At 36.0% G+C, this 57,671-nt stretch carries 53 protein-coding genes, 2 pseudogenes and 1 other annotated feature (1 of these 56 running past the window's edge); of the genes and pseudogenes, 45 read left to right on the top strand and 10 right to left on the bottom strand.

Features of this window, described 5'->3' with window-relative positions; all coding sequences use genetic code 11:
• On the top strand, positions 1–411 hold the final stretch of the coding sequence (locus BN358_RS07475; RefSeq protein WP_019228608.1) for an undecaprenyl-diphosphate phosphatase. Its footprint begins 432 nt before the window's first position; 411 of the gene's 843 nt are visible here — the last part of the coding sequence; its start codon lies beyond the left edge, outside the window; it ends in the stop codon at positions 409–411.
• A gap of 171 nt (positions 412–582) precedes the next feature.
• The gene (locus tag BN358_RS07470; protein WP_019228607.1) at positions 583–1,281 is read left to right on the top strand and encodes a 1-acyl-sn-glycerol-3-phosphate acyltransferase; all 699 of its coding nucleotides are present in this window, start codon (positions 583–585) and stop codon (positions 1,279–1,281) included.
• A gap of 188 nt (positions 1,282–1,469) precedes the next feature.
• Here the strand turns inward: BN358_RS07470 and BN358_RS07465 are convergent, their stop codons facing one another.
• Positions 1,470–2,855 carry a M20/M25/M40 family metallo-hydrolase gene (locus tag BN358_RS07465; RefSeq protein ID WP_019228606.1) on the bottom strand — a complete coding sequence of 462 codons (1,386 nt, stop codon included), beginning with the start codon at positions 2,853–2,855 and terminating at the stop codon, positions 1,470–1,472.
• A 256-nt stretch (positions 2,856–3,111) separates the two neighbouring features.
• On the opposite strand from BN358_RS07465, the gene BN358_RS07460 reads away from it, so the two are divergent.
• From BN358_RS07460 to BN358_RS07435, 6 genes are all read left to right on the top strand, one after another.
• Positions 3,112–4,233, top strand: a complete 1,122-nt coding sequence (locus BN358_RS07460) for an aminotransferase (protein WP_019228605.1) — start codon at positions 3,112–3,114, stop codon at positions 4,231–4,233.
• A gap of 125 nt (positions 4,234–4,358) precedes the next feature.
• On the top strand, positions 4,359–5,459 hold the full coding sequence (gene rlmD, locus BN358_RS07455; protein WP_019228604.1) for a 23S rRNA (uracil(1939)-C(5))-methyltransferase RlmD: 1,101 nt from the start codon (positions 4,359–4,361) through the stop codon (positions 5,457–5,459).
• Between the two features lie 216 nt (positions 5,460–5,675).
• Complete coding sequence (locus BN358_RS07450) at positions 5,676–6,308, top strand: TetR/AcrR family transcriptional regulator (protein WP_019228603.1); 633 nt, start codon at positions 5,676–5,678, stop codon at positions 6,306–6,308.
• 20 nt (positions 6,309–6,328) lie between these two features.
• Positions 6,329–6,892: a hypothetical protein gene (locus tag BN358_RS07445; protein ID WP_019228602.1), complete on the top strand. Its 564-nt coding sequence runs from the start codon at positions 6,329–6,331 to the stop codon at positions 6,890–6,892.
• 392 nt (positions 6,893–7,284) lie between these two features.
• Positions 7,285–7,854 carry a GNAT family N-acetyltransferase gene (locus tag BN358_RS07440; RefSeq protein ID WP_019228601.1) on the top strand — a complete coding sequence of 190 codons (570 nt, stop codon included), beginning with the start codon at positions 7,285–7,287 and terminating at the stop codon, positions 7,852–7,854.
• Positions 7,855–7,985: 131 nt separating this feature from the next.
• Positions 7,986–8,543, top strand: coding sequence for an AAA family ATPase (locus BN358_RS07435; RefSeq protein WP_019228600.1), 558 nt, complete (start codon positions 7,986–7,988; stop codon positions 8,541–8,543).
• A 552-nt stretch (positions 8,544–9,095) separates the two neighbouring features.
• Here the strand turns inward: BN358_RS07435 and BN358_RS07430 are convergent.
• Positions 9,096–9,731 (bottom strand): type 1 glutamine amidotransferase family protein, encoded by a 636-nt coding sequence (locus tag BN358_RS07430; protein ID WP_019228599.1) that lies wholly within the window; start codon positions 9,729–9,731, stop codon positions 9,096–9,098.
• Positions 9,732–9,846: 115 nt separating this feature from the next.
• Here BN358_RS07430 and BN358_RS07425 point away from each other — a divergent pair, with 115 nt between their 5' ends.
• The 10 genes from BN358_RS07425 to BN358_RS07380 all read left to right on the top strand — a co-directional run bounded on the left by BN358_RS07425 (position 9,847) and on the right by BN358_RS07380 (position 20,011).
• The gene (locus tag BN358_RS07425; RefSeq protein ID WP_019228598.1) at positions 9,847–10,779 is read left to right on the top strand and encodes a YafY family protein; all 933 of its coding nucleotides are present in this window, start codon (positions 9,847–9,849) and stop codon (positions 10,777–10,779) included.
• A 343-nt stretch (positions 10,780–11,122) separates the two neighbouring features.
• Positions 11,123–12,181: an amidohydrolase family protein gene (locus tag BN358_RS07420; RefSeq protein ID WP_198018351.1), complete on the top strand. Its 1,059-nt coding sequence runs from the start codon at positions 11,123–11,125 to the stop codon at positions 12,179–12,181.
• Positions 12,182–12,342: 161 nt separating this feature from the next.
• Positions 12,343–13,155 carry a MerR family transcriptional regulator gene (locus BN358_RS07415; protein WP_019228596.1) on the top strand — a complete coding sequence of 271 codons (813 nt, stop codon included), beginning with the start codon at positions 12,343–12,345 and terminating at the stop codon, positions 13,153–13,155.
• Positions 13,156–13,232: 77 nt separating this feature from the next.
• On the top strand, positions 13,233–14,288 hold the full coding sequence (locus BN358_RS07410; protein WP_019228595.1) for a BtrH N-terminal domain-containing protein: 1,056 nt from the start codon (positions 13,233–13,235) through the stop codon (positions 14,286–14,288).
• A 48-nt stretch (positions 14,289–14,336) separates the two neighbouring features.
• A complete protein-coding gene (locus BN358_RS07405) occupies positions 14,337–14,981 on the top strand; it encodes a GyrI-like domain-containing protein (RefSeq protein WP_019228594.1) in 645 nt (214 codons plus the stop codon).
• 137 nt (positions 14,982–15,118) lie between these two features.
• Complete coding sequence (locus BN358_RS07400; protein WP_019228593.1) at positions 15,119–15,880, top strand: GNAT family N-acetyltransferase; 762 nt, start codon at positions 15,119–15,121, stop codon at positions 15,878–15,880.
• An 11-nt stretch (positions 15,881–15,891) separates the two neighbouring features.
• Complete coding sequence (locus BN358_RS07395) at positions 15,892–16,809, top strand: 4Fe-4S double cluster binding domain-containing protein (protein ID WP_019228592.1); 918 nt, start codon at positions 15,892–15,894, stop codon at positions 16,807–16,809.
• Between the two features lie 75 nt (positions 16,810–16,884).
• Positions 16,885–17,829: a YafY family protein gene (locus BN358_RS07390; protein WP_019228591.1), complete on the top strand. Its 945-nt coding sequence runs from the start codon at positions 16,885–16,887 to the stop codon at positions 17,827–17,829.
• A gap of 85 nt (positions 17,830–17,914) precedes the next feature.
• A complete protein-coding gene (locus BN358_RS07385) occupies positions 17,915–18,871 on the top strand; it encodes a hypothetical protein (RefSeq protein WP_019228590.1) in 957 nt (318 codons plus the stop codon).
• A 495-nt stretch (positions 18,872–19,366) separates the two neighbouring features.
• A complete protein-coding gene (locus BN358_RS07380; RefSeq protein WP_019228589.1) occupies positions 19,367–20,011 on the top strand; it encodes a DUF4397 domain-containing protein in 645 nt (214 codons plus the stop codon).
• 247 nt (positions 20,012–20,258) lie between these two features.
• Here the strand turns inward: BN358_RS07380 and rihB are convergent, their stop codons facing one another.
• Entirely contained in the window at positions 20,259–21,191 is a 933-nt protein-coding gene (gene rihB, locus BN358_RS07375; protein ID WP_019228588.1) for a ribosylpyrimidine nucleosidase, read from the bottom strand.
• A 97-nt stretch (positions 21,192–21,288) separates the two neighbouring features.
• On the opposite strand from rihB, the gene yeiL reads away from it, so the two are divergent.
• The gene (gene yeiL, locus BN358_RS07370) at positions 21,289–21,966 is read left to right on the top strand and encodes a transcriptional regulator YeiL (protein WP_019228587.1); all 678 of its coding nucleotides are present in this window, start codon (positions 21,289–21,291) and stop codon (positions 21,964–21,966) included.
• A gap of 88 nt (positions 21,967–22,054) precedes the next feature.
• Here yeiL and BN358_RS07365 read toward each other — a convergent pair whose 3' ends face one another.
• Positions 22,055–22,537 (bottom strand): class I SAM-dependent methyltransferase, encoded by a 483-nt coding sequence (locus BN358_RS07365; RefSeq protein ID WP_019228586.1) that lies wholly within the window; start codon positions 22,535–22,537, stop codon positions 22,055–22,057.
• 208 nt (positions 22,538–22,745) lie between these two features.
• On the bottom strand, positions 22,746–23,126 hold the full coding sequence (locus BN358_RS07360) for an Rrf2 family transcriptional regulator (protein ID WP_019228585.1): 381 nt from the start codon (positions 23,124–23,126) through the stop codon (positions 22,746–22,748).
• A 199-nt stretch (positions 23,127–23,325) separates the two neighbouring features.
• Here BN358_RS07360 and BN358_RS07355 point away from each other — a divergent pair, with 199 nt between their 5' ends.
• The 5 genes and pseudogenes from BN358_RS07355 (at position 23,326) to BN358_RS07335 (ending at position 30,207) form a co-directional block, all read left to right on the top strand.
• Positions 23,326–24,402, top strand: coding sequence for a hypothetical protein (locus BN358_RS07355; protein WP_040582179.1), 1,077 nt, complete (start codon positions 23,326–23,328; stop codon positions 24,400–24,402).
• Positions 24,403–24,506: 104 nt separating this feature from the next.
• A complete protein-coding gene (locus BN358_RS07350; protein ID WP_019228583.1) occupies positions 24,507–24,986 on the top strand; it encodes an N-acetyltransferase in 480 nt (159 codons plus the stop codon).
• Positions 24,987–25,094: 108 nt separating this feature from the next.
• A pseudogene (locus BN358_RS07345) lies at positions 25,095–25,810 on the top strand (MBL fold metallo-hydrolase).
• A gap of 91 nt (positions 25,811–25,901) precedes the next feature.
• Positions 25,902–26,156: a binding site (T-box leader), on the top strand.
• A 56-nt stretch (positions 26,157–26,212) separates the two neighbouring features.
• On the top strand, positions 26,213–28,591 hold the full coding sequence (locus BN358_RS07340) for a valine--tRNA ligase (RefSeq protein WP_019228582.1): 2,379 nt from the start codon (positions 26,213–26,215) through the stop codon (positions 28,589–28,591).
• 294 nt (positions 28,592–28,885) lie between these two features.
• Positions 28,886–30,207 (top strand): annotated as a pseudogene (locus BN358_RS07335) (amidohydrolase).
• A gap of 149 nt (positions 30,208–30,356) precedes the next feature.
• Here the strand turns inward: BN358_RS07335 and BN358_RS07330 are convergent.
• Positions 30,357–31,208 (bottom strand): GNAT family N-acetyltransferase, encoded by an 852-nt coding sequence (locus BN358_RS07330; protein ID WP_019228581.1) that lies wholly within the window; start codon positions 31,206–31,208, stop codon positions 30,357–30,359.
• Positions 31,209–31,284: 76 nt separating this feature from the next.
• Here BN358_RS07330 and BN358_RS07325 point away from each other — a divergent pair, with 76 nt between their 5' ends.
• The gene (locus BN358_RS07325; protein ID WP_019228580.1) at positions 31,285–31,635 is read left to right on the top strand and encodes a DUF2200 domain-containing protein; all 351 of its coding nucleotides are present in this window, start codon (positions 31,285–31,287) and stop codon (positions 31,633–31,635) included.
• Positions 31,636–31,766: 131 nt separating this feature from the next.
• Here BN358_RS07325 and BN358_RS07320 read toward each other — a convergent pair whose 3' ends face one another.
• Complete coding sequence (locus tag BN358_RS07320; protein ID WP_019228579.1) at positions 31,767–32,666, bottom strand: PhzF family isomerase; 900 nt, start codon at positions 32,664–32,666, stop codon at positions 31,767–31,769.
• A gap of 132 nt (positions 32,667–32,798) precedes the next feature.
• On the opposite strand from BN358_RS07320, the gene BN358_RS07315 reads away from it, so the two are divergent.
• From BN358_RS07315 to BN358_RS07285, 7 genes are all read left to right on the top strand, one after another.
• On the top strand, positions 32,799–33,152 hold the full coding sequence (locus BN358_RS07315; protein WP_019228578.1) for a helix-turn-helix domain-containing protein: 354 nt from the start codon (positions 32,799–32,801) through the stop codon (positions 33,150–33,152).
• Positions 33,153–33,335: 183 nt separating this feature from the next.
• Entirely contained in the window at positions 33,336–34,508 is a 1,173-nt protein-coding gene (locus tag BN358_RS07310; protein ID WP_019228577.1) for a phosphodiester glycosidase family protein, read from the top strand.
• 458 nt (positions 34,509–34,966) lie between these two features.
• A complete protein-coding gene (gltS, locus tag BN358_RS07305; protein ID WP_019228576.1) occupies positions 34,967–36,205 on the top strand; it encodes a sodium/glutamate symporter in 1,239 nt (412 codons plus the stop codon).
• Between the two features lie 15 nt (positions 36,206–36,220).
• Positions 36,221–37,120 (top strand): glutamate formimidoyltransferase, encoded by a 900-nt coding sequence (gene ftcD / locus BN358_RS07300; RefSeq protein WP_019228575.1) that lies wholly within the window; start codon positions 36,221–36,223, stop codon positions 37,118–37,120.
• 96 nt (positions 37,121–37,216) lie between these two features.
• The gene (locus tag BN358_RS07295) at positions 37,217–37,780 is read left to right on the top strand and encodes a cyclodeaminase/cyclohydrolase family protein (protein WP_019228574.1); all 564 of its coding nucleotides are present in this window, start codon (positions 37,217–37,219) and stop codon (positions 37,778–37,780) included.
• Positions 37,781–37,996: 216 nt separating this feature from the next.
• On the top strand, positions 37,997–39,532 hold the full coding sequence (locus BN358_RS07290; RefSeq protein WP_198018350.1) for a transporter substrate-binding domain-containing protein: 1,536 nt from the start codon (positions 37,997–37,999) through the stop codon (positions 39,530–39,532).
• Positions 39,529–40,872, top strand: coding sequence for a sigma-54 dependent transcriptional regulator (locus BN358_RS07285; protein WP_019228572.1), 1,344 nt, complete (start codon positions 39,529–39,531; stop codon positions 40,870–40,872). Before BN358_RS07290 ends, BN358_RS07285 begins: the two co-directional genes overlap by 4 nt.
• 57 nt (positions 40,873–40,929) lie before the next feature.
• Here the strand turns inward: BN358_RS07285 and BN358_RS07280 are convergent, their stop codons facing one another.
• A complete protein-coding gene (locus tag BN358_RS07280) occupies positions 40,930–42,303 on the bottom strand; it encodes a PLP-dependent aminotransferase family protein (RefSeq protein ID WP_019228571.1) in 1,374 nt (457 codons plus the stop codon).
• A gap of 137 nt (positions 42,304–42,440) precedes the next feature.
• On the opposite strand from BN358_RS07280, the gene BN358_RS07275 reads away from it, so the two are divergent.
• The 3 genes from BN358_RS07275 (at position 42,441) to BN358_RS27455 (ending at position 44,959) form a co-directional block, all read left to right on the top strand.
• Positions 42,441–43,691 (top strand): aminotransferase class III-fold pyridoxal phosphate-dependent enzyme, encoded by a 1,251-nt coding sequence (locus BN358_RS07275; protein ID WP_019228570.1) that lies wholly within the window; start codon positions 42,441–42,443, stop codon positions 43,689–43,691.
• Positions 43,692–43,938: 247 nt separating this feature from the next.
• On the top strand, positions 43,939–44,589 hold the full coding sequence (locus BN358_RS27460) for a DUF362 domain-containing protein (protein WP_232233053.1): 651 nt from the start codon (positions 43,939–43,941) through the stop codon (positions 44,587–44,589).
• A complete protein-coding gene (locus BN358_RS27455; RefSeq protein ID WP_232233051.1) occupies positions 44,528–44,959 on the top strand; it encodes a DUF362 domain-containing protein in 432 nt (143 codons plus the stop codon). The genes BN358_RS27460 and BN358_RS27455 overlap by 62 nt, the downstream gene beginning before the upstream one ends.
• Before the next feature lie 55 nt (positions 44,960–45,014).
• On the opposite strand, the gene BN358_RS07265 is transcribed toward BN358_RS27455, so the two are convergent.
• A complete protein-coding gene (locus BN358_RS07265; RefSeq protein WP_040582178.1) occupies positions 45,015–45,323 on the bottom strand; it encodes a PadR family transcriptional regulator in 309 nt (102 codons plus the stop codon).
• Positions 45,324–45,510: 187 nt separating this feature from the next.
• Between BN358_RS07265 and chrA the strand changes: the two genes are divergently transcribed.
• The 8 genes from chrA to BN358_RS07225 all read left to right on the top strand — a co-directional run bounded on the left by chrA (position 45,511) and on the right by BN358_RS07225 (position 54,446).
• Positions 45,511–46,710: a chromate efflux transporter gene (gene chrA, locus BN358_RS07260; RefSeq protein WP_019228568.1), complete on the top strand. Its 1,200-nt coding sequence runs from the start codon at positions 45,511–45,513 to the stop codon at positions 46,708–46,710.
• A gap of 134 nt (positions 46,711–46,844) precedes the next feature.
• Positions 46,845–47,159 (top strand): hypothetical protein, encoded by a 315-nt coding sequence (locus BN358_RS07255; protein ID WP_019228567.1) that lies wholly within the window; start codon positions 46,845–46,847, stop codon positions 47,157–47,159.
• 69 nt (positions 47,160–47,228) lie between these two features.
• The gene (locus tag BN358_RS07250) at positions 47,229–48,089 is read left to right on the top strand and encodes a DUF89 domain-containing protein (RefSeq protein ID WP_019228566.1); all 861 of its coding nucleotides are present in this window, start codon (positions 47,229–47,231) and stop codon (positions 48,087–48,089) included.
• 183 nt (positions 48,090–48,272) lie between these two features.
• On the top strand, positions 48,273–49,271 hold the full coding sequence (locus BN358_RS07245; protein WP_019228565.1) for a zinc-dependent alcohol dehydrogenase family protein: 999 nt from the start codon (positions 48,273–48,275) through the stop codon (positions 49,269–49,271).
• Between the two features lie 310 nt (positions 49,272–49,581).
• Positions 49,582–50,028, top strand: coding sequence for a DUF3788 domain-containing protein (locus BN358_RS07240; protein WP_019228564.1), 447 nt, complete (start codon positions 49,582–49,584; stop codon positions 50,026–50,028).
• A gap of 69 nt (positions 50,029–50,097) precedes the next feature.
• Complete coding sequence (locus BN358_RS07235) at positions 50,098–50,760, top strand: GTP pyrophosphokinase family protein (protein ID WP_019228563.1); 663 nt, start codon at positions 50,098–50,100, stop codon at positions 50,758–50,760.
• Positions 50,761–50,909: 149 nt separating this feature from the next.
• Positions 50,910–52,334: an extracellular solute-binding protein gene (locus tag BN358_RS07230; RefSeq protein ID WP_019228562.1), complete on the top strand. Its 1,425-nt coding sequence runs from the start codon at positions 50,910–50,912 to the stop codon at positions 52,332–52,334.
• 9 nt (positions 52,335–52,343) lie between these two features.
• The gene (locus BN358_RS07225) at positions 52,344–54,446 is read left to right on the top strand and encodes a sensor domain-containing diguanylate cyclase (protein WP_019228561.1); all 2,103 of its coding nucleotides are present in this window, start codon (positions 52,344–52,346) and stop codon (positions 54,444–54,446) included.
• Between the two features lie 182 nt (positions 54,447–54,628).
• Here BN358_RS07225 and rsmH read toward each other — a convergent pair whose 3' ends face one another.
• The gene (rsmH, locus tag BN358_RS07220; RefSeq protein ID WP_019228560.1) at positions 54,629–55,678 is read right to left on the bottom strand and encodes a 16S rRNA (cytosine(1402)-N(4))-methyltransferase RsmH; all 1,050 of its coding nucleotides are present in this window, start codon (positions 55,676–55,678) and stop codon (positions 54,629–54,631) included.
• A gap of 280 nt (positions 55,679–55,958) precedes the next feature.
• On the opposite strand from rsmH, the gene BN358_RS07215 reads away from it, so the two are divergent.
• Entirely contained in the window at positions 55,959–56,861 is a 903-nt protein-coding gene (locus BN358_RS07215; RefSeq protein WP_019228559.1) for a helix-turn-helix transcriptional regulator, read from the top strand.
• 174 nt (positions 56,862–57,035) lie between these two features.
• Positions 57,036–57,608, top strand: a complete 573-nt coding sequence (locus BN358_RS07210) for a GNAT family N-acetyltransferase (protein WP_019228558.1) — start codon at positions 57,036–57,038, stop codon at positions 57,606–57,608.
• Positions 57,609–57,671 lie beyond the last annotated feature (63 nt).

Genomic DNA, 57,671 nt, shown 5'->3' with positions numbered 1-57,671 from the left:
AGTGCAAAAAATAAAGAGTTAAGCGTTACTCCAAAACAGGCCTTGATAATTGGTTTGTTTCAATGCCTAGCCATAATACCTGGAATGTCTCGTTCAGCTTCAACAAATATTGGAGGATGGATAGCAGGACTTTCTACTGTTGCAGCAGCTGAGTTCTCTTTCTTTTTAGCAATACCTGTCATGGTCGGAATGAGCACATTAAAGATTGTAAAAATAGGGGGATTGTTTATATTAACTTCCTCTGAGATGATTTCTCTTGCAGTCGGGTTTATTGTTTCTTTTATTGTAGCTTTAATTGTAATCAATGGATTCATTTCATACTTAAAGAAAAAACCCATGAAGGTATTTGCTGTATACAGAATGATTTTTGCTGTCATTGTATTGCTGGCAGGGTATTTAGGAGCTTTTTAGAAATGGAATAAGTTAAGAATTTCTGCTGGTGATTAAGTAATAATTCAGAAACTGTGAAGAAAGTTACAATTGAAAAAACCTCCCATGATATAGAAAATCTAAGTCATGTTTGACACTTTACATGTTTAAAGATATAATTTCGAGTATAGAAAAATTGGGAGGAATAAGCAAATGATATCTTCTACAGCGGTAAAAATTATAAATATATTACCAGGTAAATTTTCCTCATTTATATCTAAAAAAGTTGTTGATAAATATCTTAAAAAATATGCAATCATAAACATAGAAGGAAGCGAAAACCTAAAGAACATAAAGACACCAACTATTTTTATATGTAATCATTTAAGCAATTCTGATGGATTAGTTTTAGAAAAGGCTTTAAAGGAGATTGACCCAACATTTGTTGCAGGTGTAAAGCTTTCAAGTAATACTTTGACAAGTATTGGGATAAATGTAATAAAGACTACAAACATAAAACCTGATACTGCTGATAGAGAAGGTCTTAAGAAGATTATTAAGCTTGTTAAGCAAGGGGAAAGCATTGTGATTTTTCCGGAAGGAACAAGAAGCAGGGTTGGCAGTCTGATAGAAGCAAAGAAAGGAATCCTTCTCATATCAAAAATGACAGGTGCTCCTATTGTACCTATTGGATTATACGGGACAGAAAAATTGATGCCAATAAATAAAGAAGATATGGGCTCGGAAACCTTTAATTATGCAGATGTCCATATCAATATCGGTAAACAATTTGAACTTCCCATGATAGAAACAGAGCAAAATAAAAAAGACTATGAAGATTTTGCCATAAAATATGCAATGAAGAAAATAGCAGGACTGCTACCTGAGAATTATAGAGGGGTATATAAATGAGCAGATTAAGTAAGCTGCTTGCTGTCCATTGGCTGTGCAAATCATACGAGGCTGTAGGCTGCTTATGGTCAGCACACAACACGGCTTACAATAGATGAATCATAACCATAAAAAACCTCCTATGATATATAATTTATCATAGAAGGTTTAATATCATAACTAATTTACAGACAATTTCATAGCGCTGTTTATTCAGATATACCAAAAGAATTAATTTTCTCTTCTATTCCGTCTCTTCTTATAGCACTTTTTTCTAAGTTGCGTGTATCGGTTCTAATAACGTCATAGAGGGCAGCACCAATCATTTCTCCTGCCTGTTGCAGTCTGTCCAAACTAATATTAATTTTGATTGTATCCTCTGGTTTATGATACCAAGGTTCCAAATTACCGTCTTCATCTCCCCAAATAAAGCATGCTGCAGGAATTCCTATTTCACCAAAATATCTGTGGTCTGATGATGAACCTTTACCTACCTCCAGAATGTTGTTGCCTAATCTCATTCCGGATGCCACTGCTGATTCTGTAACTAAGTTTGGCTGTCCGTTTGTTGTATCTGCATACAGTATGTTACAAGGGCCATGACTGGTTGCAATCATATCCATGTTAAAATTAGCAATGCTTTTGTCCAGCTCATTTTGAGAAAGATGTTCAACATAGTAATAAGAACCGTCTAATCCTATTTCCTCTGCACCGCATGCAATGAATCTTATTTCTTTATCAGTTGGATATGATTTTAAGATTCTTGCAAATTCTATCAACATTGCTGTACCGGATGCATTGTCATTTGCTCCGGGAGCGTGTGGAACACTGTCATAATGAGCTGTTATGTATACTATGCCTGTATTTGCTTTTAGTGGTTTTCTTGTAGCAATTACATTTTGTGACTCTGTCATTAATTCTGCCTTTATTGTAACTGTAACATCAGAATTTTTCATTGATTGAAAAATTACTTGTCCGTCCTCCAGGGATATGGATATATATGGAATTGTGCTTTTGTATTCTCCTAAAGTAGGATTTACGTTTCCCGGAGCGTTATTATACATAAGGACACCTATAGCACCTGCTTCGACAGCGTTCTGTGCTTTGATAGCAAATGAAACACTTCCTCTTTGTACAAATGCAATTTTTCCTTTAACATCAGCAGGAAAATCAGTTGCAGCTGCTCCCAGACCACAGTCTACCAGTTTGCCTGTTATACCGTCCAGATCAGTATACCCTGAGCCAGTTGCTGTATTCACCATAAAAAGTTTGTCCTTAAGAATGTCTACAGTCAATTCTGATACAACATTATTGATTTCAAAAGTTTGAACCTCAACGTCATATCCTAATTTCTCAAACTGTTTGCTGATATAATTTGCTGCTTGTCTCTCTTCTGCAGTTCCGGCTACCCTTGGACCAATTGTTTCACTTAAGTATTTAATGTGTTCAAGCGCTTTTCTGGAATCAATTCTAGCAAGCACTTTTTGGTCAAATGCTGTTGATGCATTTGTATTGATTGCGGCAAATGATGATATGGAAAATACCATCATAAAAACAAGGATCAAAGAAAGTATTCTACAACTTTTTTTTACCATATGTTTTTCTCCTTATTATATTTTTTTATCAGCTGATTTATGAGAGTATAACATAGGCTTATTGTTAAAAATTATCGAAAATTCTATTTAATCAAATATTTTTTTAATACAAATTATACGGAGTTATGACAGTAATAATTATTGTTTAAACCAGAAAAATTTATGTTATAATATTAATAAAATTTTAGAGGTTGTATTAATTATTAATTAGTCAATGATTTTGGGAATAACATATATTATAAAAATGGAGGGTAACATGAAAATTAGAACTTTTAAAGTTGAACAGTGGATGAACGATTATGAAAATGATGCAATCTATAACCTTGGTGAAACTTGTATTGATTCAATGACCTTGGGTGAATTAATAGAACTTTCAGGCCAAAATCCGGATAAATATTTAGCCTCACTAAAAGACAAAAGAATGACTTACAGCCACATTTACGGCTCTCCGGAACTGTTAGACGGCATATCAAGCTTGTATAAGAATATTGTACCCAGCCAGGTTATTCCTGCCCATGGTGCCGTTGGTGCAAATCATCAGGTTATAATGTCCATGATAGAACCTAAGGACAACATGATATCAGTAATGCCTACCTATCAGCAGCATTATTCAATTCCAGAGTCAATTGGAGCTGAAGTAAGAATTCTCCAACTGACACCGGAAAATAATTTTCTTCCTGATCTGAAAATTTTGAAAAGTCTGGTTGATGAAAAGACAAAGATGATCACAATAAACAATCCTGACAATCCAACAGGTTCATGGATTCCGGATGATGTTATGATGGGGATAGTTGAAATAGCAAGAAGCGTCAATGCATACATTTTGTCTGATGAAGTATACAGAGGAATTTCTGAAGATGGAAGTTACATGACTTCAATTGCTGATATATATGAAAAAGGAATTTCAGTAGGCAGCATGTCCAAGATATTCTCCCTTGCAGGGCTCAGAATGGGATGGATTGTATCAAGAAACGAAGAAGTAATAGAAGCATGCCGCAAAAGAAGAGATTACGATACAATAAGCTGCGGCGTATTGGATGATTTGTTTGCAAGTATGGCTCTTGCCAACAAGGAAAAAATATTTGAAAGAAACAGAAAAATATTGATCAAAAACAGGGAGATACTTGACCAGTGGGTGAATGAAACTCCGGAAGTAAGTTATATTAAACCTGTTGCAGGAACAACAGCTCTTGTATATTATAAGAAGGATATGCCATCATACGATTTGTGTGTGAGATTAATAAAAGAAAAAGGTGTTTTATTTACTCCAGGCTCATGTTTTGAAATGGAAGGCAGCGTAAGAATAGGTTATGCATTTGATTCCAAGACATTAAGAGAAGGTTTGGATAAGTTTACTGAATTTCTGAGAGAAATCTAGAAGCTAAAGAAACACTAATAACTAGAGTATAAAAGATTTTGTGAGGAATGTGATGCAAATAGAAAAAAATAAATGATTTAGAAAAACTTAAATGCCCTGTTTCAGATAAATGCGGAGGCTGCCAGTTGCAGCATTTCAGCTATGAGAAGCAATTGCTGGAAAAGCAGGAACAAGTAAATGCTCTTTTGGAGAAATTCTGCAAGGTGGAAGATATTATCGGAATGGAAAGTCCGTATTATTACCGAAATAAAGTCCATGCGGCATTTGATACAGACAAAAAGGGCAATGTCATATCAGGAGTATATGAGGCAGGGTCTCATAGGGTTGTTCCCATAGACAGCTGTTTAATAGAAGATCAGCCGGCAGATAATATTATTGTCACTATCCGAGGTATGCTTAAATCATTTAAGATAAGAACATACGATGAAGACAAAGGAATAGGACTGTTGAGGCATGTTTTGATAAGGACCGGTCACTTAAGCGGTGAAATAATGGTTGTACTGGTGCTTGCTTCTCATATATTTCCATCGAAAAATAATTTTATTAAAGCTCTTTTAAAAAAACATCCGGAAATAACAACAATAGTCATGAATGTGAACAGCAAAAAAACAAGCATGGTTCTTGGAGAAAGAGAACAAGTGCTGTACGGCAAAGGGTTTATAGAGGATACTTTATGCGGCAAAGTTTTTAGAATTTCACCAAAATCATTTTACCAGATAAATGCTGTTCAGACAGAGGTTTTATACGGAAAGGCAATTGAGCTGGCGGATTTAAAAGGAAAAGAAACAGTAATTGACGCATATTGCGGAATAGGAACCATAGGAATAATTGCCAGCAACCATGTTAATAAGGTAATAGGCGTTGAGGTTAACCGTGATGCTGTAAAAGATGCAATAACAAATGCTAAAAGAAATAAAGTAAATAATATTTATTTCTACAATCAGGACGCAGGTGAATTCATGAACCAAATGGCTGCAGAAAAGCAGTCAGTAGATGTTGTGTTCCTTGATCCACCAAGATCAGGAAGCACAGAAGAGTTTATGAACTCAATGATTTTACTGAATCCTAAAAAAGTGGTTTATATTTCATGCAATCCGGTAACTCTTGAAAGAGACCTGGCATACCTTGTAAAAAGAGGCTACGAAGTAAAAAAAGCAATCCCGGTAGACATGTTCCCCGGAACGGAGCACGTTGAGACGGTCTCGCTGATAGTCAGAAAAAACTAAATCGTATTTTATAAAACGCGCTATATTTTTGCGCGTTTTTTACTGTGCCAAGAATGGTAGCAACTAGTCGCTGAAAGTCCGATATGAGGGTTGAGGAGACAGATTTTGCGGCTATGATATTATTGGATTTTTTTATTGACAATGCGACCATGTGGTCATATAATGGTTGTATAGTAATGTGACCATGTGGTCACAAAAGTATGAAAGGACGTAAAAATGCCAAATACAGCTTTTTTCAATTTGTCAGAGGACAAAAGAAACTTAATTATTTCAGTAGCGATTGATGAGTTTGCCTCAGCAAATTATGACACAGCCAGCATTAATCAAATATGCAAGAAATCAAATATTGCTAAAGGAAGCTTCTACCAGTACTTTACGGACAAACTTGACCTTTATATCTATATAATGACTATAGCAATTGAAGAAAAGGTTAATTTTTTCACTACAATTTTAGAAAATTTTAAAACATTAACACTGCTGGAGCAAATTCGCTTACTGTTCATCAAAGGTATTGAATTTGCTAAAAAAAATCCACAATATGCTGCCTTAGGCGAACAGTTTTTAAAAGAGAGCAATGAACATGCTAAGCAGGCAGTAATTAAAGAGGGAGAAAAACGATCAGATATCATATTTGCTCAAATGATTGATTATGCAAAATTAAAAGGTGAAATTAACAGTGAGGTTGATACTCTGGCTTTAAGCATGATGTTGCAATCTCTTAATAAAACGGTAAATGAGTATATATTAAACAAATATGGCGGTACTAATCATATCAATTTTAGTGAAGATACTAATGAATTAGTTGATTCATTACTTAACATTATTTTTAACGGAATAAAGCCCATATAGAAATTAAGGAGGTTCTCATTATGAATAAAAAAATGGATTATATATTAGGAATTTTTTTTTCGGTAGCTACGGTGTTATTTATAATATTATTTTTAACAAATGATATAATATTCAACTGGGCATTTGCCAGACATCATAATATATGGAGCTGGTATATAAGACCTTTGTTTATAATTCCGATTACATTTTTTGCTTTTAAGAAAAGCTTAACTGGAATATTTGCTTCTATTTTTGCACTGTTTACTAGTATGTTTTGGTTTCCTGCACCTGAAACAAGCAGCCCTCAGGTTATGACATTTCTTGCCTATGAAATGGAGTATTTAAAAGGAGTATGGACTGCACCTAAAATTATAATGAGCTTATCTGTTCCGATATTCTTTATTGTTCTTATTATCGCTGCTTGGAAAAAAAACTGGAGGTTGCTTCTAGGAGTTGTGATTGCAGCAGCTTTATTAAAGATTATATGGAGCGTTGTATTTAGTGGAGAAGCTGGAATGTCCGTATTAAAACCGGCAATTACAGGCTTAATCATTTGTATTGGAGGCGTTTATTATTATAAGAAAAATCTGTCGAAAAAGAAGTGATGTATATGGAATTCATTCACTTTTTCTTATAATGGATATGTTTCCTCGAACGAACGGTTTCAATGACATTAATCCTGTACTTTCAAGCCACGTGGAATGTGTTGTGTTGCTTGAGAAGAAATAGCTTGAAAGTAAAGAATTTGCTGATTTTAAAGTTAATATTATGATGTGTTTTATGTTCCCTCGGCTAAAAGTTCGAGGGAATTTTTGCATAGGCTGTAATCTGTTTGTCGGAATTAAGCAATTTTGCTAAATTGTTTGAATGGAAACCTAAGAAATTATTCTTTGCGATTGTCTTATAAACTAATTATAGTATATTCCGTTTCTCTAGAATATTTGGTATAATTAAACTAAAGAGAAAAATATTGGTGAAATAGAAGGAGGCTTGAGGTATGATCAACATAACATATAAGGACCTGTCTTCGGACGGCCCTGTTGAGGAGTGCAGGGACCTCTGCAATGCGTTAATGAAGCTGCAGGCAGATAGGGGCGTGAAGTATAAAGAAATATTAGAATCGATGGATTTTGAAAATAGACTCAAGCCGGCATTCAATGGGGCGAAAAAACGATTTCTTTATGTCGCGTATGACAGAGATAAGCCTGTGGGATATATTTTCTGCGAAGCAGACACTGTAACAGAGGAGACTAAGAAAGCGAGACCGGGATGGGCGGACTTGATTCCTGAAAACGCTGGAGAACTATATCCGAGCAATTTGGTTGTGCCGGCTGTAGCATCACATCTCAACAACCTCTACGTGCTGCCGGAATATAGAGAACAGCACATCGGCAGTGAGCTGATGGACAAAGGAATGGAATGGCTACGAAGTGTACCGGATGTCAGATACATCTTTGTTCACGTGTCAAATGGGAACAACGCCGGATCACTGTATGAAAAGTATGGATTCATCTACAGCCACGATGTCTATGACGGCATGATAGACGCGTATATTATTGAAGTGTAAATTTTGTTGTTGAAATCAAAGAGATTAATGAATTTTTAGCTAAATTATATTGTCTGCCGCCTATACTCCAAACACGTTGAGACGGTAGTATTGATAACAAGATATAGACAAGAATATGTGGAGGCTAATCAATGCCTAAAGGAATAATAATTTTTGGTTCTGCCGGTTCAGGGAAGACTACACTTGGCAAGATGGTTGCCAAAGCGCTATCTTTTCCGTATTTCGATATTGACGACTATATCTGGAAAAAAGATACTGCCGAACCATATACCGTAATGTATTCGCGTGAGGAGAAAGCTAATCAGCTTATGGAAGCAATTTCAGGAGATGAGCATTTTGTCATGGCTGGATCGATGGATAGTTTTCATGCTCCGTTTGATCCGCTGTTTGAGCTTGCGGTTCATCTGACAGCTGACAAGGATATTCGCCTTGCTCGTGTCAATCAGCGTGCATATGAACAATTCGGTTATAGGATTCTTGAAGGAGGCGATCTCTTTCAAAATCATAGGCGTTTTCTTGACAGTGTATCGCGGTATGATACTGACGGTTCACCGAATCTGAAAACACATACCGAGTGGGCAAATACTCTTAAGTGCGAGGTTCTTCGGCTTAATGGAGCAAACCAGCTCACGAATAACTGTGACCTGATTGTCGAGGTGTATAATCGAAAAATGAGTTCTGAAACATAAACTGATGAGAGATAACTTAAAGTTTTGAGAAACTAGGAAAAAATGGAGAGTTTTTTTGAGCAAATATATGAATTAGAATATCATTACAATATGGAAGAAACTTATGAATGCATTTTGGAATTTGTGCAGAACATAGCATCTAAAAAGTAACAGTAATGATGCTTACAAAGACAGATATATTACGGCCTTACACTAGGATTTTGTAAGAATTCACCATTAATATGGACATAAATAAAGTAGTAGGGTATTTTGTAGGAGCAGTTTGAGTAAATATATATGAATATATATTTATTGGGTTTTCCAACTGGGGCATTAGAAATTTGAGTTGACGACAAAGGGATAACTGGTTTGGTGGATATCAGAATTGCAGCAACAAGGCACTTGGAGACGGTGGTATTGATGTCAAGATTGAAAAGTGGAAACTTGAAAAGTGTAGAAAATATGGGGTTCTGCGTGTTTTGCTGATTTGCAGAATGGCAGAACCCCTTGTAAAATAGCTACTCTTTGGTAATATAACTGTAAAAAAGTCGCATAGTTGAATAGACAGAAATGTTATAGGTGCCTAGACGGCAAAGTTTGCATGAGGGCAAAGAAATGTTTAGGCTCACCGGTACTAAAATATTCATACCAAGATTCCAGTGTGTTTGATTGAAAAACACCTAAATGCTCAATAATTTGTTTCGTCCATAACAAAGCTCCGGTGCAACTTGCAGTAATAAGGTTGTTATCTGCTACAGATGGTTTGTCTATATAAAAACCTTGTCCTTTATAACAAGGAGAAAACATTTCAAGAAATCCCGGTCCATTACTGGTATGCGGACGCTTATCCAATAGTCCAAAGTTGGCAAGCGCAGTGGTAGCCCCACAGATTGCACACACCGTAGCGCCTAAAGAAAGAAATTCGCTTGCTTTTTCAATGATAGCGCCATGCTTTGAGTCGTTCCATGTATCTGCGCCCGCTAAAAGTAACATGCTTGATTCACTCACAACAATATCATCAATCAAGCAATCGGGAACTATTGTCAGTCCGCCCATTGTATTGATTGGCTCTTTAGAATAACTAACCGTTTGGATCTTTACACACTGTGCGCCCTTTTTGAAAAATCGACCAGAATTCAGCTCTGAAGTAACATACCCAAGTTCCCAGTCGGCTAAAGTATCAAGAACGTAAACATATACTGTAATCATAAATTTCCTCCATTATCATTGTTTTATTGATTCATTTGCCCTTTTATAGTATCATGTAATTGTTGACAACAGTATGTCAATAATTAAAAAAGAAATTTTGAAAGGCGGCTGTCAAATGAAAGTAGATAGACTTGTTAGCATTATTATGATACTCCTTGATAAAGAGCGAATAGGCGCACAGGAGTTAGCAGATATGTTTGAAGTTTCACCTCGCACAATCTACCGTGATATAGACGCTATCAACTTGGCAGGTATTCCTGTTTGTTCAACATCAGGAGTGGGTGGCGGCTTTGAAATTATGCCGAAATACAAAATTGATAATAAGTTTTTTTCAACTGCCGACCTTTCTGCTATCTTGATGGGGCTTTCCGGTCTTTCAAACATGATACGAGGTGATGAACTGGCAAATGCTCTTGCGAAAGTCAAGAGCTTTATCCCTGCTGACAGAGCGAAAGACATTGAATTAAAAGTAAATCAAATATATATTGATTTAAGTCCGTGGATGGGTAACAGAAACATACAACTGTACTTAGAAATTGTCAAAACAGCTTTGCAGGAAAGCAGGATGCTTTCGTTTGAATATGCAGACCGCTACGGAAATAGAACCGCACGGATAGCCGAGCCGTATCAGCTTGTATTGAAAAATAGTCATTGGTATTTGCAAGGGTACTGCCATAAAAGAAGTGATTATCGATTGTTCAAACTATCCCGCATATCAAGACTACAAATACAAGAAGAAACTTTTACACCACGAGATTATCAAAAGCCGATTTTAGACTTTAAGGAAATTCTGGAAACAATGCAAACAAAAATCAAAATTCGTATTCATAATTCCGTGATGGACAGGGTACTTGATTTTTGCTCTTATGAGGACTTTTCTCCAGATGGCAATGAGCATTACATTGTTAGTTTTCCTTTCATAGAGAACGATTACTACTACAATATTCTTTTCAGTTTTGGAGATAAATGCGAGTGTTTAGAGCCGTTATATATCCGCACAGAAATAAAACGCAGAATACAAGATATAGCTATCTTATACAAAAACTAAAACATGAGTATTTTTGCTGTCAAAGGTTGAGAGATAGGATAGTAAAAAGTGTATGAAATAAAGAATTTGTGTGATTTTGTTATTTGAGATTATTGCTGAAGACGTTAAAACCATTGAAAACCTATTGTCGATGGAAATTTTATTATGTGAATTCGTTTAGTAGACAGATGTGCTTTTAATAAGTTGTGGAGATAAAATGTTGTGAAAATAGGTTTACAGTTTTTGAACGATGAAGTGTAAGATGATTAACCTATTGATTTGAAAGATTATACAAACCAGGATTTGACGCATGGATTTATTAGTCACGGGTATTAATAAGATATCATTTATTGAGGTGTATCACGTGAAAAATAGAAAAAGTAAACAAACTATTCTTTCAAACAATCCTGAATTGGAATTGTGCTCTAATGGAGATTTTAGAATTAAATTTGACTTTGTCAAACAATATGAAATCATAGATTTTCATTGCCATTTATACGAAGGACTTTCAGAATTGTTTCCTTCCTTTTTACAAAAAGAAAAGGAGAACAATAATAAGTCCTTGATGGATATGAGTTGTTTTCCTTTTTCAATGGATTTGTTTGATTTAGACAAAACTTATTTTACAAAATCGCCTAAAACATTACTGAGCTTAGATGGTATAAAAACGAAGATAAAACTTTTCACAGGCGCGTTTGTATTGAAGTACGCAACATCGAAGCGATTGATTAAGGATATGGATAATAACAGTATTAAACAAGCGGTCGTGCATCAAATTAGTGCGCTTAATGGAAACTGTGCGGAAAAGATGGATGAACTCGTTAAAGGGAATGAACGTCTCTTTACATTTGGCTCGATTCACCCTTATGACAAAGATATTCCAGGAAAAATTAAACAGTATATGTCTTTAGATATTAAGGGATGGAAATTAAACCCTCATGTTTGGGGAGTGCCGATTGATTGTAGTGAATCAATAATGTTATTAAAGCAGTTGTCTCAAACTGGTCTACCTATTTTAAGTTGTAGTGGAAACGGTTTGCCAGAAGAATTACTGCGCACGGCAATTCCGTCTAGGAAAACAAAGTGTGATATGCATACACAACAATTAAATCAATTTTATAAAGTGCTTGACAACATTCCAGACACAACATTTATTCTGGCTCATGCTGGCTGCTTTGATTTTAACGATATTATTAAGCTTATGCAAAGGTATAAGAATACCTACACTGACATTAGTGTTCAACCGGCATCCAATATCAAGCAACTAATAGAAAAGGTTGGTAGTGAACGTATATTATTTGGCACGGACTACCCATTTGTATCACAAGCATTTTCTATTTTATCAGTGCTTCGAGCAACATCCTATGAAACAGAAAGACAAAAGATTTTTTCGGAGAATGCAAAGAAAGTGCTGAAAATATAAGGCAGCACAGATTCTTTATTATTTCAAGAGGTTATTGCTTTATTTCATGGTAGTAGAAGTTGGGATTTAAATATGAAATATTTCATATAATTACAAAGAGGAGGGCCTAAAGTATGGGGTTGTTTGATAGATTGAAAGAGAAAGATGCGTAGGAGGTGACTATGCTAAAAATTGGAGAATTCTCAACTCTGACCGGAATAAGCATCCATATGCTTCGAAACTATGACAAGATCGGGCTCCTCAAGCCGGAACAGATAGACTGTATGAACAACTACCGGTTTTACGGCGAAAAGCAGATTGTCCGTGCAAATCATATTCAGGTATTAAAAAGCCTTGGTTTTGGTCTAAATGAAATATCCGAAATTCTGATGGATAACACGACAGACGACATGATCAGAAGTTTTCTGGAAAGCAAGATAAGAGAAAAAGAAGAAAGCCTTTCAATAACGGAAAGACAGATTGCGCAGATGAGGCAGGCGCTTAATGACCTAGATACGCAGAACGGCTGCACATTGTCCGTCAGCGTTAAGAAACTTTCCTCACGAAAGCTTGTCAGTCTGCGAGATTTTATACGGGAATTCACCGAAGAAGGGCTGCTATGGGAACGCTTTGACAGGGCATGCAGGGCAAATGGAGTAAAGCTTGCGGATGCACAATATTGTATGGCAATGACTCACAGCGTTGATTTTGAGAAAAAATTAATCGACACTGAGGTCTTCCGAGTCGTTGAGCAGGCTGGGCCGGACATTGAGGGACTGAGATTTTCAGATATGTCTGAAACTGAAGCAGCTGTAGTTGCGTTTCAGGGCATATACAGTCGGATAGGCGACATAAATAGGTATATTTATCATTGGATTGTGGAAAACAGTTACAGGATATCGGGGAAAGCATTCAACATCTATTATATATCGCCGGAAAATGAACCAAACCCAGAAAACTATGTTACCGAAATATGCTTTCCTATCAAAAAATAGTTCTTGACTCTCGTACAATGCTAGGGTTTATACTCCTGTTTTGAAAGAATAATTTAAGCAACAGGAGGCTTCGATTTATGAAAGAAAAATTTATTACGTTAAAGCACCATGCAGATGACTACGAATGTATGTGGAACGGTATAGAGGATTTATACATCCGGGATACCGGAGAAAAACTTCCGCCGAGTTTCTTTTTCAGTCTCTCTTCATTTGGCTCATTCTCTTATATGAAAACACCAAAATCAGACCTGAAACGAATGATTGCACTTGGAGACGGACGTACAAAGCAGATGTATGAATTTTTAGCTCCAATTGCAGGATTTGAATACAAGCATTATGAGTATAAAACATTTGAACAGGCAATAAAAAAGGCTAAGGCAGAAATTGAAGCCGGACACCCACCTGTCTTGGGTGCTCTGGATATGTACTATCTCCCATACTTATCAAAGCTGTACCATGGCGAACATATTCCCTTTCACTATATTTTGATGGTCGGTTATGACGATGATGCACAGTGCATTTATTTGGTTGACTGCGGACGCGAGGAGGTGCAAATGCTTCCCTACGATGAACTGCGTCATACATGGAATTGCAGTTATCCAGGCCTGTCAAAGCCGAACACCATCTGTACTGTCAGAATGAAAGCCACGAAGAATAAATACCAGATTGCAAAGGAAGCACTGGTAAAAAAAGGTGAGATGTTTTTGAATCCGACAGTGAGCTTTATTGGGAGAAAAGGATTTGAAAAATTTATATATGAGTTGCCCAAGCTAAGAAACGAGCTTAATAAAGGTGATTATGATAAGATACTCACCAATATGGTGACGTTTTTTGGTACGGTGCCGACTGTCCCGAATGCGTTGCGAGGAATCAATGAACCGGACGAAGTGAACTTTGGCGGCGGCTTTGATAAAATGAGCCGTGTTCTAAATGATTTGGGAAAAGAATATGAAAATAAGACATTGATTGAGACAGCCGGTCGTTTTGAAGAAGGAGCTGAAATCATTTCTGAAGTCACAAATGTCATTGTGGCTTATCTCACCGGCAAAAACGACAAGACTGACGAGCTGCCGGGACTGTTCACAAACGTATTGGAGATCATGGTTGATGGGTTTGTCCTTTTGGTAAGATAATATTCCTGAATAAATCTCAATGATAATATAAAACCTGGAGGTAAAATTATGGCTTTTGATTTTAAGAAAGAGTACAAAGAATTTTATATGCCTAAGAACACACCAGAAATAGTAAATGTTCCGGCTGCAAACTATATTGCTGTAAGAGGGAAAGGAGACCCAAATCAGGAAGGCGGTGCATATCAGCAAGCTGTAGGAATTATTTATGCGATTGCGTATACAATTAAAATGAGCTATAAGGGTTCGCATAAGATCGAAGGTTTCTTTGAATATGTGGTGCCGCCGCTGGAAGGCTTTTGGTGGCAGGATGGTATTGAGGGTGTAGACTATGAAAACAAGGACTCGTTTAACTGGATTTCAGTTATCCGTCTGCCAGATTTTGTTTCTAAAAGTGATTTCGATTGGGCAGTAGTAGAAGCGACTAAAAAGAAAAAGCTGGATTGCTCTTCAGCGGAGTTTCTGACAGTTGATGAAGGTTTATGTGTGCAAATCATGCACATAGGTCCGTTTAATGATGAACCTGCCTCTGTTGCCATCATGGACAATTATTTGAATGAAAACGGATATATAAATGATATGACAGCTTCCCGTTTGCACCACGAAATCTATCTTTCCGATGCCCGCAAAGTCGAGCCATCAAAATGGAGGACAGTCATACGTCATCCAATTAAAAAGCTTAATGCATCAGAATAGCATCAGTACAACCGGAAGCTGACAGCGAAATCTGTCAGGCTGTTTCCGGATTTGCTTGATTTAGAAATTGGACATATACTGATACTATTGGGAATATTTAATTTATTAAACTATATTAAATTTGAAGCGGGGGTTACATGAATACTGATTTTGTAAACTTAACAACAGAAAACCTTGTGAATGAACACTTATGCTGCATTATCCGCAGTAAAAAGTCCCATCCAGGTATTGAGGCAAAGCGCCAATGGCTTTCGGACCGATTAAAGGAAGGTCATGTCTTTAGAAAGTTAAATGAAAAGGCTACGGTTTTTATTGAATATGCTCCTCTTGAAACAGCTTGGGTTCCAATAGTTGGGGACAACTATTATTATTTGTATTGCTTATGGGTCGATGGCAGTCATAAAGGAAAAGGGTATGGCAAATCGCTGATGGAGTATTGTTTGGCTGATGCCAAAGAAAAGGGTAAATCCGGCATTTGTATGCTCGGAGCAAAGAAACAGAAATCATGGCTTTCTGACCAATCATTTGTAAAGAAGTTCGGCTTTGAGGTCGTTGATATTACCGATAATGGATATGAATTGCTTGCACTTTCTTTTGACGGAACAACACCAAAGTTCGCACATAATGTTAAAAACCAAGAAATTGAAAGCAAAGAGCTAACCATTTATTATGATATGCAATGCCCATATGTCTATCAAAACATTGAGATGATAAAGCAGTATTGTGAAACTAATGATGTTCCGGTATGCTTAATTCAAGTGGATACACTGCAGAAAGCAAAGGAATTGCCTTGTGTTTTCAATAACTGGGGTGTGTTTTACAAAGGAAATTTTGAGACAGTGAATTTGTTAAATGAAGCCTACTTAGAGAGAATACTCAAAAAAAACTTGAAACAATAGGGAGGGTGTGGATGTTAACATATATTCAGGAAGCACTGGCTGGACAAGGCCACAAGGCAGCGATGACTAGCTTAGACATATTGGAGAAACTTCAAGAAGACCTGAGAAATCTGCAAAATAAAGAAAAGCTTAATGATTATCAAAATCGATTGATTGAGGAACGTTATGATTTTGAGCTTCTAGAAGTTGGCTTTGAGATCAAGTCTATTTTGTTAGTCGGTAAAAAAAACACCATAACTAAATTAAAGTTTGAATATAAAGGTAAAGAAATACCGGTCATTATGCCACCTGGTTATAATGAGTATTTTGATGCGCAAGAAAGGATAGAGCACTTTATGCAACAGCTCTTAGGTGAAAAAGGTTACAAATGTAAAGCAACCCCTATGTTGCCTAATAAGCTTCTTGCAGCAAGAAGTGGCTTTGCAAAATACGGCCGAAACAACATCGTCTATATAGATGGGATGGGAAGCTTCTGCCAAGTCTATCTTTTTTATACAGATATTCCAGTTGAAGAACATCCTTTATCAGAAGAACTAATTATGAAAAGGTGTGCTACTTGTGGTGCCTGTATAAAAGCTTGCCCTACAGGGGCTATAATGAAGGACCGTTTTTTGCTGGATTGCAAGCGCTGTCTCACATTTCTCAATGAAAACGGAGGATATCCCTTCCCAGCATGGGTTGACCCCAAAATACATCATGCGTTATATGGCTGTTATCGCTGCCAGGAAATCTGTCCTGCAAATAGAGAGCAGCTTATGAATCCCGTAGAAGAGGTTTTATTTAGCGAAGAGGAAACAAAAATTCTGTTAGAGGGTGAGTCGATTGATACTTTTCCGGATAGGCTTAAGAATGAAATTAAAAGGCTCAACATCGAAGAATATTTATCCGTAGTTCCTAGAAATTTAAATGCAATATTTAACCAATCTTGAGAACCGTCTCTACTTACTTAAAAGACAAAAGTAATAAATTGAATATACAAAATAAAACAAAGATAAGAGTATTTTATGAAAAAAACAGAGAGACAGAATGGAATCGTCCATTTGTTAAGAATACGGAAAAAAATGACTGCAAATGAACTGGCTAACTATTTTGAGGTGAGTGAGCGGACTATATATAGAGATATAGATGCACTTAGTCAGCTTCGAATTCCCATTGTTGCCTATGAGGGGTTGGGTGGAGGTTACGAAATTGATCCATCATTTTTTATGCCCAGTATTAAGCTCAGCGAGCAGGAAATCTTAATGATGTTGATGGTGTTGAAAGCAGGTGAAGAGCTTCGTGTCCCCAATATGACTACAGACTATAAATTGCTCATCAGTAAGGTTTTAAACGCTCTGTCAGACGAAGAAAGACAAAAAGCTGAACAGGTTATGTCTCACATAGAGTTTGACATTATTCGAATTATACCGAAAGGTTACATTCTAGATGTTATAACCACCTTATTAGAGGCGTTTAGGAAGTCTTGTGATTTGCTATTAATTTATTATCATCCAGAGCGGGACGAGACAGTGTCCCGACGGTTTTCTCCCATAAAGCTTTTTTTTGCAGATGGCGGATGGTATGTTAATGGTTACTGTCATATGAGAAAAGCCAAGCGAACATTTAGACTTGACCGAATAGTGTCATTGACATGTTTGTGTGAAGAAAATCGTTATATTAACAGTAAGCTGTCCGTACCTGAAAATGATAAGTTTAAGTGGCATACTTACGAGCTAATTATTGATCCAGCTCTTTACAGAATTATCAAAGATGATGTCTATCTGCAATACACTGAAATTAAATCTATAGAGGGTGGGTTGCATCTGACTGTTAATACCCCATACAAGAATGAAATACGTCAATTAGTTTTAAACCACCCGGAACATGTGACTGCTTTAAAGCCGGATGAGTTCATTCAAGAAATTAAAGAATTAAGCCAAGCAATTAGTAAAAAATATTTGAAACCCTGACAGTCTTATGTCAGGGTTTATCTGTTATGATTGTGATATATCTGCGATGAACAGGATTCATCACAATCAAAAGGGAGGAAAAGATATGATTTATACAACAAGAGGCCCAATTCATAAGAGTGAGCTTGGCGTCACTTTAGCACATGAACACATTAAGTGGGAGAGTGATGAGTTTTACGCAAACAACATGTATTTTGATAAAAAATATCAAGAAGAGGATATAAGTTTAGACTTGAAATATATTATACCCATCATGCTTGACATCAAAGCAAAGGGTGGGAAGAGCGTTGTAGAAGCCTCGCCGCCAATCGGTGGTCAGAATGTTAGATTATTAAAAGAGCTGTCTGAAAGAGTGGACATGCACATCATTCCTTGCACAGGGTGGAATATGACGAAACAGCTATATGATGTGTTTTCGATGCATTTTGAAGAGCAACTGGCAAACCGCTGGATAAATGACTTTAGAGAAGGCTTGGACACTATAGATGGAGTTGTTATTCGTCCTGGACATATCAAGTTGTTGCTCGATAGGGGCGTTTTGTCCAAAGTTGATAAAGCGATGCTGATTGCAGCTGTGAAAGCCAGCAAAGAGACAGGGATGCCAGTTCACTGCCACATCATGGATGCAAAAATGGTTCATGAAGTCATCGAGGTACTGGACAAGGAGAATGCAGATTATCAAAAATTTCTATGGGCCCATGCTGATGAGGAAGCTAATAAGGAAACAGTAAAATTGGCTGTAGAAAAAGGAATGTGGATAGGCATCGACAATATTAGAAAGGGAACAAGCCCGGAGAAGTTTGAACTTTTAAGTTACGTCATGTCAATTGGTTATGGGCACAAGGTGATGCTTTCACAAGATTACGATTTCTATTCAGAAGCAAAAGAATCTTCTGATAATCATCCTTGTACGGTCATCTTTGATGAATTTATGCCTTATTGTACAGCGAATGGCATTGATGAACAGGAAATAATACATATGATGAAGGAAAATCCTGCAAATTTCTATGACATGGATACTGTCACAAAAGTTATAGAATAAATCTTTTTATCGAAGACATTTAAATAGAATATAATTGTCCATTTTTTCTCCTCTAGGCATGTTGAATGAAAACAAATAAAGCCGACCTATGTAGATTAAATCTTTTTTATGGTGGCTTTTTTATTTTGGCTGCTAATACTTAAATGTTTACTAAAGTTTTATATCAAAAACGGCATAATACAAGGACACCCTTAATCCAGAGCACAAAAGCTTCTGAGCTGAGTTCAGGTCTGTATTCCTCGCTGTTTCCGGCTTCACCTATTATGTCAATGGCGTAAATCCTATAATTGTTAGAAAGAGCAATGATTTCGGGAAACCAGAATGCGCTGTTACTGCAGGAACCGTAATATTTACAGGGACCTCGTTGGATTGTACATGTAATTAATTTCAGTATATTTTTAGTGTTCGAAAACGACTTGCCTGCAAAGATATACACTTTTTCATGCTTTGTTCATATATTAATAGCATATATTAAATTATGAAGGAGAGAATACTATGTACTATTACCCCTATGCCAATATGTTGGCACAGTGTTATATGATGCAGCAGCAAATGAATTCTAGAATAAGAGTGCTTCATGCAGTTCCTAATGCCCCTGCAGTAGATGTTTATGCTAATGATAATCTTATTGTTAGAAACCTTGCTTATAAAGAAATGTCACCATATTTACCTGTTCCATCTGGCAATTATAATATTAAGATTTATCCAACAGGAGAAACTACAAATCCTGTTATTGATTCAAGTGTCTACATTCCTGAAAATTCTGTCTTTAACATAGCTGCTATTGGAGAATTGCCTGATATAAGCCTATATCCAATTCAGGAACCAACTTCAGCCAATAAAACTGGTATGGCTTGTATAAGGTTTATCCATCTATCACCAGATGCACCACCTGTTGATATAAAACTACCAGATGGTACAATTGTTTTCAGCAATGTTCCTTTTAAAAGTATAGCTAATTATACTTGTGTTCCATCTGGAACATACACGTTTAGAGTAAATCCAGCCGGAACAGATAATGTTGTTTTAACAGTTCCTGATGTTAAATTAAATCCAAATACCTTCTATACCGTCTATGCGGTTGGCTTAGTTGGAGATAAACCTAATTTAGAAGCATTATTAGCTGCTGAACCAAGATAAATAATAAAATTGCTCGAATTTAATTCGAGCAACTTTTTTTATTTGCTTAAACAAAAATATTATTGTCCGCATATTTGTAAAAGATGCAGAAAGATAGTGGTTGATTATTCGGATAAAGAAATTCAAGAAGGATAATTTGCCTTTTTATTATACTTGTGCGATAATAAGAAAACTAGAAACAAATCGTGAAAAACAACAAGAAAAAAGCGAGAGCATCCGCCCCGCTTTTGAAATTTTACAGAACATATTAATTATAGCGTGCAACAGCTTCGGCAACCAGATCCCAAAACCTTGGCAGATCAATGCCGGTACCAACAGTGCAGTTGGCAGGCTGTTTCAAACAGTTGATGGTGTCACAAACTGTTCTGCCGTAGCATGGGCCGCGGTTGATATCCACAACCACATTCATTTCCTGTGTTGTAAATAATTCCGGTGCAATGAGATAAGCAATACAGGTGACATCGTGTACAGGGCCAGCCTCAAGTCCAAAGGCCATTTTCTGAGAGTTTAGTGTAAAACGCATTATGTCGGCAAACAAACTGCCAGCCTTGTTGCCTATGGATTCCATACGTTCAATGATGTCAGGTATACAAATGGTTTGGTTCGTCACATCCAATCCCATCATAGTGAGTTTTACACCGCTGCGAAAGACAATGCTGGCAGCTTCGGGGTCAGCAAAAATATTAAATTCTGCTGACGGCGTGAAGTTCCCGGTGCCGTAAGCTCCACCCATAAGAACTATTTGATGGATTTTTGGCAGAATTCGCGGTTCCATTCGCATGGCTGTAGCAATGTTTGTAAGCGGTCCAATGGGAACAAGTGTAATGTCCCCATCGCTTGCCAGCAGTGTTTCGATAATATAATTTACAGCATGCTGCGGCTGTATTTTTGTGTGCAGTGGCCCAAAGACAGGTCCGTCAAGTCCCGATTCACCATGCACATTGGCTGCGACAACTTGTTCACGCACAAGAGGAAGAGACATACCGGCATAAACAGGTATATTCAGTCCCAAATGTTCACAAACATGCAGAGCGTTAACTGTTGTTTTGTTAAGGGTCTGGTTCCCGGCTACGGTGGTCAAAGCCAGCAGATCAATGGCGGGCTGATGACCTGCCACCAGAATGGCAATGGCATCATCGTGACCTGGGTCACAGTCTATGATTATTTTTGTTTTTTTCATACTTTACTCCTTTTAATACAAGTGTTTTCTGCTTTTGAGTATAAACTAAAAGCACCGCGGTATGGTAGGAGAAATCTCCGAGTTTTGAGGTGATCATTTGAAACAAATTCTTGATAAAAAGGAAATCCGCCGTTGTCTTGAAGAATCGGATTTTGAAAGTTACTTTTCATTTTCTATAAAAGAAGACGTACGTCTGTACCTTGCAGATAAAGGGGACGATATCCTGAAAGAGGGAGAGAAATCAGACGGATTTCTTTACTATATGGTTTCAGGGCGCGCAAAGTTGTTTTGCAGTCTGTCAAATGGAAAAACCTCTCTTTTGGATTTTTTACAGGGAGATTGTTTTATCGGCGAGCTTGAACTTCTCAGTGTGCGTAAAAGCACAATGGGGGTAAAAGCACTTTCACCCTGTTTTCTGCTGGCACTGCCAATTGAAAAATATCGCAGCAGCCTGTTATCCGACGTTTGCTTTTTGCGCGTATTGTGTCTTGCCCTGGCAAAGAAAGAGGAGCAGAGGGTGCATGCTCTTTTAATCACACAGGGTTTTCCATTGGCAAACCGTCTTGCTCATTTTGTGATTTTTGCTTCATTTGACGGTATATACTCCGAGCGCAACACAGATGCCAGCGCTTATCTGGGAGTATCCTATCGACACTTGACTCAAATGCTTGGTGAATTTACACAACACGGATATTTGAAAAAAATTCAAGGTGGTTATTGCATCACAAATGAACAGGCACTGAAACTGCTCGCCGATGAATTGAATTTGGAATAAACTGGTTAGAATCTTGGACGCTTTTAACTTTTCTGGTGTATAGGCAGGTCCTTAAGCGCCGTCGGAATATGCTGTAAGTCATTTACTTTTATTTCTTAACTGTTAAAACAGTATATATAGCATCATTAATTTTAGTCTTCTTAACAATTTCAAAGCCGGTTAATGTCAGTACTTTCTCTAGTTCCTCTGAGCCAATACGAATAGACATCGGTGGTCCTTCTATTATCAGGTCATCCTTTTCATATTCCAGACATAACAAGTGTCCTCCTGTTTTTATTACCTCAAATATATTTGAAAGAGCTTTTGTAAGTGAACTCACTTCGTGGAGTATTAAGGATGCCATGACAAAATCAACACTGTTGTGTTGAATGTTTAAGTTTTCAATATAATCCTGAATCAATTCAATATTTGTGAGCCCTTTTTCCGCAGCCTTATTTTCTATGACGCCGAGCATGCGTTCATCAGGATCCATAGCATAAACCTTGTTAGAGGTGCTTTCTGCCATGGGAATGGTAAAAAAGCCTGTGCCGGCACCTACATCCAGTAAAGTATGATTTTTTTGAATTGGCATTTGGCTAATAAGAGCTTCAGGTGGTATGAGCTGCTCTCTTTGCCTGCTATCTAAAAAAGTAATTTTATTTAAAATTTTTATCCGGTTCGTTGCAATGGTGTATGTGATTCATAATAAACCTCCTATAAAATATAATACAGACTGTAAATATCTATAATTGTGTCGAAAAAATGAGCAGTTGCTGCTGCCTATGTTTTTAGCTCATTTTTCAGACAATGTCGTAAATTCGTTTTTCTTTAAGATGGGCAACCATTCTATCTTCGGCATCTCTCATAACCTTTTCTATGTGACAATCACGATTTTCATCCATTTCACAAGTGAAAAGTGCTCCACTGCCTTCAATGGCTTGAATGACATCATAAAAGCTTATTTCAGTCTTTGTCTTTCGAAGACTATAACCTCCATTTACTCCAGGTGTGGATTGAATAAGATCAGCCTTAACCAGCTGAGTTAGTATTTTCGACAGATAGGTGGGTGATATATTCATGTGACTAGCTAAAGGCTGAAGGCTTAAATTGTCTTTGCCTTCTTGCTTAACTAAATAAGCCATTATATGCAAAGCATAATTTGTTGCTTTAGTATACTTCATTTTTCCTCCAAAGATATTATAGACTGTATTTGTCTGCTATTATATAAAATAAATTTTTCTTTGTCAATAGTTTTCAAGAAATTATTGTTAAAGGTGGTTTAACCGGTTCATTAATTAGAAAATTGTGGTATAATATAACATATCCCCTTCATCATCAAATAAAATAATTTGAAGGAGTTTTAGAAGGAAATGGTGAGCTATGAACAATAGAAGATTCTTTATGTATACTATGTCATTAATAATACTGTCAGTCTTGGCTGCTTGTTCAGTCAGAAACGCTCCAGTGGATACTGGAACGCCTTTAGATAAATCAACAGGTAAGATTTATTTATATGGAGAACAGCATGGTGTTGAAAAAATATTGGAAAAGGAATTAGAGTTGTGGAATAATAACTACAATACACAGAATATGCGACATTTATTTGTTGAATATCCCTACTATACTGCGGAGTTTTTAAACTTGTGGATGCAGTCGGATAGTGATGATATTCTTGATGAATTATATAAGGATTGGGAGGGTACAGCGTCACATAACCCTAACATTAAGGAATTCTATAAAAAAATAAAAAGAGAGTGCCCTGAAACTATTTTCCACGGTACAGATGTGGGGCACCAGTACAATACTACTGGCCAACGATTTTTGAAGTATCTTGAAGAGAATAATTTGCAAGGTACAGAAATGTATTTGTTGACACAAGATGCTATTGAACAAGGCAATTATTATTATAAACATTCTGATGACGCATACCGTGAAAACAAGATGGTGGAGAATTTTATTCGTGAGTTTGACAGACTAAAGTGTGAGGACATTATGGGAATTTACGGTGGAGCTCATACAGATTTTGATGCTATGGGGTATAAGACTGATTCTGTCCCATGTATGGCGAATCAATTAAAGAAATACTACAGCGATTCAATCTATTCAGAGGATTTAACTTGGTTAGTGAAAGACATTGAACCTATTAGAGTTGATGATTTCACCATCAATCATAAGAATTACAAAGCTTACTATTTTGGAAAACAAGATTTGACAGGATTCAAAGATTATACATATCGGGAATTTTGGCGATTAGAAAATGCGTATGAAGATTTTCAGTATAAGAAAAAAACGGGTGATGTGCTGCCTTATGACAACTATCCAATGCTAGTAGAAACAAAGCAGGTGTATGTTATAGATGTTACAAAAAAAGATGGCTCTGTAATTAGAATGTACTATCGTTCTGATGGGTATGTTTGGAATGGTCTTGAGACGACAGAAGAGTTTACAATAGAGTAAGCTGTAAAGTTAGTGTTTGTAACTTCAAATTCCGTGCTAGACATAGAATCGAACTAACTAACAAACATATCATGACACAGATCAAATAAACGAAGGAGTGTTACATGGAAACATCCATTATAAAAGGAAACTATGAACATCTAGAGGACTGTGCCAGCATTCTGGAGAATTCTATCCTGGGTCAGAAGTATTTTTTAGACTCAAATAACCAATATATTGGACAAAGACTCTTAAAAGAAGGCTTTGATAAAAGAGAAATTTACGTTGCAATAGATGAAGAAGGACAATGTGTTGGTTTTGCATGGATCATTCTTAATGGGATATTCCATTGGTTTCCGTTTCTACATGTTTTGGCTGTGAAAAAAGCAGTACGAGGAAAAGGAATTGGTAAGCAAATGATGAGTTTATTCGAGGAAATCGGATTTATTCAGGATAAGTCGGATAAACTCTTCCTATGTGTAGATGATTTTAGCACAGAGGCCATCGGATTATACAAAGCCCTAGGCTATCAAGAGATTGGACCTATTCCAGATATGTTTGTTCCTGGAGTTGTTACATATTTGATGATGAAAAAAAGAAATTAACTACTTGGTGATTTATAACGGAAGAGCTTTTGGTGTTAAAATTACCCTGCAATCCCAGGGACGGGTGTACTCAGAGCATAAAGTGATACTTAATAAGGAGACGATATTATGGAAAATATAATTGTATTAAATGTTAACTATAAATTTGGAGATATGGAGGATACTATCCATCCAGTAGTATTAAGAGATAAAAATGAAATGATTCTTGTTGATTGCGGATATACAGGATTTATGTCTATAATTGAAGATGCCATGAGGACAGAAAATTTAGACTGCAATAAACTTACTAAAATTGTAATTACACATCATGATCACGACCATATGGGAGCTTTGGCAGACTTTAAACACAAATATCCTGATGTGAAAATCGTTGCAAGCGAAATTGAAGCTCCATATATTTCAGGAGAAAAAAAGTCATTGAGATTAGAACAGGCAGAATCGTTGCAAAGTACTTTAAATGAAGAACAGAAGCAATTTGGAAGAGCTTTCTGTGACATTCTCAAAAGCGTTAAGACAGTCGAGGTCGATGAATTTGTACATGACGGAGAAGTTATGAACTGGTGCGGTGGTTGTGAAATAGTAGGTACTCCTGGTCACACTCCCGGTCACATATCTCTGTACATAAAAAATAAAAAACTCTTATAACAGGTGATGCAGCTGCATTGGAAAATAATCAGCTTGTCATTGCAAACCCGCAGTTTACATTAGATGTGGAGAGTGCAAACAAATCTATTTCAAAGATATTAGATTATGATGCAGATACTTATATTTGTTATCATGGAGGAGTATACAAAAAGCACAAGCACAAAGCCGATTTGTGCTAATACAATGAAATAAAATTTTAATTTAAAAAATGATTATAAATATTGACATTTTGAATATAATAAAATATTATAATATAAAACGAACACGAACAAAATGGCGTTGATAAGGAGGAGTACATACTCACTTGAAGCAAAGAGAGAAGATGGTTGGTGAGAATCTTCGTGAAGTAAGTATGGAAGTAGCCTTTGAGCTGTGAACCGAAAAGAATTAATCTTAGTAGGCTTCAACGGAAATTTCCACCGTTAAAAGGAAAGCAGTATCTGATAATATTTTATCCCGTACTGACAGAGTGCAGAGTAATCTGAATTTAGGTGGTACCACGGACGCATACAGTCCGCCCTGAGCATATGCTTAAGGCGGATTTTTTGTTTTGTGTTCGTAAAATTCTAGGAGGTATTACCATGAAAAACTATGATTTTAAGCAAGTAGAAAAAGAGATGCAAAACTTTTGGAATGAAAATTCTATCTACAGTTTCGACCATGAGAGTAAAGAAGAAATTTATTCTATTGACACACCGCCACCTACTGTAAGTGGCAGCCTGCACATTGGACACATATTTTCCTATACACAGGCAGAAATGATAGCACGTTTCAAGCGCATGCAAGGCTACAATGTTTTTTATCCTTTTGGTTTTGATGACAACGGTCTACCAACAGAAAGACTGGTTGAAAAAGATGAGGGTATCATTGCAAAAAATCTTCCGAGAAGTGAATTTATTAAAAGATGTGTTGTAACCTCTTCAAAATATGAAAAAGAGTTTAAAGATTTGTGGCAGTCTTTGGGCTTTTCAGTTGACTGGTCTCTTCAATACGAGACAATTAATCCTATGGTACAGCGAATATCACAAAAGTCCTTTATCAGACTCTTGAAGGATAAAAAGGCGTATATGAAAGAGTCTCCGGTTTTATGGTGCACGGAATGTCAAACTTCCATTGCCCAAGCAGAGTTAGAAACTATTGAAAAAGAAACTACTTTTAATTATATCAATTTTCAGTTAGGTGAAGAAAAATTATTGGTTGCTACAACAAGACCGGAGTTGTTATATGGCTGTGTTTGCTTATTTGTTAATCCAAAAGATGACAGATATATAAAATATATCGGTAAAAATGCCATTGTTCCTTTATATGACTATGAAATTCCTGTATTAGCAGACGAAAAAGCTGATATTGATAAAGGCACTGGTGTTGTAATGTGTGCAACATTTGGTGACAGCACTGATGTTGAGTGGTATGAAACTCATAAACTGCCTTATCGTAAGGTTATTCTTCCTGATGGTACAATAGATGAAAGTGTTCCATTCATAGGAAGACTGAAGGTTTTAGCAGCCAGGAAACATATAATAAATCTTCTTTCAGAAAATGGATTTCTTATAGATTCAAAAAATATCACACACACAGTTTCTGTTCATGAGCGTTGTGGGAAGGAAATTGAGATTATACCGTCAAAACAGTGGTATATAGATATTCTTACAAATAAGGAACTATTTTTAAAGGCTGCTGATGAAATCAATTGGTATCCTCAACACATGAAAAACAGATATTTATTGTGGGTTGAAAATCTTAAGTGGGATTGGTGTATATCACGCCAGCGTTACTTTGGTGTTCCTTTCCCAATATGGTATTGTAAAAATTGTGGTAATGTTATAATTGCAGATGAAGAAATGCTGCCGGTAAATCCTATTGAAACCAGGCCCGGAAAAGTTTGTTCCTGTGGGTGTGATGAGTTTGTGCCTGAGACATCGGTTTTTGATACATGGGCTACTTCATCAGTTACACCTCAAATTAATTCAAAATGGGATGAAGAAAATGATATTTCAGATATGCTTTTACCAATGAGTTTGAGGACACAGGCTCATGAAATCATACGTACATGGGCATTTTATACCATAGTTAAAAGCCTTTACCATACGGGCCAGATTCCATGGAAGGATATAATGATTTGTGGTTTTGTTCTTGCAAAAAAAGGAGAAAAAATCAGCAAGTCAAAAAGCAACTCAGAGTTTTCTCCAAAATTGATTATTGAAAACCACTCTGCTGATGTTATAAGATATTGGGCTGCTAATTCCAAACTTGGATCAGATACGTTTTTTTCAATTGATGAATTAACCATAGCAAAAAGGTTTATCACAAAGCTGTGGAATGCTTCAAAGTTTTCAATATCCCATTTACAGGACATTAACCTCAATGCTCATGTAAATTTAATGCCTGTAGACAGGTGGATAATCGAGAGATGTAAGCAAACTACCATTAATGCAAGAAAGTTCCTTGACCAATATGAAATCGGACCAGCCAGACATGAAATTGATGATTTTTTCTGGAAGGACTTATGTGATTATTATATTGAAATTGTCAAAGAGCGTTTATATCAACCGGAGATACATGGTTATGAAGAAAGGCAATCAGCACAATATGCCCTATATTATTGCATGCTGAATATATTGAAGCTGTATGCCATTTATGTTCCACATATAACAGAATATATTTATCAGGAATTTTTCAAACAGTATGAGAACAGTATTTCACTGCACAAGTTGCAATGGGAAACTGAAAAATCTGTTGACGATGAAATTATCATTTTTGGAGAAAAACTAAAGGAAATTATTACTGAAACAAGAAAGTATAAGTCTGAAAATGCTCTGTCAATGAAGACAGAAATTGAAGAAGTTGTCATTAATACAGATGATAAGTTTGCGGAGTTATTTAAACAAACTATAAGTGATATAAAGGCTTGTTGTAGAGCAAAGAATATAAAAATCTCTGTGGCAAATCAAAGCTCATAAGTTCAGCACTTAATATTTTATAATGACCGCTGAAGTGAACCGTAACTGCTTTTAAATAAAATTTATTTCTTGTTCAAATAACACTAATGGGACGGTTTTGATTGAAATCAAAACACTGTCCCATTTTTAAATGTAGTTCTTTCTTTTGTACTAAATAGGAAATATTTATGCTATAATGGAATGAGAACGTTATTATCCAATAACTAATGTAAAAATGGAGACGGTCAAGGGTCAATCAATGAAAACTTGCTGTCAATAGATTTTATACAACATTAATTAATATAGGAGGAGTATATGAATATTAACGAATTGAAAGGAAAGGTCGTTAAAGCAATAGAGGACAACAAAGCACTTGTCATAAAAGCCGGCAGAGAGATTTACTCTACACCGGAATTTGGTTATAAAGAATTTAAATCAACAGGTACAGTTGTTAAATTTCTTAAAGAACTCGGATTAGAGGTGGAAGAAAATATTGCTGTTACAGGATGTAAGGCGGTTTTAAAAGGTGGAAAACAGGCCCTATGGTTGCTATATTAGGAGAGCTGGATGCAATCTCATGTGTTACACACAAAGATGCAGTTGAAACCGGAGCAGTACATGCCTGCGGTCATAACAACCAAGTAGGCGGAATGTTAGGAGCTGCTTTAGGGCTTGTCAAAAGCGGAATACTTAGTGAACTGGCAGGAGATGTTTCCGTGATTGCAACTCCATCAGAAGAATTTGTTGAGTTGGATTATAGAGATAAGTTAAGAGGAGAAGGCAAACTTACATATTTTGGAGGCAAGCAAGAGCTGATTAAAAAAGGGTATTTCGATGATGTAGACATGGCAATGATGTTCCATTCTTCAGACATTGGTGACAATGATGCATTAATAGGACCGGTAAGCAATGGTTTTATAGGTAAAAAGGTCAGATTCATAGGTAAAGAGTCTCATGCAGGTTCGGCACCGGAAGACGGCATAAATGCCTTGAATGCTGCTACATTAGCTATGAATAACATTCATGCACAAAGAGAAACGTTCAGAGATTCTGACAAAGTGAGGGTGCATCCTATAATCACTAAAGGAGGCAATATTGTAAATTCAGTTCCTGATGATGTGCAAATGGAATCCTACGTCAGAGCAAGGACAATAAAAGCAATGATAGACTCAAATTATAAGGTAGACAGAGCTTTAAAAGCCGGAGCTATGGCTGTAGGAGCTAAGGTTGAAATAACAAGCATCCCAGGATATCTCCCAATTTTAAATTATCCGGAATTTGATCAATTGTTCAAGAATAACTTATTATTTTTAGGCATATCTGAAGACAAAATAATACAAGGTGGAGATTTTACAGGATCATTTGATTTAGGGGACGTATCTCACATAATTCCTACTATTCACCCAATGATTGGGGGAGTAAAGGGAAGTCTTCACACTCGTGATTTTGAAACCATAGATGAAGAGAAGGCTTACATAATGCCTGCTAAAGCAATGGCTTTAACTGTTGTTGATTTGTTGTATGGTGATGCAGCTAATGCAACTGCCATACTTGGCAATTTTAAACCAGCAATGACAAAAGAGGAGTATTTGAAGTTCTTGGAAAGTGTAGATAATGTAGAAATATTTGAAGGATAGGATCATAAATAAAAATGCTTAATCTGAGTGCTTGAGCATCAGATTAAGCGGCTGAAAAGGATTGAGACAATGAAAGTGCTCAGTCCTTTTTTATTTGTGAAGATAGTCCTGCTAATTAAATGAACTTTTCAATTTTACGCACAAAAATGTTATAGAGGTAAGTACATTTCATATTGCTCAAGTGATTCTTTCTGGAATCCCTGCTTTCTTAAAAATCCTTCCAGAGAAGAATTATTAGGAATACATATTGTGCACTTTTCAGCATTTTGCATCTGAGCAGCTTTTTGTACCATATTGATGCCAAGACCTTGATTGCGGTACGCTGGGTCGACCCAGAGGAAGTTAATTTTGCCCTGTGAGCTCATGGCAATATAAGCAATTTCTTCAGTACCTTCATAAGCTGCGAAATAAGCTTCATTTGTGCTCATAGCATAAAAAGGTGTATCGCTTTGCCAATTTATGTGGCAATCCATAAGCATTTTTCTAAAGTCATCTATTTTTTCAAATGATATATTTTTTATGATGTAAGGATGTGAATCTTTTGAAAAGTTCATGGATTTAATAGTTCCTGAGTAGTATTTTAAATTATATACTTTTGTATAACCGCAGTTTTCATAAAATTTAATAGCCCTTTCATTATCTTTTATGACCTCAAGAAATAATTGCTTGCACCCTTTATTAACTGCAGCTGATTTATGCATTTCAAGCAGTTTACGGCTGATTCCACAGCCTCGGAATTCAGGGGCAATGCATAGAGTGCCACAGCGCATTGTCTTAAGACCGTCAAAAAATCGTATGCCTCCAAGAATTAAACCTACTGGAATCTCATTATCAAGAGCAATAAAGGATTGATTTAATGAATTGCCTTCAGGTCCAAAAAATCTGCTTTCAAAGACATCCTGACTCATTTTCAATGGAACTATATAGTCTGAATATCCAAGACTAAAAGCAGCGAATATTTCATCCATGGTAACATCGGTACAAGTTTTGTAGTTTATCATAATATTTACCTCCTCAAATGGTGATTTTTACTGGTTTTAGTGTTATAATAAAAGAAAAATACAAACGGAGATGTTTATGGCCAAACATAATATTTATACAATGAGTGTTGCAAGTGTCTATCCACATTATGTTACGAAAGCGGAAAACAAAGGACGTACGAAGGCAGAAGTCGATGAAATAATCCGTTGGCTGACAGGATATTCACAGGAAGGATTTGAAGCTCAGCTGGAAAAACAAACTGATTTTGAAACCTTCTTTGCAGAAGCTCCAAAGCTTAATCCTTCACGTGGACTGATCAAAGGCGTTGTCTGCGGTGTCCGGGTGGAAGACATTGAAGAACCAACTATGCAAGAAATTCGCTACCTGGATAAGCTAATCGATGAGTTAGCAAAAGGAAAATCCATGGAGAAAATTTTGCGGAAATAATTTATTGTATGAACCATAGGGGATGGTTCGAGGTCACTGAAAAACTACATGAACCATAGGGGACGGTTCTCTGTGGCAAGTCACTACTACTCGAACCGTCCATTTTGAAAAAAATTACGCGTTAAATAACATTAAATAGTTATTTCGGTATGAAATACAATGACCGCCTCTCCAGAAATAGCTACTTCTACCGGATTCTGATTTTCAATTTTTACACTTACTTCAATTATTCCTGTACGACCAATGGCTTCACCTTGTTTAGCCTTAAACTTTAACATTGAGTTATTATGTTTAACAAGATTATGGTGAACCAAGTATGCACCTAAAGGTCCATTTGCATTGCCTGTTACAGGATCTTCATTAATGCCAATTGCAGGTGCGAACATTCTTCCATGAATTAAAAAATCATCATCAGGATTGATGGTATATACATAATAACCATTGCATTTTATCATGTCGCTAAGTTTCACAAGCATTTCATAATTCGGTTTGAGACCATGAAGTATTTCAGGGTTATTAATGCCGACTAAGACTTTTGAATGACCTGTTGATACAATTTGAACAGGGTGGTTATTCAACAACTCTTGATTAGTTATTCCTAAAGCTGTTAATAGCTGTTCCTTCTCATTATCGCTTAGAATGGTACCAAATTCAATTTTTCCCTGGGTCATAGTTATTTTGTAGTCATTTTCATCTTTAAATATTTCAACAGGCAAAATCCCGGCGCCTGTCTTGTGATGGATTACGGCACTATTTAACTTATTTTCAACAGCTCTTGCATAATGAGCTGCAATTGTTGCATGTCCGCATATGGGAACTTCACTTGTAGGAGTAAAAAAGCGTATATGAGCATCGTAGAATTCACTGTCAGAAGAAAAAATAAAGGCAGTTTCAGAATTATTTAACTCTCTTGCAATTTTTTGCATTTGTAATTCAGTTAATCCATCAGCATTTGTTATTACTCCTGCAGGATTTCCGGTGAATTTTTCCTTTGTAAATGAATCAATTTGGTATAAATTGTATTTTTTCATTTTAATTCGCTCCCATTAAGTGTTATAATCTAAACAATTAATAATATTATATTATTAATTATAGAGTAATTTCTAAATTTTACAAGTACGCACTTTTTACTCAGTTACTTACCATTTTGAAAGAGGTTTAATATGGACATAGATGTATTGGAAAAGTTTCCGGATCAGGAAAAGAAACAAAAAGATTTTAGTTGTTCTATAGGGTTTTCCATGACTGTAATCGGAAGCAAGTGGAGGGCAATAATTTTATGGCATATATTGAAGTCTCAGCCCATAAGGTATGGACAGCTAAAAAAATCCGTACCCAAAATAAGTCACAAAATGCTGTCTCAGGAATTGAAAAAGCTGGAAATGGATGGACTTATAGAAAGAACATCATATCCAACAATTCCGCCTAAAGTTGAGTATATAACTACTGAAAAGGGAAAATCATTAGAAGGTATTTTGACAGAACTGTGCATGTGGGGCAAAAAGTATATGAGATGATTTTTTATTTACTGGTGGTTTTGAATAACCGCAGGGGACGGATATGTGGCAGCTAAAAGTTTATAATGGCTGTCCAAAATCCGTCCTCATTGCAGTTAAGATAATCTAAAGGAGAATTTGTTATTATTATAAAAAAATAAAAGGAAAGTGAAATCTAATAACTAAAAGTATTAGAAATGAAAAATGAAAAAAATAAGTTTAAGAAAAAATATTATACATTTTATTGCAGTGTTTCTAACTACATTTGTACTATTATATTTAGTTGCAATATACTCAAATATTCCGTTTATTGCTAAATACAGAAGCCTGTATATAGAAACTGCAATGTCTACAATGACACACCAATGGCTTGCAACAAAATTTATTCCAAAGTCAGTTATTGATGATGTATTAAATCAAAGGGACAACCCGGGAATTAAAAAGGATGATGGAAGTAATGGATTTATAGCTAAAATTAAGAATTTGTTTCATTTAAACGGAAGGGAATGGTTTGTTGCTGTATTTGATGAGGTAGATATGGAGAGCTTTGATAAATACAAAGAAAACAATCCTGATGTTTTAAAGGATGGATATGAAAATATTTTAATTGATGAAAGTAAAATTGGAGATGCACGAACCGGAATAGTTACAAATAAAGGAGACAATGTAGTTGCAATTGATTCTAAAAATAAAATATTAATAATTGAAGTTAAAGGTGAAGGATACAACGGAAGGCTGGCAATAGCAAAAGATTCCAGCAAAGTCAGGGTTGGAATGGCAGAAGGGGTAAATGAAAATAAAAAAAATGAAGGAAGTCAAATAGATGAGTTGTCTAAATATAATAATGCCATTCTATCAGTAAATGCCAGCGGATTTGTGGATTATGACGGCAATGGAAATGGCGGTCAACCCATCGGAGCGATAATTGAAAACGGAAAAGTTATTAACACTCCGGTTGGGGGAAATTGGTTCACAGTTGGCTTTGATTACAAAGATATGATGTTGATAGGAAGAAACATTCCGGAAGGTGAATTAAGAGATGCTGTGGAATTTATGCCTGTTCTGATTTTGGATGGAGTTAAGCAAGTGGAAGGTTCTTCCGGATGGGGTATTCAACCAAGAACGGCTATAGGTCAGAAAGATAATTTAGATGTTTTAATGTTAGTAGTTGATGGCAGGCAATTAGGTCATAGCATTGGTACAACAGTTGGTGAATGTGCAGATATTATGGAAAGGTATGGAGCAGTTCAAGCCATTAATTTAGATGGAGGAGCCAGCTCAATAATGTATTATAACAATCATCCGGTTACAATACCAGCAATTCGATACGATGTTGGAAGATGGATTCCAAATATCATAATGGTTGAGAATCAATAACTAAATGGAGACGGGTGAACCATCCTTATTGACAAATGAACTGGTCAATGAGACCCGTCCGAGACCATTGAAAAAGTCTATTTTGTCATCCTGAATGTTAGTGAAGGATCTCATCTTTTGTTGAAAACATGAGATTCTTAGAGCAAGCTCTCAGAATGACAGCGAATAAATGTATAGTTTTTCAGTGACCTCGAACCGTCCCCTATGGACACCCTGCAAAATTTGCACCGTGCAAATTTTGCAGGGTGTTTTTTGTATGAAATTAGAAACAGATAATATTCTAAATGCTTATATATATTACAAAATAGAGGTTTTTAAGGATGCGAAAAGTTGGCTTATATTTTGCATAAATAATTAGTAAATATTGATAAATTTAGGCGAAAGGAGTGAAGGATGAAATCGTTGCCTAAGTTGTTGGAATTATAAGTATATTAAGTTATAACTAAAAGGAGGATATTATGAAATTTGAATTAATCGAAGGACTTACATCAATTAGTGTTGATTCAATAGTTACTTTGGCATTTGCAGCAATATTATTGTTATTAGGTTATTTTGTTAAGAACAAAGTTAAATTATTAGATAAATATTGTATTCCGGCTCCTGTAATCGGTGGATTCATATTTATGTTCATTACATGGATTGGCCATACGACCGGAACTTTTGCATTTAGTTTTGAAAATATATTCCAAAGTGCATTTATGCTGGCTTTCTTTACAACAGTAGGACTTGGCGCAAGTTATAAGCTGCTTGTTAAGGGCGGCAAATTACTTATTGTGTATTGGCTTGTTGCCGGTGTAGTATCAATATTGCAAAATATATTGGGTATTGCTATATCAAAGGTAATTGGATTAGAAGCTCCTTATGCCTTATTAGCTAGTGCTATTTCTATGATCGGCGGACACGGAGCTGCTCTTTCGTATGGAACTACATTCGGTGAAATGGGCTATGAAGCTGCACCCCTGGTTGGAGCAGCAGCAGCTACCTTTGGTCTAATATCAGCAGTTCTTATAGGTGGACCACTAGGAAGAAGACTTATTGTAAAGTATAACCTTAAGCCTGAGGAAGATTCAAGTTTTGACACCTCTGTTACAGATATAAATGCAAGTGCTGGTCATAAACTAAGTTCACTTGATATAATTAAAAATGTGGCTGCTGTTTTAGTATGCATGGCATTTGGTTCCATTATTGCAGGTTGGATCAGTAAATTGATAAATATGGGATTCCCAACTTATGTTGGTGCAATGTTTGTAGCTGTAATTCTCAGAAATATTAATGAGAAAGCAAATTTCTATAAATTCGACTTTAATTTGGTTGATGAAATTGGAAATGTAATGCTTAATTTATATCTATCACTCGCATTAATGACTTTAAAGCTCTGGGAGTTATCAGGATTAATAGGCGGAGTATTTATAGTTGTATTTGCACAAGTATTGCTGTTGGCATTGGTTGGTTATTTCGTAGTATTCAGAATTCTTGGAAAGAACTACGATGCTGCAGTTATGGTAGCAGGTCTTGCCGGACACGGATTAGGAGCCACTCCTTCAGCAATTGTAAATATGACAGCTGTTAATGAGAAATATGGTATGAGCAGAAAAGCAATGATGATTGTTCCAATAGTTGGAGCTTTCTTAGTAGACATTATTTATCAGCCACAGACAATTTGGTTTATTAAAACATTTGTGGAAAATTTAAAGTAATAAAGAGAGGTTATTATGAAAAGACTAATGGAATGTGTGCCAAACTTTAGCGAAGGAAGAGATGAAGCTTTAGTTGAAAAAATCATTGATGAGGCAAGAAAAATCGAAGGAATTACAATTTTAGATTACTCATCTGATAAGGACCACAACAGAACGGTTTTAACAATGATAGGATCACCAGAGAAAATTAAGGAAGCTGCAATTAATACAGCCAGAAAAGCAGCAGAACTGATTGACATGTCAAAACATGAAGGTGCTCACCCAAGAATGGGAGCCACAGATGTTATTCCATTTACTCCGGTTTCAAATGTTACTATCGCTGAGTGTATTGAAGCAGCAAAAGAAGTAGGAGCTGAGTTGGGAAGCTGGGGAATACCAGTATATCTTTATGAGGATGCATGCACAAAGGAAGATAGAAGAAATCTTGCTTCTGTAAGAAAAGGCCAATATGAAGGTTTCTTTGAAAAGATAAAAGACGAGAATTGGAAGCCGGACTTTGGTCCACAGGAAATGAATGCAAAAAGTGGTGCCACAGCAGTAGGAGCAAGAGTTCCGTTAGTGGCATTCAATATAAATCTGGATACTCCAAATGTAGAGATTGCAGATAAAATTGCCAAGAAAGTAAGACATTTGGGCGGTGGACTCAGATATGTAAAAGCTATAGGACTAAAGCTGGAAGAAAGAAATCAAACTCAAGTTTCAATGAATCTGGTAAACTATGAAAAATCAGCTGTATACCAGGCCTTTGAAATGGTAAAGATGGAAGCAAGAAGATATGGGGTAAATGTAGTTGGCAGTGAAGTAATTGGAACCATACCTATGAAAGCTCTTCTTGATGTTGCTGAGTATTATTTACAAATAGAAAACTTTGGCATGGATCAAATATTGGAAAAGAGATTGCTGGACGAACAATAAAATAGTAACGAAATTTTATTTGAATTATTCAACTTAAGGCTTGCATACTGCAAGCCTTAAGTATTAAATTAACATTAAAGATACTAGGAGAAAATTATGGATTACAAAAATGTATTAGAGCTTATTTTAGATACAGATGATGTTACAGTTGGAGGCGGAAGCGCCTCAGCCTTATCAGGAGCTTTAGCCTGCGGACTTATTGGCATGGTTTGTAAGTTGTCTACAAAAAAAGATTATGGAATATCTGCTGAAAGCCAGCTAGAGTATGCAAAGGAACTTGAGGAATTAAGAGAAAAGCTGCTGTCAGGGATAGTTGACGATGCCAATGCTTATGGAGTAATTATAGATGCATACAAGCTTCCAAAGGAAACTGAAGAAGAGAAAGAAATAAGAAAAAAAGCAATAGCTAATGCAGGAATAGTTGGGGCTGCCGCGCCTATGGAAAACGCAAAACTATGTCGAAGGGTTTACGATATTGGTTTTGAGCTCTCAGGCAAGACTAATCCCAACTGCAATTCTGACCTGGTAATAGGCACTGAGTTAGCAAGAGTTGGAACAAATGGCTGCATAATGAATATCGAAGCAAATCTTCCTCTGGTTAAGGATACAGAAAAGTTAGATGAATTTAACAAAACCATAAAGGAACTTAAAATAGATTAGGTTTTTCTTGTATTTAAAAGAAATTTAATATTGCTGAATTTGTGCTGCATAAATAAAGATACCTCTGTTGAATTGACAGAGGTATTATTCATATTAGAAAACCTTTTTCTAGAATTAAATAACTTACTATGGTAATATAGAATCAACTTATGTAACAGTTCGGAAGGGTATAAAATGATAAAAAAAACTGCAGTACTTATCTTATTGATATTTTTCATGAATATGCCTATAGCCTATGGCCTGGGAGAGGCTGAGGCCTTTAGAGTAGCAGGAGATATAAAATTTCCTCCTTATGAGTTTCTAGACAGCGACGGCATATACAAAGGATTTAATGTAGACCTGCTTAAAGCAATAAGTCTTGTTACCGGTATGGAGTTCGAATTTATACCGATGAAATGGGAAGATGCCTTTTATTCCATAGAAAGAGGTCAGGCAGATATTATCCAGGGAATGAAGGAATCTGACGACAGAAGAACCAGGTTTAACTTTACTGACTCTCTGTTGCTAAATTCTCAGTCTATTTTTGTAAGTGACAACAACTACTTAATTAATAGTAATTCTAATCTTGTAGGAAAAGTTGTTTCAGTGCAAAAGGAAGACATTGTATATTATGAGTTAAGCAAGATTAAGGATATTACAATAATTCAATACGATACCATGGAAGAAGCAGTTGCAGCCCTTCTTGATGGTAAAGTAGAAGCAATGGTTGGAAATACTCTTACCGTTAACTACATATGTAAGGAAAACAATTGGATCGATCAAATTAAAATAGTTGGGCAGACCCTCAATGAACAAAAGTATTCTATGGCGGTTTCAAAAAATAATCCACAATTGTTGAGAAAGCTCAATGAAGGATTAGATGAAATACGAAATAATGGGATGTACGATGCACTGCATAGAAAATGGTTTGGGACGCCCATAAAAAACTCAAGTAAAGAAATGGAAGGACAGATTATAATGCTTTTATTTTCTTTATTTGTACTTTTATTGATAATTCTTACGGTTCAATTGATTAACAGAAAGCTAAACAAAATAATTGAAGAAAAAACCAGAGAAGAAAAGATACTTATAAATGAGTTGAGAAATTATGACAAACTTCAATTTATGGATAAAATAATATCCTCTCTCGCTCATGAAATTAGAAACCCTTTAACATCTATAAAAATTTATACAACTCAAATGAAGAACAAGCTGGAAAACAAAGAATTCATGCTTGCAGCTGCAGAAGATATTCCGGAAGAGATTGATAGAATTGATGCCCTTATTAAAGAGTTTATGGAATATACTTCTCCAAGAAAACCACAAATTAAAGTACTAAATTTAAAAAACGAGTTGGAAAACACAATTAAATTCATTAAACTTCAAATTAAGGATATTTATGTAGATTTACAAATACCTGAGGATTTATATATTGAGTTTGATTCAAGTCACTTCAAACAAATTGTCATAAATATTATTTTGAATAGCAAGGATGCACTTTGTGGTATTGAGAATCCAAGCATAAAAATAAATGGATACAGTGATGGAACAAATGTTAATATTGAGTTTGCAGACAACGGATGTGGAATGGATGAAAAGTCCTTAATCTATATATTTGAACCATTTTATACTACAAAAGACAATGGAAATGGCGTAGGTATGTTTATTGTTAAAAAACTTGTTGAAGAAAATGGTGGAGAAATAGTTGCCAAAAATAATGAAAATACCAGCGGCTTAGTTGTATTACTAACAGTGAGGATGGGAGAAAAATGAAAACTAAAATATTGATAGTTGATGATGAAATCAAGATATTACGAGCGCTTAAGTTTTTACTGGAAGACAACTACAATGTATATACAAGTGACAATATTAATGATGCAAAAAGGATATTTGTTGAAGAAAAAATCAGTTTAGTATTGCTGGATTTAAGACTGTCAGAAGGCAGCGGACTTGCCCTTATGGATGAGTTGCTTGCCATTGACTTAAATGCAGTAATAATAATTATGACTGCCTACTCTACAATTGAGAATTCAATTAAAGCCATCAAATCTGGTGCTTATTATTTTATAACAAAACCAATTGATAACGACCAGCTTCTAATTTTGTTGAATACAGCATCTGAAACGCTGAACTTAAAGAAAGAGTTGGACTTGTTACAAGGACATTTGCGAAAAACACCTATAGGAGATTCAAAAGCAATCAGAGATATTAAAAGTGTAGTAGATAAAATAAAGAATACTGATGCAACAGTTCTCATAACAGGTGAAAGTGGCACCGGTAAAGAAATAATAGCTCAGACAATCCATAGCAGCAGCAACAGAGCAGGTAAACCATTCATAGCAATAAATTGTGCTGCAATGCCAAATGAGCTTTTAGAAAGCGAATTGTTTGGTTATAAAAAAGGATCATTTACAGGGGCTACAAAAGATGATATCGGTTTAATCAGAAAAGCTGAAAATGGAACTCTATTTCTGGATGAAATAGGAGAAATGAATATTAAACTGCAATCTAAACTACTTAGGTTTATTCAAGAGAAAGAAATTAGGCAAATAGGAGATGAGAAGAATTACCCTGTAGATGTTAGAATTATCTGTTCAACAAACCGCAATTTAAAAGAAGAGATTAAGTCAGGAAATTTCAGAGAAGATCTGTACTACAGAATTAATGTAATAAACATTGTTGCTCCTCCTCTCAGAGAAAGAATTGAAGATCTTGATTTGTTGGTTCCTCACTTCATTGATAAGTACAGGATATCATATAACAAAGGAGTTAAGGGCATAACAGATGATGCTATGAATCAGCTTAAGAACTATGATTATGTAGGAAATGTCAGAGAACTTGAAAATATTATTCAAAGAGCAGTCTTATTGTGCGGAGATGAATACATTGGTGTTGATTCTTTGAATCTAAACAATCCAAAGATGATAAGAAAAAATAATGATATTAGTGATAATTATATAAAAATTTATGAAGGAGAAACGTTAGAAGATATTGAGAAAAAGACCATTGAATTTGCCTTAAAAAATAACGGACAAAACAGAAGATGGACTGCTGACAGCCTTGGAATAAGTGAAAGATCTCTAAGATATAAAATTAAGGAATACAAATTATAACCATAGGGGACGGTTCTTGGCGGTAAATGTACGAGTGATCCTCACCCTATGGTAATCCTACGCTGAAGTTGGTGAAATATTTTGTATTTCCCTAAGAATAGCTGCAATAGTATCAAGTTTATCAAATGAAACACCTGAAAGACATAGGCGAACCGCTCGGGATGGTATATCAAAAGCTGTTGTACCTTGCTCAGAAGCACAATATGTATTCAGGTAGCAATCTGCTGACGGATTTATAAGAATCTCCTGCTGCTTCAGTCTTTCTTCTAACATAAGCGCAGTTATTCCCTTGGGTAGTATCAGCCATACGAAGATGCCGTGATCTGGCACGTGCCAGTATAGATTTGACGGAGCAAGTGATTCCATGATTCGTCTTGCGAATTTTAGCTTCCTTTCATAGACCCGCCTGATGTTGAGAGTGTGCTTGACATACATGCCGGACTGAATGTAAAGCTGCAGAGCTGCTTGAGGGAGCTGGGATGTATTGATGTCCATGAGTTGTTTCAACTGCATTATCTCATGTGCAAGATTCTCAGGCAGGACGGCAGCTCCAATGCGGATTCCCGGCATGAAAGTTTTGGAAAAACTGCGGATATAGATGGTGCTCTTGTTTGTGTCATAGTAGTGGATGGGAAGAGAGTTCTTTTTTGACCCCAGGTCGAAAAGGTAGTCGTCTTCGATGATGCGAATACTATAACGTTGGGATAGGTCTGCAACATGACGCTTGGTGATTTCATCCAGAGAGAATCCTGTTGGATTCTGATGTCTTGGAACAATGTAGAAAGCATTTATATCACCTGATTTAAAGAGTTTTTCAAGCTGCCTGAAGTCATATCCGTCTTTTGAACGTGGGATACCTACCATGGGTATTCCCAGACGACCGGCCAATTCAAGAACCAACCCGTATGTTGGTACTTCAACAAGAAGTTTACCTGGACGGTTTCTGAATATAGCCTGAAAAGCGAGAGAAATGGCTTGTTGAGCTCCGGAAGTTATGAGTATGCGTTCAGCTGTGGCATAGATTCCGTCCTTCTCAAACATTTTTTTTAGTTCTTGGCGCAGCGGCAGATAGCCGCTGCTGCATTCATAATTAAACAATTCTTCATGATTCCGATCGACTGCGGTGTTGATTACGTGGGTGAACTCTCTATAAGGTATGAGGTTTTTCTCAAGTCTGACAGTCTTAAAATCCACAATGACGCTGGAAGTTGCAGGTTCCATTTGTTTACGTATAAGGTAGAATCCTCCGCAGGGAATGGAATAGACCAGATGTGATTTCTCCAGTTCTTCGTAGGCTCTGTTGACAGTTATTTTGTTGATGCCAAGATCTTCAGCAAGTTTTCGACAACTGGGAAGACGCTGCCCTTGAAGAATTTTGCCTCTTTCAATTTCCTTGAGTATGTGGTCGATGACCAGTTGTTTCTTGCTCATAATGCCTCCAATGTGAATAAAAAACTATAATTGTACTAGTACAGTTTGTTAATGTCGGAATTGAACTATTATAATATCCATTATATACTAATATTGATATAAAACAAGTTTAAATTCGAATTTGGGAGGCATGTAATATGAAACTTTTTGTAAGGCCGGAATGGCCTATCACAGCTATCCGAAGCGGAGGAACAAAGGTAATGACAAAGGAATACGGTGAATTGGTTGATATGGAATCCGGATGCTGGGCGTCAGTCCTCGGACACAATCACCCCGATGTGGTTAAGGTTATCCATGAGCAGGTGGATACTTTATTTCATACCCATCAGTACTTTGAAACTGAGCAACCTGCAAAACTTGTTGAGGAGTTGACTGAGGCAGCTAATTTATACACAAAATACAGCGGTTGTTTCCTATCATCCGGAAGCGAGGCGGTGTCTTTGGCTGTAATGCTTTCTGAGCTTCTTACGGGCAGAAGAAAAAAGCTCAGCATGAATATCTCTTACCTCGGAGCCTGTGCTGATTTAAGACACCCAAGGGACAGCATGTACTGGGATGATATCGATGTGACAGAATGTTTGAGGTGTGGAGCGGATTATTCAGGAGTGAAATGCGATAACATCAGTGATACTGATGAAAACTTGGAAGATAAAGGGAGAGACTGTTCATCATGCGGACGCTACAACCATTTGGATTTCAGCCGGTATGCTTCCTTCGTGTTTGAACCCGGCAATTCAGGAGGTATGGTTCTTCTACCGCCTGAAAGACTGGTGAACTTTCTTGCCAGAAAAGTTCGGTCTGCAGGAGGTCTGTTGGTGGTGAATGAGGTAACCACGGGATTCGGCCGGACCGGTAAATGGTTTGGGTTTCAGCACTACGGATTTTTGAACAACGAGACAGGTGCGCCGGATTTCATAGCCCTTGGCAAAGGTCTTGGCAATGGATATCCTATAAGTGCTGTCTTGGCCAGGGAGAGTCTGGCAGTGGCTGCTGAGAAGACTGGATTCAGGTATGTTCAATCCCATATTGATGATCCAATGGGTTGCAGAATTGCCAGAGAAGTTGTCAGCGTCATGGCAAAGGGTAGCTGGGTGTTGAAAGGATCCGAGATGGGGGAATACCTAAGACTAAGACTGGCAGATATAGCTGCAGGAAATAAGCTCATCAAGGAAATTCGCGGAAGAGGCATGATGAATGTGGTAATGCTGGAAAGTGGAGTAAGTGCCGGTGCAGTATTTAAAGGTCTTCTTGAAAGAGGGTACTTCTGCGGTTACTCAGAACAACTTAGATTCATACATCTGTATGCACCGTTGATTATCAGCCGGGAAGATGTGGATGGTTTCTGCAGTGCATTTGAACAGGTACTGAACATTGAAGACTGGACATAAGACATAGGGGACAGTTCTTGGCGGCAAATGGACAGAGAGAACTGTCCCCTTTTTCTTATTTTTACATTATTTTTTAAATTAGGTATTGACATAAAGTTAACTTCATCCTTTATTATATATAGGTAAAACATTTAAACCTGTGCTGGAATTAAGCCATAGAAGACAGACGTTTCTTGTATAAGGATTTTAGGTCGGGTAAAAATATTTATAACTTAATATGATGAAGATAATTCAGGAGGAATTAAACGTGAGTAAAGTATACTTTATTAAAAATACAGGATCTGATTACGACAAGCTTGGAAAAGATGCTTTGGAATTATTAAAAAAAATAGTGTCAGAAACAGATCACAGCTTTGAAAAGGAAGTGCCAATAAAAGTTCATTTTGGCGAAAAAGGAAATAAGACTTTCATACCACCAAAATGCTATGAAGCCACAATAAATTATCTGAAAGAACAGGGAGTATCTCCGTCATATATCGAAACCAATGTCCTTTACAGAGGATCAAGGACCACAACGGAACTTCATCTTGAAACAGCAAAATCCCATGGCTTTACGCAGATTCCCATTATAATTGCAGATGGAGACATTGGAACTGAATACAATGAAATAGAAATAAACAAAGAGTATCTTAAAACATGTAAAATAGGTAAAGAATACGGAAAGTACAATCAATTTATTGTTATGAGCCATTTCAAGGGACATGTAGCAGCAGGATTCGGCGGTAGTATAAAGCAGCTTGCTATGGGTTTTGCATCAAGAGCAGGAAAACTTGAGCAGCATTCAGGCATATCTCCTGTGGTAGATGACAAAAAACTGTGTGGCATGCGGTATTTGTATGAAAAAATGCAACTACGGCGCTATCCAGGTTTCAGATTATGCAGTTATAGATGCGAGTAAATGTGTTGGATGTGCTGGATGCATAGCAGTTTGTCCTAAAGGGGTAATTGAAAACACATGGGGCGGATCTCATTTTCTTGAGAAACTTTCAGAATATGCTTATGGTGCCTCAAAAGACAAGGACATCATATACATATCATTTGTTCACAATATTACAAAGGAATGCGACTGCGCCGGAACACACATGAAACCAATTGCAGACAACATAGGCATTGTTGCAGGAAAAGATCCTGTTGCCATGGATGCTGCATGCCTGGACCTGGTTCAGAAAAACAGCGGGAAAAAACTTTTCGAAAAAGGCAGAGCATCACTCATACATGCAGAAAAAATAGGATTGGGATCAATGGAGTATGAAATTATTGAAATATAATATATAAACTTAAAGTGAACATCTGCTAAACAACACCCTTATAAGGGTGTTGTTTTTAATCCTTAATTTCTTTAAACAATTCGTAAGCTTTATTTCTTGCTTCCTTCAATACTTCATCGCCTAACTGGGTTATCTTGTAGTACTTTCTGACTTTTCCTTCAATTATTCTTTCTTCTTTTTCAAGGAGCCCGCTGGATTCCATATTGTGAAGAATGGGATATAAAGTGCCCGGACTCATATTATATCCATGCTCGCTAAGTTCTTCTATCATCCAGCTCCCATAGAAAGGTTCTTTCTTTGCGTGATGTAGAATATGAATCTGTATAAAACCCAGGAAAAATTTCCTTAAAATTTTGTCTTGCATTTATAGTTACCTCTATTGTATAATTTGTTATATCGAAATTCGATATTGAATAGTGATATTGATTAATGATTATCATATCACTAAATGTTATATAATTCAAGTGACATATTTTCTTATTATATTTAAATGAAAGAAGAATTATTTTGGTTATAAAGAGGTATGAAACAGTATGTGAAAGGATGATTTTATGAAAAAAGACAATATTTCAGATAATATAAATAAAGTAAGATGGAGAACATTTCTAAAGGATGTTTTCATTTGCTCATTGGGCGCTTATGGAGGTCCCGAAGCACATTATGGAGTTTTTACAGACCAATTGGTTATTAAGAAAAATTATTTAACTGAAGAAGAACTGGTAGAACTCATTGCATTAACGGGAATTTTACCTGGTCCAAGCAGCACTCAAACACTTGTAGCCATTGGATACAAAGTTGGAGGCCCTGTGTTGGCGCTTCTGACCATGTTGGTATGGGCACTTCCGGTGTTAACATTGATGACGTTGTTATCATTTTTAAGTCAATTTTTAGGAAATGTAAATGTATCTCAGGATGTACTTCGTTATGTTGGTCCTATGGCTGTTGGATTCATTATTGTAGCTGCATATCGCATAGGGCGAAAAGTAGTAACAGATAAAATTACTTTGATATTGCTGCTGATGGGCGGCATAACAACTTACTTTATTCGGGAACCCTGGATATATCCATTGGTTTTAATTATAGGCGGAGCAGTAAGTGTTGTTACATCAAAGGAAAATAATCTATGGAATCATGTGAAATTAAGTCCTCCATGGGGATATCTCATGGCCTTTGCATTTTTTACTATTGGAAGTATTTTATTGACTTTAACTTGGGATAACAAGATTGTGCATTTATTTGAAAGCTTTTACCGATATGGATACCTGGTTATTGGCGGCGGGCAGGTAGTGGTGCCCCTCATGTACAGTGAGTTGGTGGAAGTGAATCAATATATGACCAACCAAGAGTTTTTGACTGGCTTTGGCCTTGTACAAGGACTGCCGGGACCAATGTTCAGCTTCAGTGCTTATGCAGGCGGAATGGCTGCACGTGGAGGAAGCGTGTTTACACAAATACTGGGTGCTGTTGCAGGCGGCATTGCTATATTTTTGCCGGGGCTATTACTCATTTATTTCATTTATCCAATATGGGAAAATTTAAAGAAGATAAAAGGAATAAAAATATCATTGAGAGGTATTACTGCTGTTGCCGGTGGTCTTATCACAGTATCTGCAATAATTTTAATGCAAAAAAGCGGCTTTATTATTGACAATATAATTGTAATGCTTGTTACAGTAGCACTTTTAATCACGAAAAAGGTACCAGCGCCTTTGATAGTGGCAGCTGCTTTGGCTGCAGGTTTTATATTCTAAGAAGCATAATGCAGTTACCATGGAGGTAACTGCATTGAAATTTTTCCAGATATTAATGATAAAATTAGAAAAATATGATATGATTGGATTATGTCAACAGGAGAATGGTCTCCTATAAACATATTGGAGGTCTTGTGAGAATAAATATAACAGATGAAGCTTTCAGAGAATTGAACAGGATAGATATAAAAAACATAAGAATCTTATATCACGGTCAGGGCTGTGGAGGGCCGGTTTTAAGCATGACATCAGGATTGCCGGATTTGGAAGAGGAGACAATAATTCTAAAGGACTTTTCATTTTTTCTGAAGAAGGAACTGATTGATAAGTATAAAATTTTAGACATAGATTATTCCAACGCAGACGGTTTTTCTGTCGATGCGGATAACAGCGGCGGCTGCATTCGCTGCAATGGATGTTGGTTAAATACAATATACACCAATTTATAGCCATAGGGTACTTTCAGAATCAAAAAGTGGACAAAGAGAACCGTCCCCTATGGAAGAGGGAGGAGCTATATGAAAATATCACGGGAATGCATTCACTGTCTTGCCAGACAAGCTGTTGAAATAGCTGAAGAAGCTACAAGCAGTGCAGCAATGCAGGAAGAAATAATTAAAAAGTCATTGCAAGAATTAGGACAACTAGATTTCAATGAAACAGCACCTGAAATAGGTTTCAGGATGCATCAACATTCAAAAAAAATTACCGGCATTGTTGATCCATATAAAAGATTAAAAGAACAGTATAATGAAGTTGCTCAAGAGATATACGAGAAAATTACTGAGGAAAAATGGCTTATAAGGACTGAAGATCCCTTTGATATGGCTTGCCGTCTGGCTATAGCCGGTAACATAATTGATTTTTCAGTAGGACTGAAATTAGAGCCTTCTGATGTTGTTAAGTCGGTTGAAGACAGTATAAAACATGATATTTTTGGAACAGGAACTATAGCATTACGAAAAGCAGTAGAAAAGGCAGATAATATTATGTATATTGCTGACAATGCCGGTGAAATCATTTTTGATAAGTTTTTGTTAATGAATCTTCCGGCAAACAAGGTAACTTATGTAGTTAAGGGAGGTCCAATAGTAAATGATGCAACTATGGATGATGCAATAAGTACAGGCGTTGTAGACTTAGTAAGAGTTATTGACAATGGGCATGCTGCACAGGGTACCATATTGAAAAATTGCTCAAGTGCATTTATATCTGAATTTAATAAAGCAGATCTTGTTATAAGCAAAGGACAGGCCAACTTCGAAACATTGAGCGATGTTAAAGATAAGAATATATTTTATCTGTTGCGGGCTAAATGCATTTCAGTTGCTTCTGCTCTAGGCTGCAAACGGATGGACTATGTGCTTACTAATTACTAGAATATGTTATTTACATAAAGTATAGGTAGCCTCTTCTCATAAATGAGATGAGGCTGTTTTTATTATAAGCGCCTGAGGTATTAGTATAATTTCTGAATTTTTTTAAGTAAAAATAAGAAATTTATAATTTAAATAAATATATTTTGGGTATAAGACTATATAATATTAAAAAGGAGTGATGCTATGAAAGCTATGGTAATTAATAAGTTCGGAGGACCTGAAGTTTTTGAGCTAGCGGATATACCAAAACCGGAAGTAAAACCGGGATATGTACTGGTAAGGGTAATTGCAAGCAGCCTCAATCCATTTGAAATAAAGCTAAGATCAGGGCTTTTGCCAGAGTTCATGCCGCCTTTTCCTGCAATATTGAATTCCGATGTTTCAGGAGTTGTGGTAGCAGTTGGCGAAAACGTTGAAGTGTTGAAACCAGGCGATGAAGTTTACGGATTTATTGGCGGCATGACTGATGAGAATGGCGTGTTGGCAGAATATGCTTTAGTAGATGAAGAGCTTTTATGCAAAAAACCAAGCAACATAGATTTTAAAACAGCAGCATTGTTTCCTTTGGTTGGAATCTCAGCATACAAAGCTATTATTGAAAACTCACGATTAAAACCAGGTGATAAGGTTTTAATCCATGGGGCAGGCGGAGGCGTTGGTCACATAGCTGTTCAATTTGCTAAAATGTTGAATGCTGAAGTTTATGCCACAGTTTCAAATGATGAAAAAGCAGAAATAGCAGAACATCTTGGTGCAGACTATGTAATTAACTATAAAACTACTGATGTTGAAGAATATTTAAACAAGTATACAGACGGTAAGGGATTTGATGTGGTTTTTGATACGATAGGTGCAGATAACCTGATAAACAGTTTTAAGGCAGCTAAAGTTGAAGGGCTTGTTTTGACTACCAACTCAAGGGTTGCATTGGACTTGACACTGGTACACCACAAGTCACTGACATTAAAAACTATATTCATAGTCCTGCCAATTTTAAAGAAAACCGACAGAAGTGAAATAGGCAATATTTTAAATGAAATGAAAAAGATGATAGAAACAGGAAATTTAACAATTTACAGAGACAAAACCGAATTCAACTTTTCTGAAATAATCAATGCCCACAAATACTATGAGGCAGGTGGAACAACTGCCAAAATAGCATTAATCAATGACTTAATATAATGCTATTAAATGGTAAATTATTATCAAACTTTTGGATAATTAGAACTTAAGCAGAGGCTTTATATTTGCATTCTGCCCCAGAATTTCTGTGCCATTAAACCCAAAGCCAACAATCAGCTTTGGGTTTACATTTTGTCAAGTTTAAAAAATAGATACACAAAGTAAAATAGGATTCTTTTTGTGATAGAAATGCTGCCAATTTTATAGTATAATATAATAAATATTATGAAAATAAAGAATACTAACGCAATGAGTAATATGTTTGTTTAGCCATAAGAAAGATAATATTTAATAAATACGGAGGAAACTTATGAAATGGAATGAATTATTCGATGAACATCTGACTCCTTCAAGCAAAGACATAAAAGATTATATAGGTTCTGCAGAAGAAAACTGGAATAATCTTACTGAACACATTGAAAATACATATGCTGCTAAGCCTAAAACGGAATACAGCAGATGTTCTTTACAGCCGGGATGGAATGTAAAATACAAAAAGGGCGGCAAGTCTCTTTGCACATTGTATCCTATGGAGGACTATTTTATTGCCATGGTGGTAATTGGACCTAAAGAACAAGATGAAGCGGAAGCTGCCATGGAAGCAGGAGTATTCTCAACCTATGTGGAAGAACTATACAGAAAAACTTCCGGTTCTGCCATGGGAAGCTGGTTGATGATTGAAGTTAAGGATGGTTCAGTTCTCAATGACATAAAAGTTTTAATGAACATGAGAGTAAAAGCAAAAAATGTTAATTGACAATTAACATATAAAAATGCTCGTTTATGATATTTCTAATATAATTAAAAGAGGAAAGGAAGTCTTAATGTGGATAAGTTATTAGTTGACGAAAAGGACATTACACTCTTGAAAGAAAGTGAAATGTTGCACGGTTCTTATCAGGAGATGGTGGAAATGCGGCTATTGTACAATGCAGCAATTAAGCAAATCTCTACTAAACTTGAAATTTTAAATGAAGAGTTTAATGTAAAGAACGCGAGAAATCCCATACACCATGTGGAAGCAAGACTGAAATCTCCTCAAAGTATTATAAAAAAGCTTAATCTGAAAAGTATGGACATAAGTATAACATCTGCAAAACAACTTAACGACATTGCAGGTATAAGGGTGGTATGCGGCTATCTTGACGATGTTTACAACATTGCAGAAATGCTTTTGATGCAGACTGATATTAAGCTTGTCAAGTATCAGGATTACATAAAAGAACCAAACTTCAATGGTTACCGCAGTCTTCATCTTGATATAGAAGTGCCGGTTTTCCTGTCTGATCACATTGAGAATGTAATTGTGGAGGTTCAAATACGCACTGTTGCTCAGGATTTCTGGGCCAGCCTTGAACATGACATCAGATATAAATCTGATAAGTATATTCCACAGGATATTTGCGATGATATGCTGCAGTCAGCCAATGAAATAGCAGAAATTGATCTGAAGATGCAGGAAACATTCAAGAAAATTCAAAATATATAAGTACGACTCCCTTATGTCTTTAGCTAAGGGAATTTTTTTCATTGAAAGTATCGTAATATTAATGTAGAATAATTTCAGTGTTTTAATTTTATAAAAATACATTTAAAGTTTTGTGACTGACAATAAATGATGAGAAATAAGGAGTATATATGAAAAAAAGAATACTGTTAAGTATGCTGTTCTTGATTAACTTGTTAATATTAACATCATGCAGCCTGCAGCCTGAGAATGAGAAACTGCTGGATCCTGAAAACCCAATTACAGTATCAGTATGGAATTATTATAATGGATCTGTAAAAGATAAATTTGATTTGCTTGTTACTGAATTTAATGACACGGTGGGAGCAGACATGGGAATAGTTGTAGAAGCTCAAAGCTATGGAGATGTCAACAAGCTCGCAGATGCCGTCTTTGACTCTGCTAACAAGGAAATAGGTGCAATGCCCATGCCTGATATTTTTGCAGCTTATCCGGATAATGCTTTTCGCATCAATAAGGTTTCCGAGTTAATAAATTTAAAAGAATATTTTTCAGAGGATGAATTGGGAGAAATAAGAGAAGAATTTCTCACTGAAGGAATGTTTGACGGCCAGCAGTCGTTAAAAATACTTCCTATAGCCAAATCAACGGAAAACCTTTATATTAACAAGACATACTGGGATGAATTTTCTGCTAAGACTGGAGCAAGTTTAGAAGACCTTGCCACCTGGGAAGGACTGGCAAAGACTGCAGAAGAGTACTATAAGTATTCAGGAAATGCATTTTTCGGAATCGATGGAAATGCTAATTATATGCTTGTTTCTGCCATGCAGCTTGGTGAAGAGTTGTTTGTTGTTAATGGTGATAATATAAGACTCAACTTTAGTCAAGAAACTGCCTATAGAATATGGGTTAATTATTATGTTCCTTATATAAACGGACACTTTGCAAAATCAGGTAGATTCAGCTCAGATGATGCGAGGACAGGGCTTGTGGCAGCATATGTAGGTTCAACAGCCGGAGCATCTTATTTTCCATCAGAAGTAGCAATAGGAGATGATTATGTTACTGTTGATGTAATAACGCTTCCATATCCTTATTTCAATGGATCAAATGCATATGCCGTTCAGCAGGGAGCTGGAATGTGCGTTTCTAAAAGTGATGTTGCTCATGAATATGCAGCGTCTGTCTTTTTGAAATGGTTTATAGATTTTCCTCAGAATACTGAATTTGCATTATCTACAGCATACCTGCCCGTAAAATCACAAGCGTTAGATTCAGATTCCATAATAGCAGAGATGGACAATGAAAACATATCAAATTCTGCTGTGAAAAAATCTATTGTAACTACTATAGACATGCTTAAAACCCATTCCTTGTATGGAATTAGACCTTTTGAAGGAAGCTATGAAATAAGAGGCATTATTGAAACTAATCTTTTTGATCGTGTAAAGAGTGACCTGGAAATTCTTAACCAAAGGGTGGAAAGCGGTGAAAATCGACTCGATGTAATCAATGACCTTAGCTCCAGGGAACAGTTTTATAAATGGTATCAGGAGTTTACAGTTGAAATACAATCAGTTTTAAAAAAGTGAGAGGTTTTGATGAAATTTATTAGTATGGATAGAAAATCAGTTGCATTCCGACTGACAAAATTAATTGTTATAATAATTATGGGACAGGCTGCCATGCTGTCACTGTTCTTAATATTCGGAGGAGTAATAAGCCAGGCAGAGCAAAATGCATTCACCTCTTTTTCTAAAAAGGTAGCGAACCGCAAGGAGTATTTGCAGCGAGAAATGAAGTATTACTGGACTAATATGAATCCATATATTGGACAAATATCAGAGCAATACGGTGATGGTGAAGAATCTGAACAATTTTTTGATGAAATTTGTGAACCACTCATAGCAATGTTAAGAACAACTCAGACAACTGGAGTATTTGTGATTTTAGAAAATAGTGATAATGAAAAAGATGCTCTTTACATAAGAGACTATGATCCTATCCTGAATGATTATGATAACAAAGACTTGTATTTAATATATGGCCCATCCGGTATAGCTAATAACCTTCAGATTCCGCTGGACCAAATTTGGAAAAGCAGAATGAATTTAAGCACAATGGACTCGGATTTTTATGATAAACCAATAAGCAAGGCAGGATTATCATCAGAAGCAAGTTTTTTGGGGTATTGGAGTATTCCGTTCAGGCTGTCCCCTGACAATATATCAATCATTACTTATACCATGCCGTTATTTGACAAAAATAATAAATTAATAGGTATCATCGGAGTGGAAATATCGGAACAATACCTGACTAAATTTTTGCCTGCTACTGATTTGCAGAATAAAGACTCCTATGGATACATGCTTGGATATGAGCAGCCTGACAAGGAAGGAATTGAAGCAATTTTACTTACAAAGGAAATTCAAAAAAGAATAACAAAGGTAGGAGACACTCTGGAGTATATGGGTGCAGATCAAGAAAATTCTGTTTTTTTGCTTAAAAACAGCTATATTAAAGGAAAAACTTATATTTCAATAGAAAACCTGGGGCTATACAGAAACAATACACCATTTCAGCAACACCAATGGTATCTTATTGGCATAATGGGTGAGAACCATCTGTTAAATTATGTATTGAAAATTAAGTATATACTTTTTGAATCTCTCATTGCTTCAGTTATTATAGGAATAATTTTTGGCTATATAGAAAGCCATAAATTTACAAAACCCATTATAGAAGTGGCAAAAAAAGTAAAGGGAACAAACTCAGCGAAAGTTATAGAACTTGAAGACACAGGACTTACAGAAGTCGATGATCTTTTAAATGCAATACAGACCACAAGCAATATGTTGCTGGAAACATCAGGTAAAATGTCAAATATAATAGAAATGATGGGGCTCCCTCTTGGAGTCTTTGAATATGATGACGATAAAAATAACGTATTTGTTACTGATCGGCTTTCAAAGCTGTTGTCGCTTGATGAAAAAGAAACTGAAGACGTTATAAGTAACAAAAATTTGTTCATAGCCATGATACAAGAACTGCTGAGCAAGCCAGAAGATGAGGAAGAAGATATCTATCATGCAGGACATAACCCTGAAAAATGGCTGAAAATCAAATTTACAAAGCGAGATAAAATTACAATTGGAATAGTAATAGATGTAACTGATGACATGTCAGAAAAAAAGAAAATAATGGCTGATAGGGATATTGATCCGCTCACAGGCATTTACAATAGAAAAGCTATGCAGATGCATATGGAAGATGCAATTTTGAAAAGAAACATAAATATGATTTCTGCTATTGTTATGTTTGACCTGGATAATTTGAAGACCATAAATGATACCTATGGGCACAAATGGGGAGATATTTATATCAAACATGTTGTTAAACACCTTTCTGCTGTGTGCAAAAACCAGGTTCTAGGAAGACGTTCCGGTGATGAGTTTAGTATATTGATTTACAATTATGATTCAAAAGAACAAATAAGAATGTGCATTGATGAATTTTATCAAAAACTTCATAACGATAAGATTATATTTCCGGACGGAACTGCTAAACATGCTGCAGTCTCTGCAGGACTGGTATGGATAGAACAGAAGGCCCCACATTTTGATGAATATCTTCAAAAAGCAGATGATTTGATGTATGATGCAAAAAGGAATAATAAGGGACATTTCTGTGAAACAATAAATTAAAAATGAAATTACATAATTTATTTCAACAAGAACAAACTGAAGAAACGAGGAATGTGTAATCCAATTGTAGGATTTTTCATGATGAGAAAAAATATGGCAGAAGTAAACATAAGAGTTATACTTCTGCCGATTGTGCTATTCCAGCTTTACGATGTTCATTTAAAATTAGTTAGTGTTACAAATCATGCTTTTATAGCCCATCTGAGCTTGGCAGAACGAGCACGAGGATTTGAATTGCATTCTTCAGCCGATGGTTTAATAACATTGGGAGCTATTTCACTGTACAAGCCTTCACGGTATAAATACTGGAATGATTTTTTAACCAAACGGTCTTCTCCTGAATGAAATGAAAGTATGGCAACCCGACCGCCTTTAGCAAGTACAGATGGAAGCTTTTCTAAAAATTCATACAGCACTTCAAATTCACTGTTTACATCAATTCTCAAAGCCTGGAAACATCTTTGACAGGCCTTTTTTATTTCATCTTTGCGATTTTTCTCCGGAATAAAATTAAGGGCCTCTTTAATAATTTGCTGAAGATGAGTTGTTGTTGATATTTCTTTTCCTTTTCTTATTTCAGAAATTATAGCACGGGCAATCACTGCTGCATTAGGTTCATCAGCATTTTCAATGAGCATTCCTTCTAATTCATCCTGTGAAATAGTTTTTAAACGTTCTGCTGCAGAGATACCTTTATCAGGATTCAGGCGCAAGTCAAGTGGACCTTCTGTCTTAAAAGAAAACCCTCTGTCAGGATTATCTATCTGCATTGAAGATACACCCAAATCTGCTAATATAAAATCAAGGGGTCCTGATTCCAAAAAAATTTCATCTATTTGTGAAAAGTTCATATGCCTAATTGTTAATATTTCAGGACCATAGCCAAGTCGTTCTAAGCGCTCTCTTGTGCGTGGCAATTCAATAGGATCTACATCAGTTGCATACAGGTGCCCTTTTGAATCCAGGCATTTTAGCATTTCTGATGAGTGCCCTCCATAACCAAGAGTTGCATCTAATCCGGTTTGACCGGGGGTAATTTGAAGGAAATCCAATATTTCCTTAACACAAATTGAACGGTGCATGCCCGCGGGGGTATTGCCTTTTTTGATTATCTTTTCTACATCTTCAGCATATTTTTCAGGTTGATGCTCCTTGTATTTTTCATTGAATGATTTTGGATGGGTTCCCTTATATCTAACGCGTCTTTTATGTTTTTGTTCTTGATTATCCATTTTATAACCATGGAAATTTTGAACGTATGAATTCAAAATCAGATGATGTTTGAAAACAATGGTTCAAGATCCCTCTGCCTTTTTATTGTTTTATTTTTAAATATAATACCAAATACAATTTATAAAAGCAAATTATTATCATAAATACTAACTGTTTTTATCTGCCATTAAAAATGTGATATAATAAATAATAATCTGTTAATGAATGCAATTTAACACAACAAGAACGGTCAAGAATTTTTTTCTTCTTTGTGATAATCTTTTAATATCGGAGGCGAACATGGATAAAACAAATTCAATGCGTATAGTTCAAATGCTTCAGGATTATATTGAGGAAAATTTGCAAAATTCAATCACATTAAAGCAATTGGCTGATTATTCAAATTATTCTCCCTGGCATATTGGTCACATGTTTAAAGAGGTAGTAGGTAAAAGTCCATATGAATATATTCGTTTGAGAAGATTAACAATGGCAGCTCTTGTAATGAGGGATGAAAACAAAAAAGTGATAGATGTCGCACTTGATTTTGTTTTTGACAGCCAGGAAGGTTTTACAAGGGCATTTACTAAGGAATTTGGAATTTCTCCATATAAGTACCACAAACAGACGCCGCCGATTAAACTTTTTATGCCAAATAAAGTATATGATACTTTCAAGGCAATGAATTATATTTATCAAAATGAAGGAAGGATTGGTGAGGTTATGAAAACAGTATTTGTTCAGATTATTGAAAGACCTGAGAGGAAATGTTTGATAAAAAGAGGAATAAAGGCAACAGAATACTTTGAATATTGTGAAGAAGTAGGATGTGATATCTGGAATGTTCTTACAAGTGTTAATGAAGCACTTTATGAACCTATTGGCATGTGGATGCCTGAAAACTTAAGAAATAACGCATCAGAATATGTCCAGGGTGTAGAGTTGCCACTGGATTACAACAAAACAATACCTGACGGATATGAACTTATTGTGCTGCCTCCATGCACCATGATGATATTCCAGGGAGAACCTTATGATGATGAAAAATTCTCAGTTGCAATCGATGAAGTATGGAAACACATTGATAAATTCAATCCGGAATTGTACGGATATAAATGGGCACCTGAAAATGGACCGAGATTTCAATTGGCACCAATGGGATACAGAGGGTATATAGAAGCAAGACCAGTTCAAAAGTGTTAGTGATAACAATAAAAAAATAAAATTCTATGATTAATTAAGATAAGAATGGAAGCATGATGGAATATTGCTTCCATTTTTTAATGCTGTAAAATAGATTCCGTATCAACGACCAGAATTTTGTGGTATAATAAATTGCTGTAGTAAAAAATTTAATACATAAGTAAGGGGGTTACAATGAATTATAGAAATGCTACATTAAATGACATCCCGGGTATTGCAGAATTGCAGCAAAAATATCACATGCTGACAATAAGTGATGAGGACAAAAAAGATGGATTTGTCACCACTTTGTTTACAGAAGAACAATTCAAGGAACTTATTGAAAAAGAAAATGGGGTAGCTATTGCATGTGATGATGACAAAATAATTGCCTATGTCATGGCGGCTTCATGGCAGTTTTGGTCGAAATGGCCCCTTTTTCAGCATATGATAAAGGATTTGCCGTATACAGAATACTTAGGACAGGTTCTTTCTGTTGAAAATTCTTATCAATATGGACCCATATGCATTCACAAGGATTATCGAGGAACTGATGTTCTGCCGAATGTTTTCGAATTTTCAAGAACACAAATGAATAAAAGATTTCCAATATTGATTACATTTATAAATAAGATTAATCACAGATCTTATAATGCTCACACAAATAAGCTTGGTCTGGATGTAATCAAAATCTTTGAATTTAATAACAATCAATATTATGAACTTGGATATGATACATCAAGAAAAACAAAAGGGTCTGAAATATAATAAATGACCATTTAAGATAGCTTTGAAATAAAAATGTTATGAAAAAATATGACTCAGACTGAT

The sequence above is a fragment of the Sedimentibacter sp. B4 genome, from assembly GCF_000309315.1.
GTDB classification, from domain to species: Bacteria; Bacillota; Clostridia; order Tissierellales; family Sedimentibacteraceae; genus Sedimentibacter; species Sedimentibacter saalensis.
The sequence above is the reverse complement of the archived record's forward strand: the minus strand, read 5'-3'. Positions and strand labels throughout refer to the sequence as shown.

What these genes read in the sequence shown, in the direction of transcription:
- BN358_RS07470 (WP_019228607.1), top strand. Translation starts at nt 583, where the DNA reads ATGATATCTTCTACAGCGGTAAAAATTATAAATATATTACCAGGTAAA.
- BN358_RS07465 (WP_019228606.1), bottom strand. Translation starts at nt 2,855, where the DNA reads ATGGTAAAAAAAAGTTGTAGAATACTTTCTTTGATCCTTGTTTTTATG.
- BN358_RS07460 (WP_019228605.1), top strand. Translation starts at nt 3,112, where the DNA reads ATGAAAATTAGAACTTTTAAAGTTGAACAGTGGATGAACGATTATGAA.
- BN358_RS07450 (WP_019228603.1), top strand. Translation starts at nt 5,676, where the DNA reads ATGCCAAATACAGCTTTTTTCAATTTGTCAGAGGACAAAAGAAACTTA.
- BN358_RS07445 (WP_019228602.1), top strand. Translation starts at nt 6,329, where the DNA reads ATGAATAAAAAAATGGATTATATATTAGGAATTTTTTTTTCGGTAGCT.
- BN358_RS07440 (WP_019228601.1), top strand. Translation starts at nt 7,285, where the DNA reads ATGATCAACATAACATATAAGGACCTGTCTTCGGACGGCCCTGTTGAG.
- BN358_RS07435 (WP_019228600.1), top strand. Translation starts at nt 7,986, where the DNA reads ATGCCTAAAGGAATAATAATTTTTGGTTCTGCCGGTTCAGGGAAGACT.
- BN358_RS07430 (WP_019228599.1), bottom strand. Translation starts at nt 9,731, where the DNA reads ATGATTACAGTATATGTTTACGTTCTTGATACTTTAGCCGACTGGGAA.
- BN358_RS07425 (WP_019228598.1), top strand. Translation starts at nt 9,847, where the DNA reads ATGAAAGTAGATAGACTTGTTAGCATTATTATGATACTCCTTGATAAA.
- BN358_RS07415 (WP_019228596.1), top strand. Translation starts at nt 12,343, where the DNA reads ATGCTAAAAATTGGAGAATTCTCAACTCTGACCGGAATAAGCATCCAT.
- BN358_RS07410 (WP_019228595.1), top strand. Translation starts at nt 13,233, where the DNA reads ATGAAAGAAAAATTTATTACGTTAAAGCACCATGCAGATGACTACGAA.
- BN358_RS07405 (WP_019228594.1), top strand. Translation starts at nt 14,337, where the DNA reads ATGGCTTTTGATTTTAAGAAAGAGTACAAAGAATTTTATATGCCTAAG.
- BN358_RS07400 (WP_019228593.1), top strand. Translation starts at nt 15,119, where the DNA reads ATGAATACTGATTTTGTAAACTTAACAACAGAAAACCTTGTGAATGAA.
- BN358_RS07395 (WP_019228592.1), top strand. Translation starts at nt 15,892, where the DNA reads ATGTTAACATATATTCAGGAAGCACTGGCTGGACAAGGCCACAAGGCA.
- BN358_RS07390 (WP_019228591.1), top strand. Translation starts at nt 16,885, where the DNA reads ATGAAAAAAACAGAGAGACAGAATGGAATCGTCCATTTGTTAAGAATA.
- BN358_RS07385 (WP_019228590.1), top strand. Translation starts at nt 17,915, where the DNA reads ATGATTTATACAACAAGAGGCCCAATTCATAAGAGTGAGCTTGGCGTC.
- BN358_RS07380 (WP_019228589.1), top strand. Translation starts at nt 19,367, where the DNA reads ATGTACTATTACCCCTATGCCAATATGTTGGCACAGTGTTATATGATG.
- rihB (WP_019228588.1), bottom strand. Translation starts at nt 21,191, where the DNA reads ATGAAAAAAACAAAAATAATCATAGACTGTGACCCAGGTCACGATGAT.
- BN358_RS07365 (WP_019228586.1), bottom strand. Translation starts at nt 22,537, where the DNA reads ATGCCAATTCAAAAAAATCATACTTTACTGGATGTAGGTGCCGGCACA.
- BN358_RS07360 (WP_019228585.1), bottom strand. Translation starts at nt 23,126, where the DNA reads ATGAAGTATACTAAAGCAACAAATTATGCTTTGCATATAATGGCTTAT.
- BN358_RS07355 (WP_040582179.1), top strand. Translation starts at nt 23,326, where the DNA reads ATGAACAATAGAAGATTCTTTATGTATACTATGTCATTAATAATACTG.
- BN358_RS07350 (WP_019228583.1), top strand. Translation starts at nt 24,507, where the DNA reads ATGGAAACATCCATTATAAAAGGAAACTATGAACATCTAGAGGACTGT.
- BN358_RS07340 (WP_019228582.1), top strand. Translation starts at nt 26,213, where the DNA reads ATGAAAAACTATGATTTTAAGCAAGTAGAAAAAGAGATGCAAAACTTT.
- BN358_RS07330 (WP_019228581.1), bottom strand. Translation starts at nt 31,208, where the DNA reads ATGATAAACTACAAAACTTGTACCGATGTTACCATGGATGAAATATTC.
- BN358_RS07325 (WP_019228580.1), top strand. Translation starts at nt 31,285, where the DNA reads ATGGCCAAACATAATATTTATACAATGAGTGTTGCAAGTGTCTATCCA.
- BN358_RS07320 (WP_019228579.1), bottom strand. Translation starts at nt 32,666, where the DNA reads ATGAAAAAATACAATTTATACCAAATTGATTCATTTACAAAGGAAAAA.
- BN358_RS07315 (WP_019228578.1), top strand. Translation starts at nt 32,799, where the DNA reads ATGGACATAGATGTATTGGAAAAGTTTCCGGATCAGGAAAAGAAACAA.
- BN358_RS07310 (WP_019228577.1), top strand. Translation starts at nt 33,336, where the DNA reads ATGAAAAAAATAAGTTTAAGAAAAAATATTATACATTTTATTGCAGTG.
- gltS (WP_019228576.1), top strand. Translation starts at nt 34,967, where the DNA reads ATGAAATTTGAATTAATCGAAGGACTTACATCAATTAGTGTTGATTCA.
- ftcD (WP_019228575.1), top strand. Translation starts at nt 36,221, where the DNA reads ATGAAAAGACTAATGGAATGTGTGCCAAACTTTAGCGAAGGAAGAGAT.
- BN358_RS07295 (WP_019228574.1), top strand. Translation starts at nt 37,217, where the DNA reads ATGGATTACAAAAATGTATTAGAGCTTATTTTAGATACAGATGATGTT.
- BN358_RS07290 (WP_198018350.1), top strand. Translation starts at nt 37,997, where the DNA reads ATGAATATGCCTATAGCCTATGGCCTGGGAGAGGCTGAGGCCTTTAGA.
- BN358_RS07285 (WP_019228572.1), top strand. Translation starts at nt 39,529, where the DNA reads ATGAAAACTAAAATATTGATAGTTGATGATGAAATCAAGATATTACGA.
- BN358_RS07280 (WP_019228571.1), bottom strand. Translation starts at nt 42,303, where the DNA reads ATGAGCAAGAAACAACTGGTCATCGACCACATACTCAAGGAAATTGAA.
- BN358_RS07275 (WP_019228570.1), top strand. Translation starts at nt 42,441, where the DNA reads ATGAAACTTTTTGTAAGGCCGGAATGGCCTATCACAGCTATCCGAAGC.
- BN358_RS27455 (WP_232233051.1), top strand. Translation starts at nt 44,528, where the DNA reads ATGAAAAAATGCAACTACGGCGCTATCCAGGTTTCAGATTATGCAGTT.
- BN358_RS07265 (WP_040582178.1), bottom strand. Translation starts at nt 45,323, where the DNA reads ATGCAAGACAAAATTTTAAGGAAATTTTTCCTGGGTTTTATACAGATT.
- chrA (WP_019228568.1), top strand. Translation starts at nt 45,511, where the DNA reads ATGAAAAAAGACAATATTTCAGATAATATAAATAAAGTAAGATGGAGA.
- BN358_RS07250 (WP_019228566.1), top strand. Translation starts at nt 47,229, where the DNA reads ATGAAAATATCACGGGAATGCATTCACTGTCTTGCCAGACAAGCTGTT.
- BN358_RS07245 (WP_019228565.1), top strand. Translation starts at nt 48,273, where the DNA reads ATGAAAGCTATGGTAATTAATAAGTTCGGAGGACCTGAAGTTTTTGAG.
- BN358_RS07240 (WP_019228564.1), top strand. Translation starts at nt 49,582, where the DNA reads ATGAAATGGAATGAATTATTCGATGAACATCTGACTCCTTCAAGCAAA.
- BN358_RS07230 (WP_019228562.1), top strand. Translation starts at nt 50,910, where the DNA reads ATGAAAAAAAGAATACTGTTAAGTATGCTGTTCTTGATTAACTTGTTA.
- BN358_RS07225 (WP_019228561.1), top strand. Translation starts at nt 52,344, where the DNA reads ATGAAATTTATTAGTATGGATAGAAAATCAGTTGCATTCCGACTGACA.
- rsmH (WP_019228560.1), bottom strand. Translation starts at nt 55,678, where the DNA reads ATGGATAATCAAGAACAAAAACATAAAAGACGCGTTAGATATAAGGGA.
- BN358_RS07215 (WP_019228559.1), top strand. Translation starts at nt 55,959, where the DNA reads ATGGATAAAACAAATTCAATGCGTATAGTTCAAATGCTTCAGGATTAT.
- BN358_RS07210 (WP_019228558.1), top strand. Translation starts at nt 57,036, where the DNA reads ATGAATTATAGAAATGCTACATTAAATGACATCCCGGGTATTGCAGAA.